Here is a 46289-nt window from a genome sequence, read left to right as displayed (position 1 = left end):
TTATTTGATTTTAGCTGCTAATTCTCTTAGATATCATAATCCTATTTTCAAAGAATATTACTGGAAAAAATTTAATGAATCTAATTCTCATCGTCATATGAGAGCTCTTGTATTAAGCGGTAGAAAACTTGTCAATCTTATTTTTTATTTACTTAAAAACAATGTACCTTATATTCCCATGAAATAATTTTTTCTCATCTTTGTTTTATTATTTATTTTCTTTTATTTTTGAATTTCAATATTCTCAAACTATTAGCTTCTTTTATAGCTAATTATTTCCTTTTTGCTCTTTTTTACTGATTTGACTCCCTACCGGAAATCTTTAAAGAAAATAATTCTTTTAGAATATTATATCATTTTATATGGTATAATAATATTAAATACAAAACGAAGGTGAAACCATGACAAGATATGACTTTATTGCAAAGTATTATGATAAGTTACTAAGCTCTTTAGAAAAAACTACAATGAATGAATTCAGAAAAATATTTGTACCTCAAATAGAAGGTTATACACTTGATCTTGCTGTTGGTACAGGAAATAATATATCATATTATCCTAAAAATTCACATGTTGTTCTTATTGATAAAAGCATAAAAATGTTAGAAATAGCCAAAGAAAAAGCTAAAAAAAGAAATGATTTGAAATTAGAATTTATAAATTCATCTGTAGAGAATATGCCTTTTAAAGATAATACCTTTGATACTATTTTATCAATAGATGTTTTTTGTTCTGTAAAAAATCCTTTCAAATCAATGCTCGCAGTTAAAAATGTTTTAAAACATGGTGGAAAAGGAATTTTTGTAGAACATGGTTTAACAGGAGATATTTTAAAAGATTTCTTTTTATATATAACCACATTAATAACATATCCAACAGTAGGTTCTTCAATGATTAGAAAACCTTTAGACTATATTCAGTCTGCAAATTTTAAATTATTAGAATATGGCCATTTGAAAAATTCATTTTATTATTTTATTGTAAGAAAGGAGTAAAATATGAAATACGAAATTGTATATTTTGATCTAGATCACACGTTACTCGATTTTGAAAAATCTGAAAAAGTTGCCCTTTTTAATACGCTAAAACATTTTTCAATTACTGTGAAAGAAGAATATATAGAAATTTATAAACCCATTAATGAAAAATGGTGGAAACTTTTTTCTAATGGAACATATCCCAAGGAAGTGATAATTGTCGAACGTTTTAGAGAATTTTTTAGTTCTATTGGATTAGATTCAAAATTTGATTTAAACAAAGTTTCTGATATTTATCTTGAAAACCTATCTAAATTAGGCTTTTTTTTAGATGGTGCTGAAAATTTATTGAAAATTCTAAAAGAAAAAAAGCAGCGGATGGCCGCCATTACAAATGGTGTTGAAAAGGTGCAAAAAGGTAGAAGTAAAGCTTTAAACCTTGATAAATATTTTGAATTCATATTAACTTCTGAAAAGGTCGGGAAACCAAAACCTGATCCTTTAATCTTTTATGAAGCTGCAAAATTATCTAATGTTTCTATTAAAAACTCTGTTTATATTGGCGATAATCCAGATTCCGATTATCTGGGTTCAAAAAATGTTGGAATGGATTTTATATTATATGATCCTTATAATAAACATCCAGAATTAGACTGTAAGAAAGTTGCGAATTATACTGAATTATTAAAATTAATAATATAACAAAAGAGGAGCTTCGCTCCTCATGATTTATTATTTATTATTTATTACTTTTTTCATTTTATTCCTATTTTTATATCAAAGAGGAGCTTTGCTCCTCTTTTGTTATTTATTACTTTTTTTATTTATTCCTATTTTTATATCAAAGAGGAGCTTCGCTCCTCTTTGTGTTATGTTATATTTTAAATTGTTTTATTAAACTTTCTAATTCTTCACTTAAATTTGATAATTCTTTTGCTGCTACTGCTACTTTATTGAAATCTTCTTTTTGTTCCAATATTTCACCTTTAAAATTAGCTACATCTTCAGAAACACTTAATACTGATTTATTTGCTGTATCAACTGCTGCTGCTATCTCTTCTGTTGAAGCTGTTTGTTCTTCTGCAGATGCTGCTGTATTATCTATCATCATTGAGATCTGTTCTATTTTACCTGTAATTCCTTCAAATTGTTCAGCAATTTCAAATACCATTTTATTCGTTTCTGTTATACTTGTAACAACATTTTCTGTTTCAACATCAACTTCTTTTGCACTTTCTTGTATTTTTCCCAAAATTACTGCTATTTCTTCTGTAGCTTTTTTACTTTCTTCAGCAAGTTTTCTTATTTCATCTGCAACTACAGCGAACCCTTTACCAGCCTCTCCAGCTCTTGCTGCTTCTATTGCAGCATTTAATGCTAATAAATTAGTTTGTTCTGTTATGGAATTAATTGTATCTACTATTTCCTGAATATTTGCTGTTTCATTTGCTAAAGTTTTTACTGTTTTAGCATTTTCCTTGGCTTTTTCATTTACATTATTGATCTTTTCTTTTACTTCTTCTATATTTTTTGCTCCATTTTTAGCTAATCCTAATACTTCAGATGAACTTTCCATAACTTCTTGGGTGGATCTTGAAACGCTTTGTGCTGCTGCTGCTATTTCTTCTACTCCTGCTGTTGTTTCTTCTAATGATGATGATGCATCTTGCACCTTTGCATTAATTTCATCTATTTCAGAATATATGCTTTCATTTAATTTGACATTCTTTTCTATAGAATTCGCTACATCTTCAGATGTTTCAATTAACATTTCCGATGATTTTTTCACCTTTTCTACCAATATTCTTAAAGAAGTAATAGTTTTGTTCATTATTTTTGCTAATTCTCCTAATTCATTTTTTGAATCAACTTTCACAACAACGCTTAATTCACCTTCTCCAACTTTCTTCATATCTTCAGACATTATTAAAATTGGTTTGACAACAACATTATTAACAAACATTATACCTATAACAAATGCTATTATTATTATCCCAAATACACCTAAATAAATATATGTTTGGTTCCATACTTGGTTTTGAATTACCGATTTTGGTATTGCATCATAAACTGTCCAACCTAACTCAGGTATCTTATAATAAAATGCAAGCTTAATAACATTATTATATGTATACTCGATTGTACCAAAAGATTCTGTTGCTTTTGTGAAGAATTCCATTGCACTTACGTCTATTCCCCATTTTTCAGGATCTTCATGAATTAATGTTATACCTTTTTCGTTAATTATATATGGTGTTTCTTCTTCAAACAATTGATCTCCTAAAAATGCCTCAACTAAATTTTTAATAGATAAGTCAATTCCTAAAACTCCTATAATTTGTCCCGATTCATCTTTGACTGTCTTAGATACAGTGATTAAAATATCTCCACTTGAAGCATCAGCATAAGGTTCGGAAACAACCACTTCACCCGACTTTCCCATTGCTGCCTTATACCATGGTCTTTGTGTTGGATCATATCCTGAAGGTAGTTCGGCATCAGGTTTCATTAACATCGTTTTATCCTTTAATCCTAAATATAATGCACTATAATTCTTATAATGTTTTATTATATTGTCAAAATTTTTGAGCATCCATGTCCTTTCATTATATTTATTACTATAAGAACCTTTCACATTTGCATCTTCAGATAACATATTTGCCATATCAAAAATAGGCTTAAAATGTGTTTTCAAATTTTCAGCTCTGCTTTTTGTTGAAGATTCAATACGACCTTTAATGTTGATAAATGCTTTATTATAGTTCTGATAAGTACTAATTGCCGTAAAAATAATCATAGGCAATAATGAAATTACAATAATAAGCCAAATCATTTGTGTTTTTAAACTCTTCATAAAAATACCCCCCTTTTTTATAGCAAAATTATACCATATATTTTATTTTTTTGCAAAAAAATATTAACTTCAACTCAAATTATAAATATTTATATATTTTTACTATAAGAAGCTATGTATAAATTCCTCATCCATTTAATATCCTCTTCAGACAAAGGATAACCTTCTCCCATCAATTCAACATGATAGGCTATATTTGCACTTTTCTCAATTATTTCAGCAGCAATTAAAGCCTCTTTTAAATTCCTTCCTATTGAAACAATTCCATGATTTGCTAATAAAATTCCATATACACCTATTTTAAACTTCTTTACTGCTTCAAGTGCCAAATCTAGTGTCCCAGGCAATTTATATTCTGCAACTGGTATTTCTCCTCCAATAATCTGCGCCTGATCTTCAATATAACATGGAACAGGCTTTCTCAAAGCAGAATAAATAGATGCATATAGACTGTGAGTATGCACTACTGCTTTTATTTCTGGAAAATTTTTATATATTTCAAAATGCAAAGCTTTTTCAGAAGATGGCTTTAATCCGGAAATATGTTTTTGGCTTTCAAAATCCATAACAGAAATATCTTCTTCCTTTAATATATCATAAGGAACTCCAGATGGAGTTATATATATTTTATCTTTTATCTTTATACTTAAATTCCCCCATGTCCCTTTTATCAACCCTTTTTTCTCAAGATACTCTATTGCTTTTATTATTTCACTTTTCAAGATATCACCCGCCCGTTATTGTAAACTTTAACTGCTTCAGCTAAAATTTTAGTTGCAAATCTTAATTTCTCACTGTTCAATACATAAGCAATTCTAATTTCCTGCATACCTGTATTTGGCGTGGCATAAAAACCATTTAAAGGCGCAACCATTACCGTTGTATTTTCTATACTAAAATCTGTAAGAAGCCATTTAACAAATTTTTCACTGTTATCAACTGGTAATTTTACAGAAACATAAAATGCTCCTTTCGGTTTTTCAAAAACAGCTCCTTCTATCTTAGATAATTCCTCATAAACTGCTAATCTTCTTTTATCATATTCTTTGTAAACTGATTCAATATATGATTTATCCATTTCTAAAAGTCCTATTGTTCCAAGTTGTGCTATCATTGGAGGACATAATCTGGATTGTGCCATTTTCATAACCTGATTATATAACTCTCTATTTTTTGTAGCAAATACTCCTACTCTGGCGCCACACGCACTATATCTCTTTGAAATACTGTCAACAACTATTGTTCTATTATACTCACCAAATGCCATTGTTGAAATATGTTTTGTACCATCAAATGTAAATTCTCTATAAACTTCATCTGAGATTATATATAAATCATGTTTTTTCGCAAATTCAACAATTGTCTTTAATTCCTCTTCACTATATACAGCACCTGTTGGATTTGACGGGTTTGAAAAAATTATACCTTTAGTCCTATTTGACAAAACTGCTTCAAACTCATTTATCGAAGGAACAGCATAACCTGTTTCAGGAAGAGCCCTAACTGGAACTAATTTCACATTTATCATCTCTGCAAATCCTTTATAATTTGCATAGAATGGTTCTATAACAATAATTTCGTCTCCTGGATCAGCTATTGCTCCTAATGCGAAAATAATTGCTTCACTTCCACCATTTGTAACTATTATTTCTTCTGGAGTAAACGGAATATTATTATCTTTATAGTATTTTGAAAATGCTTCTCTTAATTCTATTAATCCTGCTGAATGCGTATAGGATATAATTTCCGGATTATGCTTCTCTATATAATCAAAAAAGGCTTTTGGTGTTTCTAAATCTGGTTGCCCTATATTAAGATGTAATACAGTTTTACCCATTTTTTTCGCCTGTTCTGCATATGGAATCAATTTTCTAATTGGTGACGCTTGCATATTTAAAACTCTTTTAGAAAACTCCATTTATTCAACCTCCCACCAAATTAATTTTCTTATATTTAATTTTACCATAAATGTTAAGGTTTTTTTCATATTAATTTGTAATAATATTATTAAATAATAGGAATAGATTTCTTGTAAAAGAATTTAATTAAAGAAGGTTGGTGTTGAATATGGATTTAGAATATTTAAAAAAATATGGTAAAATTATTGGGGTGGATGAAGCTGGAAGAGGCCCATTAGCAGGTCCTGTTGTTGTAGGAGCTGTATTATTGGAAAATATAAAACAACTAAATTTATTAAATAAAATATCCAATGATTCAAAAAAGATGAGTGAAAAAGATAGAGATATAGCTTTTGAAATAATTATGAAAAATTTTAAATACTCTATAAAAATTTCTTCACCTGAAGAAATAGATATGTTAAATATTTTTTCTGCGACAACACTTGGAATAAAAAGAGCCTTAAATGATTTTAATATCGCTGATAAATATGTTTTGATTGATGGAAAAAATTTCAAACTTAATATGAACAATTATGAATGCATAGTAAAAGGAGATTCTAAGTCTAAAGTAATAGGAGCTGCATCAATTTTAGCTAAAGTTTTTAGAGATCGATACATGAAAGAGTTAGATGAAGAATTTCCTGAGTATAATTTCAAGAAACATAAAGGTTATCCCACTAAAGAACATATTGAAAATATTAAAAAACACGGTGTAAAGTCATTTCATAGAATAACTTTTAACCCTATTAAAAAATTGATGCTAAACAAAGAAATCAAATTTAATAAAAACGAATTCGACTCTATGAGATTAATGAGGATAGGTTTATAGGAGGGAATATGAAAGAATTAGATAATTTTAATAAATTATTGGAAATAATGGAAACTTTACGTTCAGAAAAAGGATGCCCATGGGACAAAAAACAAACCCATGAATCTTTAAAACCTTATGCTATAGAAGAAGCCTATGAATTGGTACATGCTATAGATGGCAAAGACAAGAATCATTTTATAGAAGAATTAGGGGACGTTTTACTTCAGGTAATTTTTCATTCTCAAATTGCAAAGGAAAACGGTGATTTTACTATAAATGATGTATTAGAAAATCTCAATAATAAGTTAATAAGACGACATCCACATGTTTTTGAAAATGAAGGAGAGTATTCTTATGAACAATGGGAAAAATTAAAAGCAAAAGAAAAAGGAAAAAAAGATTTCTCTAAAATTGGGGAATATAATAACGGAATGCCCCCATTAATGAATTTAAGAAGATTAATAGAAAATGCTTTCGCAGTAGGTTATGATCCTTATAAGGATAATGATATAATAAATTTATTATTTGAAGATTTGAAAAATTTGAAAAAGGATAATTTGAATGAAAAATATAATATTGATTTTTTAACGCATTTGATATATTTTTATGTTAAAAATAATATAAACATAGATTCTATCATTTCTAAAGCTGCTCAGGTATTTATACAAAATTACAAAAAATATGAAGATAGGGAGGATTTTAAATGAAGAAATATTTATTTTTAATTTTAGTTTTTTTATTTACTTTTATTTCCCTTGGGGTCATTAAATACAGTGATTTAGATTCTAAAAGTGTAGCAATCATTAATAAAGAAATTATAAATTATGATTATTTCCAATCACAGGCAAAAACTCTGGAAATTTTGAGAGGAATTAATAAAATTAATGATACTTTTTATAAAATATTAGTTGGAACGATAGATGGAAATAATGTTATTCAAAAATATGAAAGAACAAAGTTAGATAGATTAGCTGGTGAAATATTATTTATTCAATTCACAGAGAGTAAAAATATTGATTTAAAAAAAGAAGAATTGTTTAACGCTATTAAAAGTCAAACAGAAAATATTTTTAATTCTTCAAATTTATCAGAAAATGATATTTTATTATATTTAATTTCAAAAGGTTTTGAAAACAAAGAACAATATATTTATAGCTTATACCATGAAAAGTTGTATAAAAACGCTGTTTCCGCTATTTATCAATATTTAATCAATAATATTGATGTTTCTGATGAAGAAATTAAAAATGAATATAATACAAATAAAGATAAATATTATAAACCACAATCTTCAGATTTAAAACTGGTATTCTTTAAGTCTTCTGATGATGCATCTCTGGCATATCAAAAAATAATAGATGGTTATTATTCATTTGATGATATATATAACAATAAATATCCTTCAAGAGAAGCTACTACAATAAAAATAAATATAGATGATCAAACAAATGAATTAATTAAAACAATAAAATCTTCATTTCCAGGAGCAATATTAAAACCTATGAAATATAACAACAATTATTATTCTTTAATAAAAATTGAGAAAAAAACTCCAAAACAACCAATGACTTTAGATGAAGCTAAAGATATGATAATAAATAATATCAAAGATGAAAAAGCCAAACAATTATTTGATAAATTGATATCCTCTGAATTTCAAACATTCAAAAATAATTCTGATATTATTATAAACACTAAATATTTTAAAGGAGATGAATCAAATGGTGACTAAAGAAGAAGTTATGAATGCTTTAAGAAATGTATATGATATGGAAGTTGGTTTTGATGTTGTATCTTTAGGACTTATTTATGAGGTTAACATAGATGAAGAAAACAACGTACACGTATTAATGACATTAACTACTCCAATGTGCCCATTAGCAGGTTTTATAACTGAAGATGCAAAAAATAAAGTGGGATCAATTGAAGGAGTAAAAAGCGTTAATGTGGAACTTACATTTGATCCACCTTGGGATCCTTCAAAAGCATCTGATGAAGTAAGAACAATATTAGGAATATGACATTAAATGAATTTATAAAAGAATTTCAAAATATTTTAGTAAAAAAGGGGATAAAAAATCCCCTTTATTTTGTTGGAAATATAATTTCGAAAATAGACAATATACCTTTAAGTAAAATATTAATAGAAAAAGATTTTGAAATAAAGGAAGAACTACTAAATAAATTAAAAAAAATAATTATAGAAGAATATCCTGTTGAATATATAACTAAAAAAGTTGTTTTTTTTAATGGTGAGTTTTATGTTGATGAACATGTTTTGATTCCCCGAATAGAAACTGAAGATTTAATAAAAATTGCTATTGATATTATAAAAGAAAACAATTATAAAACAATTATTGATATTGGAACAGGTAGTGGTGTAATAGCAATTATTTTAAAAAAATATTTTCCCAATTTGATTGTGTATGGTATTGATATTTCAGAAGATGCTTTAAAGATCGCAAATTATAACGCTAAATTGCATAATGTTTCTATACAATTTATAAAAAGCGATATTCTTAAAGACATAACTTATGATATAATTAAAGATGCTGATTTTATAATTTCAAATCCACCTTATGTAGAAACCGATTTTTATTTTCAAAACAAAGCTTTACATTTTGAACCTAAAATAGCTTTAGAAGCTGGAAAAGATGGGCAATCTTTTTTTCTAAATTTAAGTTATAATTATCCTGATATATTAAAAAGTAAGCATTTTATATTTGAAACCACAGAATTTAATATTGATAAAACAAAACTATTATTATCTAAATTTGGAAAAGTTAAAATTTACAAAGATTCATTTGGTATAAATAGATTTATCGAAAAATTACCTTGGAGGGATTAAAAATGTCTATTAAATCCTCTAAAACAGAGAAAAATTTATTAATAGCTTTTATCGGTGAATCTCAAGCTAGAAACAGATATGATTTTTTTGCAGGAGTTGCTAAAAAGGATGGATATATTAAAATTCAAAAAACATTTTTAGAATTATCTGAAAATGAAAGATCTCATGCGAAAAACTTTTATAAGCATATTGAAGGGGGAGATTTAAATTTAACAGTTTCTTTTAAACCTGGAAAAATAGGAAATACTATTGAAAACTTAAGATTCTCTATAAATGAAGAGATTGAGGAATATTCAAAATTATATCCTGAATTTGCAAGAATTGCAGAAGAAGAAGGATTCAAAGATATTTCTATTTTGTTTAAATCTATAGCTGTTGCTGAAAAACATCATGCTGAAATATTACAAAATTTATTAAATGAAATTGAAACAGGTAATATTTTTAAAAGTAATAAAAAAGTATTATGGAAATGTGAAAAGTGTGGATACATCATGGAAGGTTTTGAACCTCCAGAAAAATGCCCAGCTTGTAATCATCCAAAAGCTTATTTTGTAAAAATATAAAAATAACCTAGAGGTAATTTTGCCTCTAGGTTATTTTTATATTATACTATAATTGTTCTAATACATTTACACATCTTGGGCATGCGTCAGGATATTTTTCATTTGAACCAACCTCTGGATGTATTTTCCAACATCTTTCACATTTTTTACCTTCTGCTTTAACTACTTTTACCTTTGCATATTCTCCATCAAAACCATCATCAACAATTCCTAATTCAAATTGTGATGTAATAAATAAATCCGCAACAAAATATGGATCGTATGAAGTTAATATCTCTTTTAATTCTTCTGATTTAGGTTCAACAATAATTTTTGCATCTAGAGGATGTCCAATAAATTTTTCTCTTCTCTTTTCTTCTAAAGCTTTAGTAATATCTTCTCTTAATTTAAATATTCTATTCCATTTCTCTTCTAATTCCTTATCGAAATATTTTGTATTAACTTCAGGCCATTTTTCTAATTGAACAGTTTCATATTTTTTAGTTGGTAAATATGTATAAATTTCTTCTGTCGTAAAAGCTAATAATGGAACCATTAACTTAGTTAATACAACAAGTGCTTCATACATAACTGTTTGTGCAGACCTTCTTAATTTTGATTTTGGTAATTCTGTATATACTCTATCTTTTATTATATCTAAGTAAATAGAACTCATTTCTACTGTACAGAAATTATTTATTAAATGATGCACTCTGAAAAATTCATATTTTTCATAAGCATCTGTTACTTTTTCTATTAATTGATGAATTTTTATCATTACCCATTTATCCAACTCTTCCATTTCTTCATATAATACAGCATCAGTTTCAGGATTAAAATCAGAAGTATTACCTAATAAAAATCTTATAGTATTTCTGTATTTTCTATATACTTCTGTTTGTTGCTTTAAAATATCAAAAGATACTCTAATATCACCTCTATAGTCACTAGAAGCTACCCATAATCTCAATATATCTGCACCATATTTATCTATTACATCAAAAGGACTGATGACATTACCTAAAGATTTTGACATTTTCCTTCCATCTTTATCCTTTATAAATCCATGGGTTAATACTGTTTCATATGGCGCTATTCCGTTTTTAGCAACTGATAAGAATAATGAACTCTGGAACCAACCTCTATGCTGATCTGTCCCCTCAAGATATAAGTCAACAGGGTATTTCTTCAAATCATCTCTTACATTGACAACAGCGTCCCATGAAGAACCTGAATCTATCCATACATCTAATATATCCTCTTCTTTATTAAAATGTGTCCCTCCACATTTAGGACATTTGAAATCTTCTGGTAAGAAATCTTCAACATCTCTTTCATACCATGCATTTGTTCCTTCTTTTTCAACAATTTTTATAACATTTTCCATTACATTTTCATCTAAAAATGTTTCACCACATTCTTTACAAGATATCGCTGGAATAGGAATTCCCCAAGCTCTTTGCCTTGAAATACACCAATCTGGTCTTTCTTGAACCATTGAGGTTATTCTATTTACCCCCCAATCTGGAATCCACGTTACTTTATTAATTTCATCTAATGCTTTTTTCCTTAAATCATTTTTATCTACAGAAATAAACCACTGTTCTGTAGCTCTAAAAATAACCGGTTTTTTACATCTCCAACAATGTGGATATGAATGTTTAATATCATTTTTACCTATTAAATGTCCGGAATTTTTTAAATCTTCTATGATTATCTTATTTGCTTTCCAAATATGTAATCCTGCATATTTTCCTGCTTCGGAAGTAAATACACCTTCATGATTAACAGGGGATAAAACAGGTAGTTTGTATTTTAAACCTGTTTGATAGTCATCTGCACCGTGTCCTGGTGCAGTATGTACACAACCGGTACCATCTTCTAATGTTACGTAATCTGCTAATACTAATACAGACTCCCTATCCATAAATGGATGTTTTGTCTTTTTATATTCCAAGTCTTTTCCTTTAAATTTATCTACTATTTTATATTCTTCAATTCCAGCAACTTTTAATAAATTTTCTACTAAACTTTCAGCTAAAATCCAGTTTTCGTCTCCAATATTTATCTTTACATAATCATACTCAGGATGAACAGCTATTGCAACGTTTGCTGGCAATGTCCATGGTGTTGTTGTCCAGATAACAACATATGTGTTTGGTTCATCTACCATTTCAAATTTAACATATATTGATGGTGATGTGTGATCATGATATTCAATCTCAGCTTCAGCTAAAGCCGTTTCACAACTTGGACACCAGTATATAGGTTTTTTGCTTCTGAAAACATTACCATCATTTACCATCTTTTTCAATATATCTAAAACTTTTGCTTCATATTCAGGCTTTAATGTTAAATATGGATTTTCCCAATCACCTCTAATACCTAATCTTTTAAACTCTTCTTTTTGAATTTTTACATAGTTCATCGCATAATCTTCGCATAATTTTCTAATTTCCAATTTACTCATTTGCTTTGCTTTTTCACCCAAATCTGTAGTTACCTTATGTTCTATTGGAAGCCCATGGGTATCCCAACCTGGTACATATGGTGCATTATACCCGCGCATTACTTTATATTTTATTATTATATCCTTTAAAACTTTATTTAAAGCATGACCTAAATGAATATGACCATTTGCATATGGAGGTCCATCATGCAAAATATATGTTGGCTCATTTTCTCTTTCTTTTCTAATATAATGTTCAAGATTCAATTTTTCCCACTTTTTTAATGTCTCTGGTTCTTTCATTTTTAAATTTGCTTTCATCTTAAACGATGTTTTCGGCAAATTTAACGTATCCTTATAATCCAATGTAAAGCACCTCCATTAAATTTGTAAAAGTCTATTTATAGTATCTTTAAATTCTGTTAGATCCAACGATTTTACAACATATGCATCTGCTGCCCATGATGCCATATCACTTTTATAATGACTATAAGCGGTCATCAATATGATTTTTTTATTCGGATATTTCTTTCTAATTTCTGCAGCTAATTCTAAACCATTCATCTCAGGCATTTCTATATCTAACGATATGATGTCAAAATTCTGATCTTTTGACAATATTTCTAATACTTTTTTAGCGCAATTTGCTTCAATTACTTCATGACCTGTATCTTCTAATTCTTCTTTTAATAAAAGTCTAATATTATCTTCATCATCAACAATTAAAATTCTAGCCATATTAACCCCTCCCAAAAATTAATTTAAAGGTAATTCAAACCTAAAAATAGTTGATCGCTCATCTGATTTTACTAAATAAAGTTTACCTTTATGTTCTTCTTCTATTATTTTTTTACAAATTGGTAACCCCAAGCCTGTTCCTTGAACCTTTGTAGTAAAAAAAGGTGAAAAAATTTTATTTTGCTCATCTTCTGGAATAGGTTTACCATTATTTTCAATCTGAAAAAACACGTATTCATTTTCAATACCTGTTTTTATGTAAACGTAATTTTTTTCATTTGTTGCTTCAATCGCATTCTTTATTAAATTTATCAAAACTTGTTTAACTCTACTTCTATCACATTTTACCTCTATTTTATCAAACATTTTTTCAAATTTCAACTCTAAATCTTTTTGGTGGAAGAAATCTTGATACATCAAAATAATTTCGCTTATCATAGAATTTAAATCAACACTTTCAAACATTGGAATTCTACTTCCTCTACTAAATTCCAAAATTTCTGAAACAATACTTTCCAAATGAGATAATTCATCCATTATAATTTGAGAATACTGTTTGATTTTTTCAGGTTGATCTAATTTTTTCATCATTCTATTAACAAAGCCACCTATTATGGTTAATGGATTTTTTATCTCATGTGCTACTCTTGCAGTCATTTCACCAATAGCTGCAAGTTTTTCTCTACGCGCAATTTCTTTTTCCATTTTATATGTTTCTGTAACTTCATCGAAAGTAACTATAACTCCTTCTATTACATCTAAATCTCTATTCCATAACGGTGCTAATTGTATATCAAAAACTTTTTCTTCATATCCCTGTTGAATTATATATTTTGGCATCTTCATTTCTTCTCTTGTGAAAAATATACTTTCTATAGAATTTATGACATCTATACCTAACTTTTCTTTTAATATTTCTGTGCTTTCACCAACTATTTGCTCTCTACTTTTATCAAAAAATAATTCTGCTTTCTTGTTCCATTCTAATATTTTTCCTTTTCTATCTATTACTATCACAGCCACTGCTAAATTTTGCAAAATATTTTCATTAAATCGTCTGTAGAAATCTATCAAATTTTTTTGTTCTTCAAGAGATTTTGTTTTTTCTTTTAATTCTTCATAATTTTCAATTGTTTCAATAGAAAGTCCTATACTATCTTGAAATAATCTGAGAATTTCTATATCAACAGATGTTATCTCTTTTCCAGTAAATTTATTATCTGCTATAACAACACCCTTTGTTTCCCATTTGCCCGTAATTGGTATTATTACAAATTCATCGTATTTTATAAGTTCATATAAGTATTGAAGTTCATCACTTTTTAACTTTATCATTTGTGGAACCACATGAATTATATGTTTTTTCGTAACAGCTCTTTCCAGAATAGTTTGACCTTTGTATACAATAAGTTTATTTCTTACACTTTGAGTTAATTTATTATTAGATGGAAGTTGTATCGCTTCTTCTCTTAAATATTGAACAATATCTCCATATCTTAATGCTCTTTTATTAGCTTCTTTCCAAATATTTTCAACATTTTCATCATCAGACGGACCAACCCAAATTTTCGGAACCAAGACACCTCTTGTTCTATCTCTTTCTAAATATAAAGCTCTATTAAATTTCAATCCTCTAACACTTGTTAGCCCCATTAACATTATTTTTATTGCATTTATTTTATCAAAAGTCGATCTCACTGCTTGACTGATTTTATGTAATGAATTTAATTTATCAAGATGTTCTCTCTGGATTTTAATTAAATTTTCATGATTTTTCTTTAATGTGATTAATTTTTCTATTTCATCTTTTAATTTGTCATATAAATATATTCTGCTAAGAGCCAACCCCAATCTTCGAGTTATATTCCGTAAAGAAGATAAATCAAAATTATCAAAATGCTTATATGGTCTAAACCCAAAACCTTCCTTTCTATTATATACACTAACTACTCCATATTCAACATTATCAATTGTTATTGGTGCATATAAAGCTGATAGAATTTCTGTTTGAAGAGGTACTTTAAATTTTTCAAATCTCTTTTTTCCAACAACTAAAAAAGGTTTTTTATTTTTTTTACATAGTCCTTCAAGAGAGTCTTCCTCGTTTAATATATTTTTAGATATTTCATTACTTGAAAATCCTAAACTTTCTTTTAAAATTAATTTATTCCCTTCAATTTTCCATAACAAAACACCTTGAGCATGTAACATATTTTTAATTGTTTCTATAATCTTTCTCACCAAAATATTTTCATCTAATATATTTTCAAACAAATCTGTTATTTCTTCAATATATTCAAGCCTGTCTCTTGTTTCTTCTAACACAAGAAATTCCATAGTTAGTTTTAAAATAATCCCATAACTTTCTGTTTCATCTATAAATTTTTTTAGTTCTTTTTCATCAAATTTATTTGGTAATCCAAATGCTCCTATTAAAGAATTATTTAATACAATTGGTATTAAATAAAGTTCGTTTGTATTTAAACATTTTAATTCTTCAAAATCTTCAACTGTCATTTTATAGATTTCTTTATTAAATAAATTTTCATATAATCCTTTGTTATCGGAAAAATAAATCTTAAATTTTTCCACCGCTTCACATTTTTTTGAAGCACCCAATAATTTAAGTAAATCTCTTGGTGGCTCGTGAACAAATATGAATATATCCCTTTTAAATGTTTTTGATAAATTTTTAGCAGTTTCATTTAAAATTGTTTTTAATAATTTAGATGGGTTTTCATTAGAAAAATTTTTTAATAAATCACTTAGCATCTAATCACTCCTTAAATATTTCCCTCAAATCACACAATACATGCTCTACATGCGTACCATGCCAATAGATTTTTTGACATTTTTCACAATATGAATACTCATCACACGTCCTGTACACATGATCAGGTATAATGTCTTTATAATTTTCTTTTTTAACCTTTACAAGTTGCGAATTACAAATAATACATCTCGAAAATATCTTTAAATTAATCAGTTTTAAATTCAACTTTTTTACTACAAACCTCAATTGTGCTCTCCATAAATCTGACTTTATAAATAAAATATCATATTTTTCTTTTAATTTCTCATAAAATTTCCTATTTCTGGTTAAAACTATACAATTACTGTTTTTGGAAATAAAAATTTCCAATTCTTCATATGTTATATTATTAAAATACATTGCATTAAATCCTAAAATTCTAATCTTTTGGGCTAACTTACCCAAAGTTGCATCTAGGATAAAACAAAATTCATTCATAATAATATTATACTATAAAAATTCGAAATTTTTAACAATAATACTCAGAAATTAAAATTATTTTGATATAATTAGTTTTAACAAACAAGAAAGGAGATTTAAAATGATAAAAGAAATATTATTAATTTCCCTGGGCACCTTTATCAATGCAATAGGGTGGACTATATTTTTAATTCCATGGAAGATTGTTGGCGGAGGATTAAGTGGTGTAGGTACCATGATATATTATGTGACAGGAATCCCCGTTGGAATTAGTTATTTATTAATGAACATTATTCTCCTTTTTATTGCAATGAAAATTATCGAAAAATCTTTTGGCTTTAAAACCATATATGGTATACTCAGTTCATCTTTATTTATTACACTCTTGCAAAATTATTTCCATTCTCCTATTATTTATGATCAATTTTTATCTACTGTAATTGGCGGAATATTATTAGGAACAGGTATAGGTATTGTATTTTTAGCAGGTGGAAGTACTGGTGGAACAGAAATAATTGTAATGATAATTAACAAATATAGAAATGTAAGTCCTGGAAGAACTATGTTTTTATTTGATATAATTATTATTGGAAGTTCAATTTTTATTTTTGGCTCTTTTGAAAAAATTATATATAGCTATGTGACAATGGCAATAGCGGGATATGCTACTGATTTAGTATTAGAAGGGAGAAAATCTTCTGTTCAATTATTTATTTTTTCAGAGGCTTATGGATATATTGCTGATGAAATTACTAACACCCTTGGGAGAGGCGTTACTGTATTTCAAGGAACTGGATGGTATACAAAAGAAAATAAAAATGTTATTCTAACAATAATAAAAAGAAAAGAATTACCTGTTGTGTTAAAAATTATCAAAAAATATGATAAAAAAGCTTTTATCTCAATGTCTTCTGTTGTTGGCGTATTTGGACAGGGATTTGAGCAATTAAGAATATAAACCTTTTGCTAATTAATAAAATTATAGTATAATAGAGGAGGAATTGCTGTGTATGATTTTGTTGTAATAAAATATAGTGAAATTGGTACAAAGGGTAAAAACAGAAGAATTTTTGAAAGTAAATTAATGAACAATATTGTTCTTCAACTAAATCACAAAGTAAGCGCAAAAAAAATCTATGGAAGAATTATTGTTACACCAAAAGAAAATGAAAAAATTGATGAAAGTTTATTAAACTCTTTAAAAAAAGTTTTTGGTATTAAGTCAATATCCCCAGCTATTCAAGTAAAAAAAGATTATGAAGATATAAAAAATAAAATCATATGGTTATTGAAAGAGAAAAAGATTGAGCGAGGAACATTTAAAATAGTCGCAAGGCGTACAGATAAAACTTTTCCTATCAGAAGTTTTGACTTAAACAAAAACTTAGGAGCAGATATTCTTAATGAATTTTCTGAATTAAAGGTTGATGTACATAAACCAAATTATTTAATACGTGTTGAAATAAGACAGGAATTATCTTTTATTTATTTTGAAAATATAGAATGCTTTGCCGGATATCCTGTTGGTGCAGGTGGAAAAGCTAGTATAATGTTATCTGGTGGAATTGATAGTCCTGTTGCAGCATGGACAATGATGAAACGTGGTTTAAAATTAAATGCTATATCTTTTTATAGCCCACCAAGTAATAATGAAAAAACAATAACAAAATTATTGGAGTTGAGTAAAAGATTAAGTGAATTTTATCCTTTTAATTTTTACCATTATATAATCCCTTTCACAAATGTTCAATTAGCTATTAAAAATTTAAAAGCAGAGAGTTACTCATTAATTTTACAAAGAAGATCTATGTTGAGAATTGCTTCTGTATTAGCAAAACATACAAAAAGCACCGCATTAATAACAGGCGAAAATCTTGGTCAAGTTGCTTCACAAACTTTGGAAAATATGATCAGTATTTCCAAAGCTACTGATATGCTGATTTTAAGACCTTTAATAGGTTATGAAAAATTGGAAATTGTAAAAAAAGCTCAAGAAATAGGCACTTATGATATATCTATTTGGCCTTATAAAGATAGTTGCGTTGCTTTTCTACCAAAAAGCCCTGCAACTAAATCTTTCCCAAACAAGATGAAAAAATTAGAAACAAAAATTGAAAATTTTTCTGAATTGGAATTAGATGCATTAAACAATAGCTTAGTTTATGTAATAAAAAATGGGAAAATTATTGAAAATTATATTTTTTCAGAGAAAGAGGTAATAGACTATGAATAAATTTACACTCTTATTAAAAAGATTACTCTTAACCATATGGTTTTATGTTGGTTTTTTTGGATATGTTGTTATATATGGATCTTTAGTTCTTTTTATTTCAAAAATAATAAAATTATTTTCGAATGAAGAAAAAGCTAATTACTATTTAAGAAATGTTGTCTCCAATTTTGGAATGAGAGCTTTTAAATTAATGGGAATAAAGGTCGATGTGGAAAAAGAATTTGATTTAAACACTTTAGAAAACGAATCTTACATTATTGTAGCTAATCATCAAAGTCTATTGGACATTCCTTTAATCATTGGTTACGTTCACCCCGTAGGTTTTATTGCAAAAAAAGAATTAGAAAAAGCACCTATAATATCATCTTATATAAAAGCTTTAGGTTCTGTTTTCATTGATAGAAAAAACTCATCTCAAGCTGCAAGAGCACTTAGAGAGTTAAAAAAGAAACTTGCTGAAGGAAAAAAGCTTGCTCTCTTTCCAGAAGGCACTCGAACATTAGATGGAAAGGTAAAACCATTCAAAAGAGGATCTTTAATGATTCCTTATAGATATGGTATTAAAATTGTTCCAGTTTCTATCAATGGTACATATCAAATAATAAAAAAGAATGATTATTATTTAACTCCACATAATGTGAAAGTAAAAATTTTCACCCCTGTTGATCCAAAAAAATTCGAAAATGAGGAAGAGTTAAGAACTTATATTTATAATTTATTAGCTTCAGAAGTTAATGAAAAATAAGGAAGTGATTACATGTTTAAAAAAGTTGATGTTATTACTATGGGGCTTGATAAAGTTTCGAACTCTCCCGTTGTTTTTTTAAGAATCGAGCACACAAATATAGGACTCCCAATATGGATAGGAGCTTGCGAGGCAACATACTTAGCTTTAGCTATAAATGAACAGAAAACCCCACGTCCTTTAACTCATGATCTTTTATTAAATATATTAGAAAAAGAAGGATATTTTTTGAAAAAAATCGAAATAATCAATATGGAAAATGATATTTATTACTCTAATATCTTTTTAGAAAAAGAGGAAAATGAAATAATAATTGATTCAAGGCCTTCTGATGCATTAATACTAGCTATAAAATCAAAAATTCCTATATATGTAAAAGACAAATTAGTGATAGAAAATGGTATTGATATTTCTTTTATTCCTATCGATGAACACAAAAATGAAGATGAAGAAAACAAAAGAAGAGAATTTAAAGAATTTCTTGAAAATTTTGATATCGATACAATTAAAAAGCATTTTTTTGACGAAGGGAATGAGGATAGTGAAAATAAATGACTTTAAAAAATTTTTTGACGAAAAGGCTAATGAATTTTTAAATCATTTAGATCTAACAGATATATTAAAAGAATCTTTTATATATTCTTTTTTTTCTGGTGGAAAAAGATTACGCCCCTGGATAATTTATAATATTGGACGATATTATAATATAGACATTGAAAAACTTTTAAAAATAGGATTCGCAGCAGAAATTATGCATACCGCTTCATTAATACATGATGATTTACCGGCAATAGACAACAGTAATTTCAGACGAGGTAATGAATCTAATCACAAAAAATTCGGAGAATGGCGAGCCATCTTAGCTGGTGATCTTGGATTTATTTTGCCCTTTAAAATTTTCTCCACTTTTAACAAAGATGAAGCTTATGCATTAAATAATTTTTTCGCCAATACGACTTTAAAACTTATTGAAGGCGAAACTATAGATATAGCTTTAGAAAAAAAAATTATTTCTCCCACAAAAGAAAAAATAGAAGATATGTATATCAAGAAAACATCTGCTTTGTTCGAATTTTCTTTTGCGTGTTCTTCGCTTTTAATAAATAATAACAGGGATTTTGAAGAATTAAAAAAAGCTGGAAAAAATTTCGGTATTGCTTTTCAAATCTATGATGATATAAAGGATAAATACGGTAATTTTAATGATATTGGAAAAGATCTAAATAATGATGAAAATAAATATACATTTTTAAAGATATTCCCCATTGAAGAAGCTAAATATTATGCTGATATATTGTTTGATGAAACCCTATTAATTCTTTCAAAATTAAAATTTAATGATTTTATTGAAGAATTAAAAAAGATAAAAGTTTTAATTGAAAGGAAATAATAATGGCTAAAAAAGAAAAAATTCCTCAAAAAGAATCCGAGAAAAAAAAGAAATTCGATTTTGGCAAATTGTTTGGTATTTTTGGTAAATTCAAATTCAGAAAATTAAATATTAAAAAATTTATCAGTGATTTAAAAGAATTCAAGCAACTGGAAAAAAAGAAAAAATTAATGTTGCTTGGGATGATTTTGCTTTTTGTTTTAATAATATTATTATCTATTATATTTATTCCACGATTTACTACAAGTAAGTTAAAAATAGAAAACGAAGCTAAATCTGCTTCAATATCGAATTTGTTTTTATATATTCCACCTGATGCGTTCCAATATAAAAAAAACTTTACAATTAGAGCTTTAAAAGAAAACTCCGCCGTATATCAAAATTTAAAAACTTTAGGCAACTTTTATGGACCTATATACGAAATAATCCCTGATGACAATAAAGAAGAATCTTCTTTAAAACCTATAAAAATAAAATATAAAATTCCTATGAATCTTTATTATGGTGATAATTTTAATAATTTTTCCATTGTATATGCTTCAGATGATGATCCACCTATAATAAAAAAACTTTCTGGTTGTGAAATATTTAAAGATGAATCCTTAGGAACATATGTTGTGCAAGCAAATACTTTTCACTTTTCAAAATTCGGACTGTATGTTGATCCAACACCCAAGGAAGCTTCTTTTGGTTTAAAAACATTAATTGAAAAACCTTCTTCATTAGAACCTGATTTAATTTTGGTTCAGGGTATAGATAATAATTTTCTTGGATTTGTTCCAAATACCCAAACCATTAATAATTTATATGGTGAAAATGTTTGGAGTTTATATTTTCCAAATAGAACGATTTGGTATTATAAATATCCACTATTAGAAACAAAACCTAAAAGCTATATGGATGCCTTTTTTGGTTATTTTATAAGAACAGGATCTAATAGCTATCTTGAATTTGAAGCTGAAAGATTTGCTTTAGAATTAAAAACAAAACATAATAAACAATTCGATATAATTACTCAAGGTATTGGTAGTTTAATCGTTAGATATGCATTAGAGAAACATCCAGAAATTAAAAACGTAAGAAGCATCAGTATGTTTTCACCTCCTAATAAAGGCATAAACACAGTTAATCCAATATATTATAATTATATATAAAAAAAGCCCTGAAATTATAGAATTAACCTATGGGTTAAATAAAGAAGAATACAATTCTTTATTTCTAAATATTTCTTCAAAGATGGAATTAATTTCTTCGTATTATAAAGAACTTTTACCTGATTCGGAATTTATAAAAAAAATAAATTCTTTAGATCGAAGAAATGATATTAAATATTATATATACACAGGTACTAAACCAGATATAAAAGTTCATATTAAAAATACAAAATTAGCAACATTTTACCCAGAATTTATCAATGGAATGGGTGATGGTTTAGTAACTGTTGACAGTGCAAAATTAAATGGCGTTGAATTTTATACATTTGATCTTCCCTATAATAAATTATATTCTAACAATGATGTTCTCAAAATATTACAAAAAAATCTTTCTGAAGGCATCCAAAAAGTAAATATACCAAATATTACTGATGATGTATTTCCTGAAACCAAAAAAGAAGTTCTTGAAAAAACTGTAAAAGAAGAACTAAAAAAAGAAAAAATTTCAAAAATTTATGAAAAACCACAAAATTATAAAAAGAAAAATTTACTAAAATATACTGAACAACTACTATATTTAGAAAATATAAATTATGGGAAAATATTTAATTTATCGGGAAATATTTTAATTAGCACAAATAAGGGTATATACGATCTTGATGGTAAAAATATTTTAAAGAAAAATATTTTAGGAAGTTTAGAATATAAAAATAGACTTTATATAACTACAAATGATGGTGTTTATGCTATTGATAATAGTTCATACGAGTTTATAAAAATAAAAAATATAGATTTTGATATCCATGATAATGTTTTTTACTTGCCAGAAATAAGAAAATATATATATGTTGACTATAAAAATGGTCTGGCAACTGTATTCGAGAATAAAAAAATAATAGCTGATAAAACTATGTTTATTTCACTAAAAGTTTTGAATAATGACTTTTATATGATTTTAGGAAATAAAATATTAAAGAGAAAAAATAACAAATGGGAAACAATTGTAACAAAAACAGGTCTTGAAGATATTTTAAAGAAAAATATAGGTTACTTTACAGATTATTATTCTCGAGCATATTATTTATATATTTTAACTTCAGATTATAAACTATTGGTTTTTGATACTAAAAACAAAAAGCTGCAAATTTTAGGAGATAGTGATGTAGGAAAATTTAAAATGTTAGAAAACAACAATAAATTATGGATTTTTGATAAAAATTATGCAACCTATATTGATTTAAAAAATAAAATATTCCCTGGCGAATATCAAGCCTTTAATGATTTCAATATTATTGATATCATTGATTACAAAACAGATTCTTTTTTAACTTTAATAAAAAAAGATAGGGGATTTGAATTATGGATAGTACAATACTAAAAAAAATGTTTTTTATATATTTCTTACTATTTATAATATTAGGATTTACTCAAACACTCCTTGATCGAGCAGAAATATATTATTTTAATGGGAAAAGCGCTTTTCAAACTGGTGAATATAAAAGCGCTGAGAGGTTTTTTGAAGAAGCTTTAAAACTCACTGCTCAAATTGAAACTAAATATCCCGACATTAGGTACATGTTAGGATGGACAAAATTTTATCTAAAAAAATACGATGAAGCTCAAAAATATTTAAAATATTATGATGATCCAAAAACATTGCTTGCATTAAAAAGTATGTCAGAAGGAAATATACAAGAAGAATTGCATTTTAAATCATTAAAATTAAAATCCTCTTTTCCTGCTACAGAAGCAACTACAAATAACAATATGAAAATTGGATTATTCTATTATTTTCTTGTTGCTTTTGTTATTCTATTTATAGTGGCTACTATGGGATTTTTAACATATTTCTTTGTTTTAAAAAGATATTCTTTTAGTAATAAAACTGAAAGAATCAAAAATATTGAAGAAAGTGAATATATTGAAGAAGAAGAAGAAGAATCAATACCTGTGGAAGAAATATTAGAAGTAAAAATTGATGAACTGGAAGAATTATGGGAAGAATATGAAAAAATGAAAAAAAAGATGGATATTGATGAAGTTGAATCTACTGAAGTTCCTGGAATTATCGAACAACAAACATCTCAAACACTCGAAACTAATCTCGAAGAATTAAATGTAGATGAATTATTGAATGAAGAGGTACTTGAAGAACAACCTACACCTATAAATAATGAACAAATTGAAAAAACAGAAGAAAATAAAGAGAAAGAAGAAGAAAATAAAAATATCAACTTAGATATTGATGATGTATTAGAAGTTGAAGAAAATAATAAAGAAACCTCTGAAAAACCAGAAGAAAATGTTGAAGCTGAGAATATTGAAGCTTTTATAGAAAAAGATAAAATGGAAAATTTAGACAATATTGAAACTATCAAACCTCCAATTGATGTTATTACAAAATATAATAAAATTATGTCAGAACCTGAAGGTAGTATTATTGTATCAAACATTAAAGGATTAGATTCTCTTGAAAAACTTGATGAAGAAGTTATAAAGAAAGGGGGGCAATTCACAAAAGGAGATTTGCATAATATCTTTAAAGAAATTTTTGCAGAAAAAAATAGAGGTTCATTGATGATCGAATAATGGAGCGGGCAACGGGACTCGAACCCGCGACCCTCAGCTTGGGAAGCTGATGCTCTACCAACTGAGCTACACCCGCATTCCAATGAAGTATTATATCATTTTTTAAAACTTTTTTCAAGGGGGTTATTATGAAAGATAAATTATTTAAACGTACTTTAATAGTGTCTATATTTTTAACAGCTATTATATTAATCTTTTTTTTACCTTTGGTTTTTTCTGGGAAATTAATACTTAATCCTATATTAATAACATTAGGACCTTTGGAAATTAGATGGTATGGTTTATTAATTGCTTCAGGAATATTTATAAGTTTTTATTTAGCGAATGATACAGCAAAAAAATGGGGAATTTCAGAAGATGATCTGTCTAATGCCGTTGTTATTGGGATTTTCTTTTCTATTATTGGCGCAAGGCTTTACTATGTAGTGTTTAATTGGGATATTTATTCAAAAATGCCTTCAGAAATTTATAAAATATGGCATGGCGGAATGGCTATACATGGCGGAATTCTAGGAGCTTTGCTATCTGTATTTCTTTATACCAAATTAAAGAAAAATGTAACCTTTAATTTTTTAACTGGATTAGATTTATTAGCACATGTTTTACCTTTAGGACAGGCTATTGGAAGATGGGGAAATTTTGTCAATTACGAAGCCTATGGTGCTCCAACAGAATTACCGTGGAAAATGTTTGTGCCAAAACCATATAGAATGCCAGGATACGAAAAATTTGAATATTTTCATCCAACATTCTTATATGAATCTTTGTGGAATTTAGGTATATTTTTATTCCTCTTTTACTATGCCAGAAATAGAAAAAAATTCGATGGAGAGATAATTTCTCTATACTTGATATTATATTCATCTGGGAGAGCCTGGATTGAATTATTGAGAACAGATTCTTTAATGTTCTTGGGAATGAAAGTTGCTGTATTAATAAGTATCTTATTTATAATTATTGGAATATTTATGTATTTTATTTTAAAAAAGAAAACAAATAATTCAAAAGGAGGAATATTATGAAAAAAGCTTATGTAGGAAAGGCTATGGATATTGAACCTATAACATATGATGATGGAATAAATGTGAAAAAGGCCCATAAAAGAGTTTTAATAGGAAATAAATTGGGCGCTCCTAATTTTGTCATGAGACTATTTACATTAGAAAAAAATGGTTTTTCACCAAAGCATACTCACGATTGGGAACATGAAGTTTTTGTTCTAAAAGGAAAATTAGAAGTATTTAATGGTGAGGAATATGTAGTAGCTGAAGAAGGAGATTTTGTATTTGTTCCACCAAATGTCGAACATCAATTTAAAAATATAAATGATGGAGAAAGCCAATTTATTTGTGTAATTCCAAAAAGTGGAGGCGAATAATAATTGAGATTAATAGATACACATTGTCATTTAAGTTTAATTGATGATAAAGAAGAAATCATAAAATCTTTTGAAATTAATAACATTGAATTTGTAATAGAAGTTGGGATAAATGTTGAAAACTCATTTAAAACTGTAGAATTAGCTAATGAACATGAAAATATATTTTGTTCTGTAGGTATTCATCCAAATGATTCAAAAAATCTAACAAACAAGGATTATGATAGTATCTATGTGTTAGCAAATAACAAAAAGGTTGTAGCAATCGGTGAAATAGGTTTAGATTATTATAGAGAATATACTACAAAAAAAGAACAATTTGCATCATTTTCAAACCAACTTCAAATTGCTAAAGAAAATGAATTACCTGTTATTTTACATATTAGAGATGCATATGATGATGCTTTTAATTTATTGATAAATGAGGGTATCCCAGAAAACACCGGTGTTGTCCATTGTTTTTCTTCTAATTGGAAAACAGCAAAAAAATTTTTAGATTTGGGATTTTATATAGGAATTGATGGACCGATAACCTTTAAAAATAATCACACATTAATTGAAGTTGTAAAAAATACGCCGGTTGAATACATTTTACCAGAAACAGATTCACCATTTCTAACACCTGTTCCTTTTAGAGGAAAAAAGAATAATCCAATTTATGTAAAATATATTATAGAAAAAATTGCTGAAATAAAGGGATTAAATAAAGATAACGTATCAGAAATTTTATCAAATAATGCTAAAAAACTTTTTAAACTGTAAAACCTCCCAAAAGGGAGGTTTTTATGATATAATTTTCATATAGCTTATTTAAAGGGGGACATTATGAAAGTATTAAAAAAACAAAGAAATAAAATCTACACTATAAGTCTTATTGGTGAGTTTACATTATATGATATTCACGATTTTAATAGTGAATTATCTGATGTTTTACCTAAAAAAGATATATCTACCATAATTATCGATTTTTCTAATCTAATGGCAATAGATAGTACAGGAATAGGTCAATTGATAGCCTTGCAAAAAAAATTAAATGAGAATGGAAAAAACTTAATCCTAATAAATATGGATGAAAAAATCCAAAAATTATTTGCTTTATTGAAACTTCAGGAAGTATTCACCATACAAAAATAAGAGGAGGAAATTTATGAAAATATTAATTTTTTATGCTGCTATATTAATAGCTGTTTTAGGAGTATTTTTTTCGAATATTCCAATATTGCCTATTATATTGGAAGCTTTAGCTGCCATTGTATTTTCTATGAATTTCGAAAAAGGAAAATGGCTATATTTAATCTTATTTTTCTCTGTTTTTATTCTTATAATAACTAATTATATGCCTTCTTTTGAATTTTTATTAACAATAAAATAATGGGGTGAAACAATGATAAAAACGTTAAAGTTTGTATTTGAAAAAGAATTTAGACAAAAATCATATTATTTAATAGTTATTTCTATTTTACTTTTTTTACCTAATGATTTAGGAAATTTATTTGCTGTATTATTTGCATCTACCTTATTTACTAGAGAAATGGAAAATAAATCTTTTTCTTTAATTTCAACACTTCCTATATCAAGATTTGAACTTTATCTATCATACTATATATTTGGTGCAAGTTTACTTCTTTTCTCAAAAAGCTTATATTATGGAATAACCAAAAATTCTGATTTAATTGGATTAATAGGCATTTTATTATTCTTTGCATTTTTTTATAGCTTAAGTGTATTATCTTCTTTAAAAGGACTTGGTGGAATTTATATTCCAATTTCCATCTGGTTAGTGGATTTATTCCTTAAATCGAATGACTTAATAAGAGATTATAGCTTAGTTACACAAAAAAACATATTTATAAATATAATTTCTTTATTCTTATTTTTCTCTGTAATGTTTATTTTTCACTTTTCTGATTCATCAAATTATACAAAGAATAAAAATAAAATATTTACCGTTATAAGTTTAATTTTTGTATTAATAATCGTTGCATGGCTTATAACAAATTCATTGAGGTGATTTTAAATGATTGAAGTTATTAATCTTGAAAAATCTTATGGACATAAACCCGCTTTAATAGATGTTAATCTAACGATTAATCCTGGCGATATTTATGTTTTAGTTGGTCCAAATGGTGCAGGAAAAACCACTACATTAAAATGTATATATGGAGACTTAAAACCCGATGAAGGGAAAATACTTGTTTTCGAAAAAAAATTAAATAAATTTAAAAAAAGAAATATTGCTGTATTACTTGAAGAACGTGTCACTTTTAAAGGTTTATTTCCATATGATTATGCTGAATTATGGAAAATATTATATCCAAATTGGAATGAAAAAAAATATAAAGAATTGATAATGGAATTTAATCTACCTATAAATAAACCTGTTCATACATATTCTTCCGGTATGAAAACATTATTTCATATTATTCTTATGTTTTCTTCACAACCAAAGGTATTAATTCTTGATGAACCTACACAAAATATCGATCCTGTTAAAAAAGATAAAATTCTCAAAATGTTAAAAGATTTCACCTCTAATGGTGAAAATATAGTGATTATGTCAACTCACCATATTGAAGAAGTGGAATTAATTGCTACAAGATTTGCTATAATTAATTCCGGAAAAACTACTTTTGAAGGTAATATTGAAAAGGCATTATCTGAACATAAAATTGTAAAACAAAGTGAAATGACGGAAGAAATGGAAATAATTACTCAATTAGATGATGGTATTTTAGTGAAAACTTCTGAAAAAATAGGAAGAAATCCAGATTTTAGAGAAGTTGTGTTAGGATATTTAAAAAAATAGACATGTTTTTTTTATATTTCTAATACCTTTATTATCTTTAATTTAAAGAGATTAAAGTGCAATTTGTAAAAAAATTGCACTTTTTTATTTTTACCTCTTGTAAATAATATATTTTTTATGTTATAATATGTTTATGATTTTTTATATCAAAAATCAAAAGTTACTAATTTTAAATTTTTATTTAACATTACTTAGAGGGAGGGATAGTATGAAAAAGTTGTTATTGGTCTTACTTTTAGCATTATCACTTGTAGCATTTTCATCAAAAGTTTTAGTTGTCGGAACAACTGACAAGATCAGAACATTGGACCCGGCAAAATGTTATGATTATTTTTCAAGTAATATTCTTCAAAATGTGTTGGTTGGCTTGGTAGATTATGAAGTGAACACTTCAAATCTCGTTCCAGCTTTAGCTGAGAAATGGGAGGTTTCTCCTGACGGATTGGTTTATACATTCTATTTAAGAAAAGATGCTAAATTTGAAGATGGAACTCCAATTGATGCTTCTGTAATGAAATATTCAATAGACAGAGCAATGAAATTAAACGGCGACCCTGCATTTTTATTAACAGACATTGTTAGCAGCACAAAAGTTGTTGATGATCATACTTTTCAGATTAAATTAAAATATCCATTCTCCGCATTTGTTTCTGTATTAGGATACACTGTAGCCTGGCCTGTAAATCCTAATCTTTATCCAGAAAATGGATTTTATGAAGGTGCTCCTTCTGCTTCTGGACCATATAAAATCACAGAATGGATTAGAGACGTAAGAATTGTTTTAGAAAAAAATGATAAATTTTATGGACCAGCACCAAAAACTGATAAAGTTGTTATTACTTTTTACGAAAGCGCAGCAACTTTAAGATTAGCTTTAGAAACTGGTCAAATTGATGTTGCATTTAGACATCTAGATCCAAGAGATATTAATGATCTTGAAGATAATCCTAATATTAACGTATTAAAAGGAAGCAGTCCTCAAATAAGATATCTTGTCTTAAATACCAAACAATCCCCATTCTCTGATCCATTAGTGAGAAAAGCTATTATGTATGCTGTTGATAGACAAAGAATCGTTGATGATGTATTTGTTGGATTAGCTCAACCGTTGTATTCAATGGTTCCTATGGGAATGTGGAGTCATGAAGACGTATTCCCGAAAAGAAACTTAAGAGCAGCTAAGAGATTATTACAACAAGCAGGTTATTGGACAGATAAACCATTAACTATTGATTTATGGTATTCACCTACACATTATGGTACAACTGAAGCAGACGTTGCTCAAGTATTGAAAGAATCTTTAGAAGAAACTGGAATTATCAAAGTTAACATCAAATATGCTGAATGGTCTACATATGTTGACTATTTCTTAAATGGAACTATGGGTTTATTCTTATTAGGATGGTATCCTGATTATATTGATCCAGACGATTATTTATGGCCATTCTTAAGTACCAACGGCGCAAAATCAATGGGTAGTTTCTATGAAAACCCAATTACAGAATCTATAATGAAAGCTGCTAGAGTTTGTGTTGATCAAAATACAAGATCTGATCTTTATGAACAAGTTCAAAATCATTTAGTTGTTGATGTTCCTAATATTCCATTATGGCAGGGTGTTGCTGTTGTTGCATCTCAAAAGAATATAAAAGGTGTATTATTAGAGCCTACACAAATCTTCAGATATTATTTAATCGAAAAGAAATAATAATTTCCCCGCCGCATGGCGGGGTTTTTAAAAGAGGTGATGACTTTGTCCTTAAAAGATTATATACTCACACGTATTTTATTGGCTATACCTATGATGTTCATTTTATTAATTGTAATATTCTTTGTTCTTAGAATTATTCCAGGTGATCCTGTTTTAGCAATGTTGGGTGGAAAAGCTCCACAAGAGGTTATAGAACAAAAACGTCATGAATTAGGTTTAGATAAACCTATTATTGCACAATTTTTTGATTATGTTGGTAAATTATTAAAGGGTGATCTTGGTACATCCACCCTTACATCAAGACCCGTATGGAATGAAATAATAGATAGATTTCCTGCAACTGTAGAATTAACCTTATTCGCTTTTATTATCGCCGTTTTAATTGGAATTTTTTGGGGTAGTGCAGCAGCGGCGCACAGAGATGGAATTATAGACGTCTCTGCAAGAGTTTATGCAGTGTTTATTTACGCCATACCTGTTTTTTGGTTTGGTTTAATGATGCAATATTATTTTGGAATGATACTAAGATGGCTACCTGTTGCTGGTAGATTATCTCCTATCGTTTCGTTAGATACAAAAACAGGATTTTTTTTATTTGATGCTTTAATTTCAGGAAATTGGGAGGCATTTATTGATGTCTTAAAACACTTACTAATGCCTGGCATTACTCTTGGTTTAGTTATTTCAAGTATATTTTTAAGAATGGTTAGAAACAATACAATATTAATGTTATCTCAAGATTTTTCTACTGCTGCAAGAGCACGTGGGATTAGTGAAAAAAGAGTATTGTATAAACATGCTTTAAGAAATGCTATGGTTCCTATTTTGACAGTTATGGGACTTCAATTGGCTATTTTATTAGCTGGTGCCGTCTTAACCGAAACAACATTTTCTTGGCCTGGTCTTGGAAGTTATCTAGTTATGAAAATTAGATATAGGGATTTTCCAGCTATTCAGGGAACTATTGTCTTTTTTGCATTTTTTGTAATTATTATTAGTATTGTTATTGATATAATAAATGCTCTAATTGATCCAAGAGTTAGATATTGAGGTGATAAAATGGAAGAAAAATTTTTTTCACATAAAATCGGATTGTTTTTTAAAGAACTTTTTAAAACTGGAACAGGTTGGATAACCTTTGCAGGTGCAATGATTTTATTATTTTATATACTAATGGCTATTTTCGCTCCACAATTAGCCCCTTATAATCCTATACAAAGGGTTGGTAGAGCTTTAAGCGCACCAAATAGTCAATTTATTTTTGGAACAGATAATCTTGGAAGAGATGTTTTTAGCAGAATATTATATGGCTCCAGAATTGCTTTATCTATAGCTTTTATTTCTGTCGGTTTTGCATCTGCATTTGGAATTCCTTTAGGACTATTATCAGGGTATATAGGTGGTCCTTTAGATAGAATTCTAACATTAATAATGGATGCAATATATTCTTTTCCTGGATTAATATTAGCTATTGCAATAGCTGCTGTTTTAGGACCTGGCATGGTTAATATTGCTTTATCTATAGCTGTTGTTTATACTCCAACATATTTTAGAGTTATAAGGAATCAGGTTTCTAGTATTAAAAATGAACTTTATGTTGAAGGTGCCAGAGCTATTGGAGCAAAAAATTGGGAAATATTGTTTAAATATATTTTACCAAACGTGTTACCTTCTGTTGTTGTTGTTTTATCAATGAATTTAGCTGACGCAATTATGACCGAAGCAGGATTAAGCTTTTTAGGTCTCGGTATTGCTCCTCCAACACCAGACTGGGGGTATGATTTAAGTAATGGTCAGAGATTTGTTTTATCAAGAGCATGGTGGGGTATATTATATCCTGGAATGGCTATAATAACCATTGTTTTAGGATTTTCTTTGTTTAGCGAAGGCCTTAATGAACTATTGAATCCTACCATTCGTGAAAGAAGGTGAGTTTTTTGATATTACAAATAAAAAATTTAAATATTAATTATGAAGTAAGGAATGGATTTGTTAATGCTGTTCAAGATGTCAATATAACTTTATCAGAAAATGAAACATTAGGGTTAGTAGGAGAATCTGGATGTGGAAAATCTACATTGGGAAAATCCTTATTGAAAATTTTACCTAAGAATGCAAAAATTGATGGTGAGATACTTTTTAAAAATAAAAATATTGCAAAATACAATGAGAAAGAAATGAGAAAAATTAGAGGAAAACATATCTCTATGATTTTCCAAGACCCAATGACGTCATTAAATCCTATAATGAAGGTAAAAGATTTGTTTTTGGAAACAATAAAATCTCATTATCCTGATATACCTGAAGAAGAAGCACTCGAGATGTCTGGTAAAATATTATCAGATGTTGGTATAGACCCAATACGTATGAACGAATATTCTTTTCAATTTTCTGGTGGAATGAGGCAAAGAGTTATGATAGCTTTATCTCTTGTTTTGAAACCGGAAATTGTAATTGCAGATGAACCAACTACATCATTAGATGTTATTGTACAGGCCCAAATAATGACAGTATTAAAAAAATTAAAAGATGAACATAGAATGTCTATGATTTTAATTACTCATGATTTAGGTGTTGTTGCTGAATTAGCTGATAGAATAGGTGTTATGTATGCTGGACATTTAGTTGAACTATCAACTGCAGAAAAAATATATTATGAACCAAAACATCCTTATACTCAAGCATTATTAAAATCTATACCTAATACTAATATTGAAGACAGAGAGTTACGATATATTCCTGGAGATTTGCCAAATCTAGTAAAACCTCCAAAAGGGTGCAGATTTGCATCTAGATGTCCTTATGCAAAAAGTATATGCCATGAACAAATTCCTCCAGATTTTGAAGTTGAAGGTACAAAGGTAAAATGCTGGCTATATGAGAAGGTGAAAGTATGAATCAAAATTTAATCGAAGTAAAAAATTTAAAAAAATATTTTCCATTGAAAAGAACTATAACAGAATTTTTAACAAGGAAAGAACAAAAATTCGTAAAGGCTGTTGATGATATATCTTTTACAATAAAAAAAGGAGAAACGTTGGGACTAGTAGGTGAATCCGGTTCAGGAAAAACCACAACAGGGAGAATGGTCTTAAGATTATTAGAACCTACCTCTGGTACAATTAAAATTAATGATATAGATATAACTTCTTTAACTTCAGAAGAATTAAGAAAATTCAGAAAAAAGATACAAATTATTTTCCAAGATCCAATGGCAGCATTAAACCCATATATGAAAATTGGTGAAGCAATTCGTCATGCACTGAAAATACATAAAATAGGGGAAAATTATACAGAACAAAAACAAATAGTATATGATATTATGGAAAGGGTTAATTTAAAGCCGGCAGAACAATATTATAATAGATATCCACGTGATTTATCCGGTGGTCAAAGGCAAAGGGTGGTTATAGCAAGAGCACTCGTATTAAAACCAGAATTTATAGTCGCTGATGAAGCAATAGCAATGCTAGACGTTTCTGTAAGATCACAATTATTAAAATTAATGATTGATTTAAAAGAAGAATTTAATTTAACATATCTATTTATTACTCATGATTTAGCTACAACCAAATATATATGTGATAGAATAGCTGTTATGTATCTTGGAAAAATAGTTGAAATAGGAACATTTGAAGATATATATAGAAATCCTGCACATCCTTATACAAAAGCATTAATTTCAGCAGTTCCAGAACCAGATCCAAAATTAAAAAAACAAAAAATCATCCCACAAGGCGAAGTCCCTAATGCCGTTAATCCACCAAAAGGTTGTAGATTTCATCCAAGATGCCCATATGCAATGGATATATGTAAGATTGAAGAGCCACAAACAATAAAATTAGACGAACAACATGAAGTAAATTGCCATTTATTCAATAAAAAATAACACTAAAAACATATTTTAAAGAGGGGAAATTTTCCCCCTTTTCTTATGTAATATAACAAACTATGGAGAAGATATGAAAAAACTTATTAATTTACGAATACCATTAATACCTATACAATCTTATATTTATAAAAAATTTAGATAGATTTACGAATATGCTGACTAATTACACTTTTTTATTATTTCTCCATTAAATGCTATTAAAAACATTCCATTTTCAAACGGTTGAAAAGAATCATCTAATTTTTCTGATGATATTATAACCCCATTTTTTTCTGAATACCACATTGTATAATATTCTTTTTCTTTTTTATACTTGCAAAAAGCATAAAGTTTATCATTTTTAATCATTAAAAAATTAATTCCAGTATATTTATTTTTTTCAGAAAATAATTTTATTTTTCTTTTTAATTCATCTTCATTAGAAAAATCGTTGATGTATTTAAAATATTCAAAACTATCTGTACCAAAAACATTATTAATTTGATCCATATATATTGTTCCATTATGACAAAAGAAAGTATCTTTTATAAAATATGGGTGTAATTGAAGAAATGTTTTTTCTAATTTTGGTGAGGCTTTTCTTGAATGCATTATACCTATATATCCTTCTATGTTTATTCTTTTTTCATTATAAATTGGATTTATTGATTTATGAAATATAATTTCTTTATCATTATACTTTATCGCCATACCCCAACCATGTGAATGTGGTGATTCTATTCCACTTTTCGACATTTGTTTTAAATGTTCAAATAAAAAACTACTTTCTCTTATTTCATTAAACGAAAAACCTACCATCCTACACAATTTAATCCCTCCAAATTTATATTATTCAAACTTTCTTAAACAATCACATTTTAATTTTATATGTGTCGGATTTCTTTCAAGTTACAAAAATTAATATAATTTTACAGTTGACTTTTTATTTTAAAAAGTGTAAAATAAAAATAGAAAATTTGTATATACAAATATATAACATAACAAATTAGGAGAGATAATTATGGATAGTATAGATAGAAACAGTCCAATACCATTGTATTATCAGATCAAAGAACAACTAAAAAATTATATTGAATTGAACAAATTGCCAGCACATACACTATTACCAACTGAAGATGAACTTTCAAAAAAATATAGTGTGAGTAGATTAACTGTAAGGAATGCAATGAAAGAATTAATAAATGAAGGAATTATTTATAGAATTCAAGGAAAAGGAACATTTGTTTCAGAAAAAAAACTTATTACTGATTTGACATCTTTAAAGGGTTTTAATGATGAAATGGAAAGCATAGGTAAAAAAACAAAGGCGAAAGTCCTTTTCAATGGTTTTATATTACCTGATGCCAAAGTAGTGAAAATATTTAAATTAAAGAAAAATCAAAAAGTCTTACTTCTTTCAAGAATTAGATTTGAAGGTAATATTCCTCGAGCTATAGAAAATGCTTATCTTAATATATCTGCTTATCCTGAACTCATAGAAATAAAAGAAAAAGATATGTCAAATCTTTCCTTATATAAATTGTTAAAAGATAAATTTCAAATTTTCCCAACACATGCAAAAGAAGAAATTGAAATTATTCATGCAAATAAAAAAATCTCAAAAATTCTTAATATAAAAGAAAATGATTGTGTTTTATCTATCATACGTTTAACCAGCAGTCAGGATAATATTCCTTTTGAGTATGTTGAATCAAAATATAAAAAAGATAATTTTAAATTAAGGATTACATTAGAGGCGAAATGAGTATGAATAACAGTTTCAAATTAATTTTAATGGGGGTTATAACCATTACACAATTTATTAATAATATGTCTTTAAAAGAAAAAATAGGAGAATTATTCCTTTTTGGATTTGATGGAACAGAATATAATAATAAAATTCAAGAATTAATAGATTATGGTGCAAATAACTTTATTCTTTTTTCAAGAAACGTGAAAAATAAAAAACAGGTAAAGAAATTGATAAAAGATATAAAAGCACATACTAAAGAAATACCACCTTTTATTGCCATTGATCAAGAAGGAGGTATGGTAGCGAGAATTAGAGATATTTTCGTACCTCCTAATATGATGGTTTTAGGTGCATTAAATAATCCTGATTTAACTTATAAAGTTGGATATTTTTCTGGAAAATCATTAAAAGAATTAGGAATTAATATGAATTTTTCTCCAGTCTTAGATGTGAATTCAAATCCATATAATCCAATTATAGGTGTAAGATCTTTTTGGAATGATGAAAAGATAGTTGCTCAAAATGGAATTGATTATTTTAGAGGCCTATTAAACGGTGGAGTAATACCTGTAGGTAAACATTTCCCTGGTCACGGTGATACAGAAGTTGATTCACATAAAAATCTTCCTATTATAAATAAATCAAAAGAACAATATGAAAAAGAAGATATATATCCATTTAAGGAAGCTATAAAACATGGTATTCCAGCAATAATGACAGCTCATATACTTCTACCTTTTTGGGACAATAAACCTGCAACATTGTCAAAAAAAATTATATCCTATTTAAGAAATGATTTAAATTTTAAGGGTGTAATTATTAGTGATGATCTTTTAATGGGTGCAGTTGCAAAAGAGAAAGATGTTTGTGAAGTTGTAAAAGAGAGTTTATTAGCTGGAGTTAATATGTTTATTATCTGGAAAGATATTGATATTCAGAAAAAAGCAATTGATTATATAATGAATGAAGTAAAGAAAGGAAATATTAGTGAAGAAATAATAGATAATTCATTAGAAAAAATTATATCCTTAAAGTTAAAATATGCTAATATGGAATTTAAAGACCCAAATTTATCTGAAGAAGAATTAGAAAACAAAATTAGTAAAGGTATAGCTGTTTATAAAGGAAATTTTAGAATAGAAAAAAATAAAAAATATTTAATATTCTTCCCAACTTCATTAAATTATACTAGGGTTCAGGAAAGAGCCTATTTAAATGAATATATATCAAAATATTTTGATAAAAATAATATCGAATATAAAATTAAAAAATATAATATATCTTCATCACCATATAGATATAAAAATTACATAAAAAAAACTAAAGAATATGATGGCATAATATTTTTTACAATTGATGTTGTAATAAATAAGTATGTTTCTCAATTAGCAGATTTGGTAATTGAACAGAATAAAAATAATTTAATAGTTGCTATACAATCACCATACGATTACCTATTTTTAAAAAATAAAAACAATGTGAGTTCATATATTATGACATATGATTGGAATGAATATTTTGCGAAATCGCTTTTTGAATATTTATATAATAATAAAAAAATATTATTTGGAAATAGCATTTTAAAATGAGGGGGTATATTTTATGAAGAAGTTAACTATTTTACTTGTATTGGTATTGTTAGTAAGTTCATTTGTTCAAGCTAAAGTTACTTTAAAGTTCTGGAATTTTTGGTCTGATAACTGGATTGGTCCTATGATTGAAGATTTTATGAAAGAAAATCCTGATATTGAAGTTCAAATTGAACGTTTAACATGGTCCGACGGGTTTAATAAAATTGTTACAGCATTTGCGGCCGGAGATACACCAGATGTTCTTGAATTAGGTTCAACATGGGTATCACAATTTGCAGCTGATGGAGCATTAAAAGAAGTTGATGTTTCAGATATAGTAGATCAATACAATATGTGGGATCCTGTTATTTATAAAGGGAAATATTATGGATACCCATGGGTATTATCAACAAGAATTTTATTCTATAACAAAGATTTATTCAAAAAAGCCGGATTAGATCCAGAATTACCTCCACGAACCTGGAAAGAATTATATGACGCTGCAGAAAAAATATCATCCCTTGATGATGACATTTTCGGTTTTGGCATTAAAGTTGGAGGATATACAACATGGCAAACTTTCTTACCTTTTGCATGGTCGAATGGCGGAAACGTATTAAGTGATGATTGGAAAAAAGCTGCTGTAGATTCTGCTGAATTTATAAATGCTTTAAAATACGTTCAAAGTCTTACTCACTTCTCAATGATTGATTCTAATTTAAACGTAAGACAAGCATTTATGCAAGGAAAAGTTGGTATTATTCTAGATGATATTGGTAAGATAAAAACATTTGCTAAAGACGCTCCTGAGTTAAACTTTGGTTATTCCTTATTTGTAAGACCTGATAAATTATGGTCAAAACCTATTCAATTTGGTGGAGCAGAAGTTATTGTTATACCAGCAAATACTAAGTATCCAGAGGCTGCAGAAAAATTAGCAAGATATATAGTCTCTAAAAAAGCATCTATGGCTATATCTTCAAGAATTCCTACTCTTGTCCCAGCTGATAAAAGTGTTAAAGATGATGATTTTTATAAAAAACAAACAGGATTTGATGTCATAATTAAACAATTACAATTTACCAAAACACCACCAGCACATCCAAAATGGATAGATATTCAAGAAGTTTTAACTCAATATATTACAGAGGTTTATAACGGAACCATGAATGCTGAAATAGCTATGAAAGACGCTGCAGAAGAAATAAACATTATTTTAGAAGAATTTGAAGAAGAATATGGTGAATAATTTTATTAACTCTGGTGGGGTTCTCCCCACCTTTACCTGATTCATTATAAGATTTACAAAAAATTTTTAATACATAATAAAATTTTCTGTAAATCTTATAAATTTATAGAGCAATAGAGGTGGCAGAATGAAAAAAAGAAGTTTGAAAGAAAAATTAAAAATCCTTTTATTGATTTCACCGTGGTTAATCTCATTCTTGATATTTAAACTATATCCTATAATTTATTCATTTTATTTATCTTTTACAAGATATAATCCTATACGAAATAAACCTCCTATATTTGTCGGATTGAGAAACTATGAAAAAATACTAAATGATTCTATATTTGCAACAGCTTTAAAAAATACAGTTTTATTTGTTATAATAACAGTTCCTTTAACTACTATAATAGCATTATTTATAGCTAACCTATTAGTAAGTAATCTAAATATAAGAAAAAAACAGTTTTTTCAATCAAGTTATTTTATGCCTGTTGTAACTTCAATGGTAGTAATAGCTACTATTTTTTCTTTTTTATACTCTCCAAACGGTTATTTAACAGCACTTATAAAATTCCTTGGAGCGGATATAAAATTCGGAAGAGGAATACTCGCCGATCCTAAATATGCGTTATACGCAATAATGCTAATGGATGTTTGGGCAAGTTTTGGTTATTATACAATATTATTTTTAGCTGGTTTACAATCAATAGATGAACAAATATATGAAGCTGCTGCAATTGATGGAGCAAAAGGTTTTATATTATTCAGAAAAATCACTTTCCCTTTAATTTCTCCAATGCTTCTATTTGTATTGGTTATAAATACAATTCGTTCATTCCAAATATTCATTGAAGTATATGTTATGACACAGGGAGGACCTCTGAGATCAACTACAACAGTTGTTTACTATCTTTATGAAACTGGATTTCATAAAATGAAAATGGGTTATGCATCTGCAATGGCTTATGTGTTATTTTTAATTATTTTGTTCTTCACAATTATTCAAAAGCTCGTTGTTAGAGATAAGAGGTGATTTTATGATTATAAAAAAAGATTATAAATATAAGATTAAAAGAACCCTGGCATATATACTGCTGATATTTCTAGTTTTTACCACACTTTTTCCGTTATATATAATGCTTTCTACATCAGTAAAATCAGAAGGTAATATACTTCCAACATGGGATAGTTTAATACCAAAAAAAATAACTTTCCAAAATTATATTGATGTATGGAAAAGCTCTAATTTTAATAGATATTTCTTAAACAGCGTTATTGTAACTTTTTCTGTAACAATTTTAAATATAATTTTAGATTCTATTGTAGCCTTTGCGTTATCGAGAAAGAAATTTAAAGGAGCAAATCTAGTATTAATAATTATTTTAGGAACTATGATGATTCCACCTCAGGTTCTAATGATTCCTTTATTTATACTAATAAAAAAATTAGGGATGTATAACACGTATTGGGCACTTATTTTACCTTTTGCAGTTCAAGGTTTTGGAATATTTTTAATGAAACAATATTTTGATGGCTTACCAATGTCTTTAGATGAAGCTGCAAGAATTGATGGTGCAAGTGATCTCAATATATTATTTAAAATATTAATGCCTATTTCCAGACCAGCTATAGCTGTTCTGGGAATAAACACCTTTTTAACCACGTGGAACTCATTCCTATATCCTTTAATATTTACTAATACTGATAATATGAGAACATTACCAATAGGTATTGCATATTTTAATACACTTCATGGTGTAGATTATGTCCATCTAATGGCTGGATCAAGTATAGCCACAATACCTGTTATCATTGTATTTTTAGCTTTCCAGAAACAGATTATTTCAGGGCTTGTTGGAGGTGCTATTAAAGAATGAAAAAAATAATTATTAGTATATTATTAATTATAAACGTATTCATTTATGCAAATAACGATATAAACTCTATAATCGATAATTTTCACGGTTTTGTTGGGATTTATGCGAAAGAGTTTAACACCAATAAAATTTTAATTTCTACAAATGTCACTAAAAATTTTACACCAGCTTCTGTCACTAAATTATTTACATTATTCTCAGCATATGAAATTTTAGGCCTGGATTATACATATAAAACAAAATTTTATTATGAAAATGGAGATTTTGAAGTCAAAGGTAGTGGTGATCCAACTCTTTATCCAGCAGATTTACATAATATAATAAAAACACTTGTGGAAGAAAATAATATAACAGAAATAAACAACATTATAATAGATGATAGACTATTTGACAAAAAAGAATTCTTTGGAAAAGGCTGGATGTGGGATGATGCTAATCCATTCATAAACGCATTTACCATAAAAAATATTCGCCCTGGCAATTTATCTCCAGAAGATATTAATGAGTACATGTTTAATATTATAAAAAAATCATTTGAGGATCTTAATGTTAAAGTTAATGGTGAGCTAAAAATGAAATATATATCTTCTAAAAAAGTTCCGTTTTATATACATAAATCAAAAACTTTATATGAAATTTTACAGTATATGGTCAAAAATAGCGATAATGAAATTGCAGAACATATTTTTAGAACAGTTGGAACAAAGTTTCTAAAAAAAGGAACAATAAATAATTCTATAGCAGCTTTAATAAACCTTACAAAAAAACTTTTTAATTATGGTATAAATGATTTTACAATAGTAGATGGACCGGGATTATCAAGATATAACCTTGTTTCACCAGATTTAGTTGTTCAAATGTTAGAGTTTATGTATAAAAAATACGGTGATAAATTTTTAAACATTCTTTCATATTCAAAAGCCGATGGAACAATAAATGGAAGATTTAATTTCGACGTTTGGGCAAAAACAGGAACAATGACAGGTATTTCAGGTATAGCTGGTTTTTTGAAAAATAAAAATGGGAAAATTATAGTGTTTTCTTTATTTGAAAATAATTACTTAAAAGCAAAAGTAGATGCAAAGTCATTTGAAAATAGAATTTTAGAATTTTTATATAATTATTCAGAATAATTTTATATTGAAGGAGAGGTTTCTGTGAAAGAACTTTTAGAAAACATAAATGAAAAATTCGGAACTCCTGCATACGTATACTTTGAAGAAGAAATAGAAAAAAGGATAAATAAAATGTGGAATATATTTAAAGATATAAATTTAACTCCAACATTTGCTGTTAAAGCTAACAATAATCCAAATATTTTAAAACTTCTTAATAAATATGATTTTGGAGCAGATATTGTTACAATAGGTGAATATAAAGCTGCTGAATTAGCTGGAATTCCAAAAGAAAAAATCGTTTGGAATGGAAATGGAAAAAGTAAAGAAGAAATACAATTTTTAAATAAGAAAATAAAATACGTTAATATAGACTCTTTTGAAGAAATGCGATTCTGGCAAGAAAATAATAATGAAGAAATTGAATTTTTTTTAAGAGTTAATCCTGATATAAATGCTAAAACGCATCCACATATTTCTACTGGATTGAAAAAAAATAAATTTGGAATTCCTATTCATATGGTTGAAAAAGTATTAAAGAACTTTCCTGACAAAAGAATAAAAGGATTACACTTTCATATCGGATCTCAAATTACAGAAATAGAACCTTTTGTTAAAACATTTGAAATAGCCAAACAATTTTCTGAAAAATATAATTTTAGAAAAATAAATATCGGTGGCGGTTGGGGAATAAACTATGTTGGTAAAGAATTAGATTTAGATAAATATAAAAAAAAGGTAATTCCTTTATTAAAGAGATATGATGAAGTAATCTTAGAATTAGGAAGATTTATAATAGCTCCCGCGGGTATTTTATTATTAAAAGTCGTTCAAATCAAAGAAACTGAAAATAAAACATTTATAGTAACTAATGGTGGAATGAACGATTTAATAAGACCTGCTTTATACAATTCCTATCATGAACCTGTTTTTTTAAACCCAACAGAAAATAAAAAGTTGGCAGATATTGTAGGACCTTTATGCGAATCTGGAGATAAACTGGTATGGGATAAAATATTACCAATTCCAGAATTAAATTCTTTAATATATTTAAAAAACTCTGGTGCTTATGGTTATTCAATGTCAAATAATTATAATTCTGCTTTAAAACCCGCTGAAATACTTGTTACTAAAAATCATGAGACAAAATTAATAAGAAAAAGAGAAAGTTATGATGATTTATACAAAAATATAATTATTGATGGGTGAAAATATGGATAATTATAATTATGAAAAAATTAATTCTTTTGGTTTAAAAAGGAAAATTGGAGCTTTTGAAATATATGAACCATTTTTTAGAGATATAAAATTAAATGATTTTGGAAATGATATATGGAGATTAAAATTTTTATTTTCAAAATTGCTGTATTTCTCTGGAAAGGGTTCGAAATTCAAGATTGATCAAGTTGCTGATGAAAATTTTTTTAAAAGTATAAACGAATTCAAAAAAGATTGGAATATCGATGAAGGCAATATAGGTATTAAAACAATTAAAAAGATTTTAGATCTCACAAATGAAAATTTTATATTTTTAATTGAAGTTATATTACCAGATAATAGAGCAAAATTGGGAACTTTAAAATTATATAACATGGAAAGCAAATTACTATATTCATGTGGCGCAAGAGGACATGGTCAGCATGACATAGAAACTTCAATAAGCCAAAAAATGGTTAACGGCGATACACCAATAGGTATTTATTTGTCATCTTATGAATCTGGTATTTTAAAAAACGATCCTGAAAAATTTGGATATAATGGTGTTTTTAGATTATGGTATCCGTTATATGGATATGCAACTAATATATACAAAATAAACAGAGATGGGATATTAATACATGGTGGAACTGAAAAGAAAGAATTGAGAAAAACGCATGGTTGTATTGTAATTCATAATAATGATCAAAAAAATATTCAAAAAATAATGATAGAGAAAATAAAACATCCCTATCTTATGCCTACTTATTATATAGAATTTTATACAGGAATTGTAATGGTTAAAAGAACAACTTCAGAAAAAGATTAAATTAAAAATTATAGAAGGTGTATTTATGAATTATAAAAAAGAAATATGGAATAACGTTGATAGAATTATTAATTCCGGAATAAAAGAAAAAGTTTATCCTGGCGGAACTATATTAGTTGGAAATCCTGAAAACATCTTATATTCAAAATCATATGGGACCATTGACGAAAAGAAAAAAACAACATTAGATACCATTTATGATTTAGCCAGCTTAACCAAAGTTTTAGCAACAACAATTGCAATAATGAAACTATTATCAGAAGGATATTTTCATTTAAATGATACGTTAGAAAATTTTGGGTTCAAAGATGATAAAAAGGATATTACAATATTTAACTTATTAACTCATACATCTGGACTACCTGCATATAGCGAATTATGGAAGGATTATAATGGCAAAACGCTTTATAATAAAATTTTAGAAACAGATCCCGAAAATATGCCTGATCAAAAAATAGTTTATTCTTGTATAAATTTTATACTTCTTATGCACATAATAGAAAAAATAACAGAAAAAAAGTTTAATGATTACATTGAATCAATATACAGGGATTATGAAATAAAAAATCTTTTTTTCAAACCTTATGAAAAAATATCTTTAAAAATAGCTCCAACATCGATTCGTAATGGAAATAGATTAATAGGAAAACCTGATGATGAATTAGCCTATTACCTTGGAGGAATTAGTGGAAATGCTGGATTATTTGGGAATGCGAATGAAATATATACTCTTCTTTCACATTTAATAAAAGGAAAAATAATTCCAAAAAACTTTTTCAACTTATTTACAACTACAACTATTAATATAGATAATATAAAGAAGCATATTGGCTGGATGGCACCTAATCCTGGAAGTAGCGCTGGTGATATTTTAAATATGTATGATGACGCATACGGACATACTGGATTTACGGGAACTAGCATATGGGGATATAGAGATTTATTTGTTATTTTTCTTACTAATAGAACATATTACGAAAGATTTGGAAAAAATCTTAAAAAAATAAATAGAATAAGAATATTATTACATAATGTGATTTTTGGAGGACTATTATAATGTGGAATAACTTCTTTAATATTTTAAATAAAAAAGAAAGAATAATTTTAGGTTTAATGTCTGGAACTTCTGCTGATGGTTTAGATGTAGCTCTTGTAAAGGTATCTGGTAGGGAGGAAAATACAAAATTCGAACTTTTGAAATTTAAATCAATAACATATTCAACATCCTTAAAAGAAAAAATAATTAGATCATATAACCCTGATATCTCAACAGTAAAAGATATTGCATATTTAAATTTTTACATTGCCAAAAAACATGCAGAAATGATAAAGTCTTTAAACTGGGAATTTGATTTAATAGGTTATCATGGCCAAACTGTATATCATAACCCAAAAGAGGGATATACTCTTCAAATAGGTGAATCTGATATTCTTGCTGTTGAATTAAACGTTCCTGTTATATTTTCATTTAGAACAAAAGATGTTGCATTAGGCGGTGAAGGTGCTCCTATTACTTCTTACTTCGATTGGATATTTTTTAGAGATAGAAAAAAAACCGCAACTTTAAATATTGGTGGAATTTCAAATATAACGTATTTATCTGAAAAAAAAGAGGAAATTATAGCTTTTGATACAGGACCTGGAAACTGTTTAATAGACTCTATTGCAAATCTTTTTTTTAATCAATCTTATGATAAAGATGGCAATTTGTCTAAAAAAGGCAAAATAAATGAAGAAATATTTAATAAATTAGTTTCCAGAGAAACTAAATATTTAAATAAAAAAACACCAAAAACTACAGGTAGAGAAATTTATAATGAAAATTACTTATCTGATTTACTATCTTATAACCCATATGATTTAATAAGAACGCTTACATATTTTACTGCTTACACTATACATAAAAATTTGGAATTGCATGTTCCTGAAATTAATACTCTAATAATCTCTGGTGGCGGAGCATATAATCCTGTTTTAATAAAAGATATAAAATCTTTTGGTTATAATGTTGAAATTCATCAATTCATTGAATCAAAAGAAGCGATTGCAATGACTATTTTGGCTAATGAATTTTTAAATGGAATTAATTCAAATATAGTTAATGTTACGGGTGCAAAAAGAGAATGTATTTTGGGAAAATTATCTTTACCTTGAATATTATATCAATATGTAGGATCTTCAAAAATAGAGGAAAAAGAAAGTAACGGCAAAGCAAAAAAGATTACACAAAGGTAAACAGGGAAAAATTAGCAAAATTAGAGATAGGGGAAACAAAGAAGTAGAAAAAAGGGACGAAATCAAACTGAAAAGTAGTATGAAAAGCATAAACCAAAAGAACGAATCAAAAAGATTCGCTAATTTGAAAGATTGAAATTTCAAAAAAATAATAAATAATAAAAATAGTTAATAGTAAGTATGTATATTATCTCCGAACAAAATTAGAACGAGTTGATTTAATAGAAGTAAGTAAATCATCTCTACCCATATCAT

At 27.2% G+C, this 46289-nt stretch carries 46 protein-coding genes, 1 tRNA gene and 1 pseudogene; 39 read left to right on the top strand and 9 right to left on the bottom strand.

Annotated elements, in window-relative coordinates:
- The 3 genes and pseudogenes from BUA62_RS11740 to BUA62_RS05985 all read left to right on the top strand — a co-directional run.
- Positions 1-187 (top strand): annotated as a pseudogene (locus BUA62_RS11740) (IS110 family transposase); the annotation flags it as partial.
- Between the two features lie 214 nt (positions 188-401).
- A complete protein-coding gene (locus BUA62_RS05990; RefSeq protein WP_072864495.1) occupies positions 402-995 on the top strand; it encodes a class I SAM-dependent methyltransferase in 594 nt (197 codons plus the stop codon).
- Positions 996-998: 3 nt separating this feature from the next.
- Positions 999-1679: a YjjG family noncanonical pyrimidine nucleotidase gene (locus BUA62_RS05985; RefSeq protein WP_072864493.1), complete on the top strand. Its 681-nt coding sequence runs from the start codon at positions 999-1001 to the stop codon at positions 1677-1679.
- Positions 1680-1851: 172 nt separating this feature from the next.
- Here BUA62_RS05985 and BUA62_RS05980 read toward each other — a convergent pair whose 3' ends face one another.
- The 3 genes from BUA62_RS05980 to BUA62_RS05970 form a co-directional block, all read right to left on the bottom strand.
- Positions 1852-3831 carry a methyl-accepting chemotaxis protein gene (locus tag BUA62_RS05980; protein ID WP_072864491.1) on the bottom strand — a complete coding sequence of 660 codons (1980 nt, stop codon included), beginning with the start codon at positions 3829-3831 and terminating at the stop codon, positions 1852-1854.
- Positions 3832-3920: 89 nt separating this feature from the next.
- Entirely contained in the window at positions 3921-4553 is a 633-nt protein-coding gene (locus BUA62_RS05975) for a class II aldolase/adducin family protein (protein WP_159429502.1), read from the bottom strand.
- Positions 4550-5749: a pyridoxal phosphate-dependent aminotransferase gene (locus BUA62_RS05970; RefSeq protein WP_072864487.1), complete on the bottom strand. Its 1200-nt coding sequence runs from the start codon at positions 5747-5749 to the stop codon at positions 4550-4552. The genes BUA62_RS05975 and BUA62_RS05970 overlap by 4 nt, the downstream gene beginning before the upstream one ends.
- A 149-nt stretch (positions 5750-5898) precedes the next feature.
- Here BUA62_RS05970 and BUA62_RS05965 point away from each other — a divergent pair, with 149 nt between their 5' ends.
- Genes BUA62_RS05965 through rbr form a run of 6 tightly spaced genes read left to right on the top strand, consistent with a single transcriptional unit; the run spans position 5899 to position 9951 of the window.
- Complete coding sequence (locus BUA62_RS05965; protein ID WP_072864497.1) at positions 5899-6558, top strand: ribonuclease HII; 660 nt, start codon at positions 5899-5901, stop codon at positions 6556-6558.
- A gap of 8 nt (positions 6559-6566) precedes the next feature.
- The gene (locus tag BUA62_RS05960; RefSeq protein WP_072864485.1) at positions 6567-7247 is read left to right on the top strand and encodes a MazG family protein; all 681 of its coding nucleotides are present in this window, start codon (positions 6567-6569) and stop codon (positions 7245-7247) included.
- Entirely contained in the window at positions 7244-8272 is a 1029-nt protein-coding gene (locus BUA62_RS05955; protein ID WP_072864483.1) for a peptidylprolyl isomerase, read from the top strand. The genes BUA62_RS05960 and BUA62_RS05955 overlap by 4 nt, the downstream gene beginning before the upstream one ends.
- Positions 8253-8561 carry a metal-sulfur cluster assembly factor gene (locus tag BUA62_RS05950; protein WP_072864481.1) on the top strand — a complete coding sequence of 103 codons (309 nt, stop codon included), beginning with the start codon at positions 8253-8255 and terminating at the stop codon, positions 8559-8561. Before BUA62_RS05955 ends, BUA62_RS05950 begins: the two co-directional genes overlap by 20 nt.
- Entirely contained in the window at positions 8558-9388 is an 831-nt protein-coding gene (locus BUA62_RS05945) for a N5-glutamine methyltransferase family protein (RefSeq protein WP_072864479.1), read from the top strand. The genes BUA62_RS05950 and BUA62_RS05945 overlap by 4 nt, the downstream gene beginning before the upstream one ends.
- Before the next feature lie 2 nt (positions 9389-9390).
- Positions 9391-9951, top strand: a complete 561-nt coding sequence (gene rbr / locus BUA62_RS05940; protein WP_072864477.1) for a rubrerythrin — start codon at positions 9391-9393, stop codon at positions 9949-9951.
- 46 nt (positions 9952-9997) lie between these two features.
- On the opposite strand, the gene ileS is transcribed toward rbr, so the two are convergent.
- Genes ileS through BUA62_RS05920 form a run of 4 tightly spaced genes read right to left on the bottom strand, consistent with a single transcriptional unit; the run spans position 9998 to position 16367 of the window.
- The gene (gene ileS, locus BUA62_RS05935; RefSeq protein ID WP_072864475.1) at positions 9998-12745 is read right to left on the bottom strand and encodes an isoleucine--tRNA ligase; all 2748 of its coding nucleotides are present in this window, start codon (positions 12743-12745) and stop codon (positions 9998-10000) included.
- A 15-nt stretch (positions 12746-12760) separates the two neighbouring features.
- A complete protein-coding gene (locus BUA62_RS05930) occupies positions 12761-13117 on the bottom strand; it encodes a response regulator (RefSeq protein ID WP_072864472.1) in 357 nt (118 codons plus the stop codon).
- 18 nt (positions 13118-13135) lie between these two features.
- Positions 13136-15889, bottom strand: coding sequence for an ATP-binding protein (locus BUA62_RS05925; RefSeq protein ID WP_072864469.1), 2754 nt, complete (start codon positions 15887-15889; stop codon positions 13136-13138).
- Between the two features lie 4 nt (positions 15890-15893).
- Entirely contained in the window at positions 15894-16367 is a 474-nt protein-coding gene (locus tag BUA62_RS05920) for a Mut7-C RNAse domain-containing protein (protein ID WP_072864467.1), read from the bottom strand.
- Between the two features lie 103 nt (positions 16368-16470).
- On the opposite strand from BUA62_RS05920, the gene BUA62_RS05915 reads away from it, so the two are divergent.
- From BUA62_RS05915 to BUA62_RS05880, 8 genes are all read left to right on the top strand, one after another.
- A complete protein-coding gene (locus BUA62_RS05915; RefSeq protein WP_072864463.1) occupies positions 16471-17307 on the top strand; it encodes a YitT family protein in 837 nt (278 codons plus the stop codon).
- A 48-nt stretch (positions 17308-17355) separates the two neighbouring features.
- Entirely contained in the window at positions 17356-18582 is a 1227-nt protein-coding gene (thiI, locus tag BUA62_RS05910) for a tRNA uracil 4-sulfurtransferase ThiI (protein ID WP_159429501.1), read from the top strand.
- Positions 18575-19327: a lysophospholipid acyltransferase family protein gene (locus BUA62_RS05905; protein WP_072864458.1), complete on the top strand. Its 753-nt coding sequence runs from the start codon at positions 18575-18577 to the stop codon at positions 19325-19327. Before thiI ends, BUA62_RS05905 begins: the two co-directional genes overlap by 8 nt.
- 12 nt (positions 19328-19339) lie before the next feature.
- Positions 19340-19882 carry a bifunctional nuclease family protein gene (locus BUA62_RS05900; RefSeq protein ID WP_072864455.1) on the top strand — a complete coding sequence of 181 codons (543 nt, stop codon included), beginning with the start codon at positions 19340-19342 and terminating at the stop codon, positions 19880-19882.
- Positions 19869-20717 (top strand): polyprenyl synthetase family protein, encoded by an 849-nt coding sequence (locus BUA62_RS05895; RefSeq protein WP_072864453.1) that lies wholly within the window; start codon positions 19869-19871, stop codon positions 20715-20717. Before BUA62_RS05900 ends, BUA62_RS05895 begins: the two co-directional genes overlap by 14 nt.
- 2 nt (positions 20718-20719) lie before the next feature.
- Positions 20720-21871, top strand: coding sequence for a hypothetical protein (locus BUA62_RS05890; RefSeq protein ID WP_072864450.1), 1152 nt, complete (start codon positions 20720-20722; stop codon positions 21869-21871).
- Between the two features lie 82 nt (positions 21872-21953).
- On the top strand, positions 21954-23249 hold the full coding sequence (locus tag BUA62_RS05885) for a hypothetical protein (RefSeq protein ID WP_072864448.1): 1296 nt from the start codon (positions 21954-21956) through the stop codon (positions 23247-23249).
- A complete protein-coding gene (locus BUA62_RS05880; protein WP_072864446.1) occupies positions 23231-24460 on the top strand; it encodes a tetratricopeptide repeat protein in 1230 nt (409 codons plus the stop codon). The genes BUA62_RS05885 and BUA62_RS05880 overlap by 19 nt, the downstream gene beginning before the upstream one ends.
- Here BUA62_RS05880 and BUA62_RS05875 read toward each other — a convergent pair.
- Positions 24461-24536: transfer RNA gene (locus tag BUA62_RS05875), tRNA-Gly, on the bottom strand. It abuts the gene before it with no gap.
- Between the two features lie 52 nt (positions 24537-24588).
- On the opposite strand from BUA62_RS05875, the gene lgt reads away from it, so the two are divergent.
- The 12 genes from lgt (at position 24589) to BUA62_RS05815 (ending at position 34244) form a co-directional block, all read left to right on the top strand.
- A complete protein-coding gene (lgt, locus tag BUA62_RS05870; protein ID WP_072864444.1) occupies positions 24589-25482 on the top strand; it encodes a prolipoprotein diacylglyceryl transferase in 894 nt (297 codons plus the stop codon).
- On the top strand, positions 25479-25838 hold the full coding sequence (locus BUA62_RS05865; protein WP_072864442.1) for a cupin domain-containing protein: 360 nt from the start codon (positions 25479-25481) through the stop codon (positions 25836-25838). The genes lgt and BUA62_RS05865 overlap by 4 nt, the downstream gene beginning before the upstream one ends.
- A gap of 3 nt (positions 25839-25841) precedes the next feature.
- Positions 25842-26600, top strand: a complete 759-nt coding sequence (locus tag BUA62_RS05860) for a TatD family hydrolase (RefSeq protein ID WP_072864440.1) — start codon at positions 25842-25844, stop codon at positions 26598-26600.
- 63 nt (positions 26601-26663) lie between these two features.
- Positions 26664-26972, top strand: a complete 309-nt coding sequence (locus BUA62_RS05855) for an STAS domain-containing protein (RefSeq protein WP_072864439.1) — start codon at positions 26664-26666, stop codon at positions 26970-26972.
- Positions 26973-26985: 13 nt separating this feature from the next.
- Positions 26986-27210, top strand: a complete 225-nt coding sequence (locus tag BUA62_RS05850) for a hypothetical protein (protein WP_072864438.1) — start codon at positions 26986-26988, stop codon at positions 27208-27210.
- 12 nt (positions 27211-27222) lie between these two features.
- Entirely contained in the window at positions 27223-27849 is a 627-nt protein-coding gene (locus BUA62_RS05845; RefSeq protein WP_072864436.1) for a hypothetical protein, read from the top strand.
- Positions 27850-27855: 6 nt separating this feature from the next.
- Positions 27856-28644: an ABC transporter ATP-binding protein gene (locus tag BUA62_RS05840; protein ID WP_072864434.1), complete on the top strand. Its 789-nt coding sequence runs from the start codon at positions 27856-27858 to the stop codon at positions 28642-28644.
- Between the two features lie 208 nt (positions 28645-28852).
- Positions 28853-30352: an ABC transporter substrate-binding protein gene (locus BUA62_RS05835; RefSeq protein WP_072864432.1), complete on the top strand. Its 1500-nt coding sequence runs from the start codon at positions 28853-28855 to the stop codon at positions 30350-30352.
- Positions 30353-30397: 45 nt separating this feature from the next.
- Positions 30398-31405: an ABC transporter permease gene (locus tag BUA62_RS05830; protein WP_072864431.1), complete on the top strand. Its 1008-nt coding sequence runs from the start codon at positions 30398-30400 to the stop codon at positions 31403-31405.
- 9 nt (positions 31406-31414) lie between these two features.
- Positions 31415-32287 carry an ABC transporter permease gene (locus tag BUA62_RS05825; RefSeq protein ID WP_072864429.1) on the top strand — a complete coding sequence of 291 codons (873 nt, stop codon included), beginning with the start codon at positions 31415-31417 and terminating at the stop codon, positions 32285-32287.
- A 5-nt stretch (positions 32288-32292) separates the two neighbouring features.
- Positions 32293-33252: an ABC transporter ATP-binding protein gene (locus tag BUA62_RS05820; RefSeq protein WP_072864427.1), complete on the top strand. Its 960-nt coding sequence runs from the start codon at positions 32293-32295 to the stop codon at positions 33250-33252.
- On the top strand, positions 33249-34244 hold the full coding sequence (locus BUA62_RS05815; protein WP_072864425.1) for an ABC transporter ATP-binding protein: 996 nt from the start codon (positions 33249-33251) through the stop codon (positions 34242-34244). Before BUA62_RS05820 ends, BUA62_RS05815 begins: the two co-directional genes overlap by 4 nt.
- Before the next feature lie 162 nt (positions 34245-34406).
- On the opposite strand, the gene BUA62_RS05810 is transcribed toward BUA62_RS05815, so the two are convergent.
- Entirely contained in the window at positions 34407-35045 is a 639-nt protein-coding gene (locus tag BUA62_RS05810; RefSeq protein WP_234970289.1) for a class II glutamine amidotransferase, read from the bottom strand.
- Positions 35046-35247: 202 nt separating this feature from the next.
- Here BUA62_RS05810 and BUA62_RS05805 point away from each other — a divergent pair, with 202 nt between their 5' ends.
- The 10 genes from BUA62_RS05805 (at position 35248) to BUA62_RS05760 (ending at position 45953) form a co-directional block, all read left to right on the top strand.
- Entirely contained in the window at positions 35248-35991 is a 744-nt protein-coding gene (locus BUA62_RS05805) for a GntR family transcriptional regulator (RefSeq protein WP_072864421.1), read from the top strand.
- Positions 35992-35993: 2 nt separating this feature from the next.
- On the top strand, positions 35994-37568 hold the full coding sequence (nagZ, locus tag BUA62_RS05800; RefSeq protein ID WP_159429500.1) for a beta-N-acetylhexosaminidase: 1575 nt from the start codon (positions 35994-35996) through the stop codon (positions 37566-37568).
- 13 nt (positions 37569-37581) lie between these two features.
- The gene (locus BUA62_RS05795; RefSeq protein ID WP_072864417.1) at positions 37582-38799 is read left to right on the top strand and encodes a sugar ABC transporter substrate-binding protein; all 1218 of its coding nucleotides are present in this window, start codon (positions 37582-37584) and stop codon (positions 38797-38799) included.
- Positions 38800-38926: 127 nt separating this feature from the next.
- Complete coding sequence (locus BUA62_RS05790) at positions 38927-39814, top strand: carbohydrate ABC transporter permease (RefSeq protein ID WP_072864416.1); 888 nt, start codon at positions 38927-38929, stop codon at positions 39812-39814.
- 4 nt (positions 39815-39818) lie between these two features.
- Positions 39819-40658, top strand: coding sequence for a carbohydrate ABC transporter permease (locus BUA62_RS05785; RefSeq protein ID WP_072864414.1), 840 nt, complete (start codon positions 39819-39821; stop codon positions 40656-40658).
- Entirely contained in the window at positions 40655-41791 is a 1137-nt protein-coding gene (locus BUA62_RS05780) for a D-alanyl-D-alanine carboxypeptidase/D-alanyl-D-alanine-endopeptidase (protein ID WP_072864412.1), read from the top strand. Before BUA62_RS05785 ends, BUA62_RS05780 begins: the two co-directional genes overlap by 4 nt.
- A gap of 24 nt (positions 41792-41815) precedes the next feature.
- Positions 41816-42982 (top strand): diaminopimelate decarboxylase, encoded by a 1167-nt coding sequence (gene lysA, locus BUA62_RS05775; RefSeq protein ID WP_072864410.1) that lies wholly within the window; start codon positions 41816-41818, stop codon positions 42980-42982.
- Positions 42983-42986: 4 nt separating this feature from the next.
- Positions 42987-43799, top strand: a complete 813-nt coding sequence (locus tag BUA62_RS05770; protein WP_072864408.1) for a L,D-transpeptidase — start codon at positions 42987-42989, stop codon at positions 43797-43799.
- Positions 43800-43824: 25 nt separating this feature from the next.
- A complete protein-coding gene (locus BUA62_RS05765; protein ID WP_072864406.1) occupies positions 43825-44856 on the top strand; it encodes a serine hydrolase domain-containing protein in 1032 nt (343 codons plus the stop codon).
- Positions 44856-45953 (top strand): anhydro-N-acetylmuramic acid kinase, encoded by a 1098-nt coding sequence (locus tag BUA62_RS05760; RefSeq protein ID WP_084670721.1) that lies wholly within the window; start codon positions 44856-44858, stop codon positions 45951-45953. The genes BUA62_RS05765 and BUA62_RS05760 overlap by 1 nt, the downstream gene beginning before the upstream one ends.
- Positions 45954-46289 lie beyond the last annotated feature (336 nt).

This window comes from Marinitoga hydrogenitolerans DSM 16785 (genome assembly GCF_900129175.1).
GTDB classification, from domain to species: Bacteria; Thermotogota; Thermotogae; order Petrotogales; family Petrotogaceae; genus Marinitoga; species Marinitoga hydrogenitolerans.
Note: the sequence above shows the minus strand (reverse complement) of the source record. Positions and strands in the feature narration are given on the sequence as shown.

Excerpts from the sequence above, each read along its gene's own strand:
- BUA62_RS05865 (WP_072864442.1), top strand. The coding sequence starts at position 25,479 with ATGAAAAAAGCTTATGTAGGAAAGGCTATGGATATTGAACCTATAACA.
- BUA62_RS05905 (WP_072864458.1), top strand. The coding sequence starts at position 18,575 with ATGAATAAATTTACACTCTTATTAAAAAGATTACTCTTAACCATATGG.
- BUA62_RS05765 (WP_072864406.1), top strand. The coding sequence starts at position 43,825 with ATGAATTATAAAAAAGAAATATGGAATAACGTTGATAGAATTATTAAT.
- BUA62_RS05880 (WP_072864446.1), top strand. The coding sequence starts at position 23,231 with ATGGATAGTACAATACTAAAAAAAATGTTTTTTATATATTTCTTACTA.
- BUA62_RS05815 (WP_072864425.1), top strand. The coding sequence starts at position 33,249 with ATGAATCAAAATTTAATCGAAGTAAAAAATTTAAAAAAATATTTTCCA.
- BUA62_RS05925 (WP_072864469.1), bottom strand. The coding sequence starts at position 15,889 with ATGCTAAGTGATTTATTAAAAAATTTTTCTAATGAAAACCCATCTAAA.
- BUA62_RS05795 (WP_072864417.1), top strand. The coding sequence starts at position 37,582 with ATGAAGAAGTTAACTATTTTACTTGTATTGGTATTGTTAGTAAGTTCA.
- BUA62_RS05945 (WP_072864479.1), top strand. The coding sequence starts at position 8,558 with ATGACATTAAATGAATTTATAAAAGAATTTCAAAATATTTTAGTAAAA.
- BUA62_RS05780 (WP_072864412.1), top strand. The coding sequence starts at position 40,655 with ATGAAAAAAATAATTATTAGTATATTATTAATTATAAACGTATTCATT.
- BUA62_RS05890 (WP_072864450.1), top strand. The coding sequence starts at position 20,720 with ATGGCTAAAAAAGAAAAAATTCCTCAAAAAGAATCCGAGAAAAAAAAG.
- BUA62_RS05785 (WP_072864414.1), top strand. The coding sequence starts at position 39,819 with ATGATTATAAAAAAAGATTATAAATATAAGATTAAAAGAACCCTGGCA.
- BUA62_RS05900 (WP_072864455.1), top strand. The coding sequence starts at position 19,340 with ATGTTTAAAAAAGTTGATGTTATTACTATGGGGCTTGATAAAGTTTCG.
- BUA62_RS05770 (WP_072864408.1), top strand. The coding sequence starts at position 42,987 with ATGGATAATTATAATTATGAAAAAATTAATTCTTTTGGTTTAAAAAGG.
- BUA62_RS05915 (WP_072864463.1), top strand. The coding sequence starts at position 16,471 with ATGATAAAAGAAATATTATTAATTTCCCTGGGCACCTTTATCAATGCA.
- BUA62_RS05840 (WP_072864434.1), top strand. The coding sequence starts at position 27,856 with ATGATTGAAGTTATTAATCTTGAAAAATCTTATGGACATAAACCCGCT.
- BUA62_RS05920 (WP_072864467.1), bottom strand. The coding sequence starts at position 16,367 with ATGAATGAATTTTGTTTTATCCTAGATGCAACTTTGGGTAAGTTAGCC.
- BUA62_RS05885 (WP_072864448.1), top strand. The coding sequence starts at position 21,954 with ATGGAATTAATTTCTTCGTATTATAAAGAACTTTTACCTGATTCGGAA.
- rbr (WP_072864477.1), top strand. The coding sequence starts at position 9,391 with ATGTCTATTAAATCCTCTAAAACAGAGAAAAATTTATTAATAGCTTTT.
- BUA62_RS05825 (WP_072864429.1), top strand. The coding sequence starts at position 31,415 with ATGGAAGAAAAATTTTTTTCACATAAAATCGGATTGTTTTTTAAAGAA.
- BUA62_RS05850 (WP_072864438.1), top strand. The coding sequence starts at position 26,986 with ATGAAAATATTAATTTTTTATGCTGCTATATTAATAGCTGTTTTAGGA.
- BUA62_RS05985 (WP_072864493.1), top strand. The coding sequence starts at position 999 with ATGAAATACGAAATTGTATATTTTGATCTAGATCACACGTTACTCGAT.
- BUA62_RS05760 (WP_084670721.1), top strand. The coding sequence starts at position 44,856 with ATGTGGAATAACTTCTTTAATATTTTAAATAAAAAAGAAAGAATAATT.
- nagZ (WP_159429500.1), top strand. The coding sequence starts at position 35,994 with ATGAATAACAGTTTCAAATTAATTTTAATGGGGGTTATAACCATTACA.
- BUA62_RS05965 (WP_072864497.1), top strand. The coding sequence starts at position 5,899 with ATGGATTTAGAATATTTAAAAAAATATGGTAAAATTATTGGGGTGGAT.
- BUA62_RS05970 (WP_072864487.1), bottom strand. The coding sequence starts at position 5,749 with ATGGAGTTTTCTAAAAGAGTTTTAAATATGCAAGCGTCACCAATTAGA.
- BUA62_RS05805 (WP_072864421.1), top strand. The coding sequence starts at position 35,248 with ATGGATAGTATAGATAGAAACAGTCCAATACCATTGTATTATCAGATC.
- BUA62_RS05855 (WP_072864439.1), top strand. The coding sequence starts at position 26,664 with ATGAAAGTATTAAAAAAACAAAGAAATAAAATCTACACTATAAGTCTT.
- BUA62_RS05845 (WP_072864436.1), top strand. The coding sequence starts at position 27,223 with ATGATAAAAACGTTAAAGTTTGTATTTGAAAAAGAATTTAGACAAAAA.
- BUA62_RS05790 (WP_072864416.1), top strand. The coding sequence starts at position 38,927 with ATGAAAAAAAGAAGTTTGAAAGAAAAATTAAAAATCCTTTTATTGATT.
- BUA62_RS05930 (WP_072864472.1), bottom strand. The coding sequence starts at position 13,117 with ATGGCTAGAATTTTAATTGTTGATGATGAAGATAATATTAGACTTTTA.
- BUA62_RS05835 (WP_072864432.1), top strand. The coding sequence starts at position 28,853 with ATGAAAAAGTTGTTATTGGTCTTACTTTTAGCATTATCACTTGTAGCA.
- lgt (WP_072864444.1), top strand. The coding sequence starts at position 24,589 with ATGAAAGATAAATTATTTAAACGTACTTTAATAGTGTCTATATTTTTA.
- BUA62_RS05990 (WP_072864495.1), top strand. The coding sequence starts at position 402 with ATGACAAGATATGACTTTATTGCAAAGTATTATGATAAGTTACTAAGC.
- BUA62_RS05955 (WP_072864483.1), top strand. The coding sequence starts at position 7,244 with ATGAAGAAATATTTATTTTTAATTTTAGTTTTTTTATTTACTTTTATT.
- BUA62_RS05810 (WP_234970289.1), bottom strand. The coding sequence starts at position 35,045 with ATGGTAGGTTTTTCGTTTAATGAAATAAGAGAAAGTAGTTTTTTATTT.
- BUA62_RS05960 (WP_072864485.1), top strand. The coding sequence starts at position 6,567 with ATGAAAGAATTAGATAATTTTAATAAATTATTGGAAATAATGGAAACT.
- BUA62_RS05950 (WP_072864481.1), top strand. The coding sequence starts at position 8,253 with ATGAATCAAATGGTGACTAAAGAAGAAGTTATGAATGCTTTAAGAAAT.
- BUA62_RS05980 (WP_072864491.1), bottom strand. The coding sequence starts at position 3,831 with ATGAAGAGTTTAAAAACACAAATGATTTGGCTTATTATTGTAATTTCA.